Consider the following 57,671-nt stretch of genomic DNA (forward strand, 5'->3'; position numbering starts at 1 on the left):
CCCTGGAACCCTGGCTGGCGAAGACCCCCGGGCAGATCGCCTGGATGGAGGAGAAGGCCGGCCGCTACCCCTTCGAGACGTACGGCCTGCTCATGGCCGACGCCACCACCGGCTTCGAACTGGAGACCCAGACGCTCTCGCTCTTCGAGAAGGGACTCTTCACCGAGCCCGGCTACCCCGCCTGGTACGTCGAGTCGCTGATGGTGCACGAACTGGCCCACCAGTGGTTCGGCAACAGCGTCAGCCCCCGCTCCTGGTCCGACCTGTGGCTCAACGAAGGCCACGCCACCTGGTACGAGGCCCTGTGGAGCGAGGAGACCGCAGGCCGGCCCCTGGCCGACCGCATGAAGGCCGCCTACGGCGCCTCCGACCAGTGGCGCACCTCCGGCGGACCGCCCGGCGCCCCCAAGCCGCCGTCCACCGCCAACAAGATCGGCATCTTCCGCGCCAACGTCTACGACGGCGCCGCCCTCGTGCTCTACGCGCTGCGCCAGGAGATCGGCGGCCCCGCCTTCGAGCGCCTGGAGCGGAGCTGGACCTCCCGCCACCGGGACGGCAACGCCTCCACCGCCGACTTCGTCCGCCTCGCCTCCGAGACCGCCGGCCGCGATCTGACCGGCTTCCTCCACGCCTGGCTGTACGACGCGAAGACCCCGCCGATGCCCGGCCGGCCCGACTGGAAGCCCGCCTCCGCCGCGCAGGAGGCGACGGCCACGACCGACAAGGCGCTCGCCGCCCCGGTACCGGCCCGATAAGCCGGTGACGAGACGCCCCGTCCCGTGCGACCATCATCGGGACGGCGCGGTCCGGGCCCGGGAATCTCCCCGTGCGCCCAAGCGTTCCACCAGTGACGTCATCTCTCGTTTCCCAGCTACGTAAGGAACCAATGACCTCCTCTTCTTCTCCCTCCCAGGACACCAAGCGTCTCGCGCAGACCTACCCCGAGGGCCTTCGGGCCGATGCCCTGATGGAAGAGGACGTCGCCTGGAGCCCCGAGCTCGGCACGGAGTGGGACGGCGAGCAGTTCGACCGCTCCGACCGGGCGGCTCTGCGCCGGGTGGCGGGCCTCTCCACCGAGCTGGAGGACGTCACCGAGGTCGAGTACCGGCAGCTCCGCCTGGAGCGGGTCGTCCTCGTCGGCGTCTGGACCTCGGGCTCGGCGCGGGACGCCGAGAACTCGCTCGCCGAGCTGGCCGCCCTCGCGGAGACCGCGGGCGCGATGGTGCTCGACGGCGTGATCCAGCGCCGGGACAAGCCCGACGCGGCCACCTACATCGGCTCCGGCAAGGCCCAGCAGCTCCGGGACGTGGTCCTGGAGAGCGGCGCCGACACCGTCGTCTGCGACGGCGAGCTGAGCCCCGGCCAGCTCATCCACCTGGAAGACGTCGTCAAGGTCAAGGTCATCGACCGTACGGCCCTGATCCTCGACATCTTCGCCCAGCACGCCACGTCCCGCGAGGGCAAGGCGCAGGTGGCGCTCGCGCAGATGCAGTACATGCTGCCGCGGCTGCGCGGCTGGGGTCAGTCGCTGTCCCGGCAGATGGGCGGCGGCTCGGGCGGCGGCCTCGCCACCCGCGGCCCCGGTGAGACCAAGATCGAGACCGACCGGCGGCGCATCCGCGAGAAGATGGCCAAGCTGCGCCGTGAGATCGCGGAGATGAAGACCGGCCGCGACATCAAGCGCCAGGAGCGCAAGCGCCACCGGGTGCCCTCCGTCGCCATCGCCGGTTACACCAACGCGGGCAAGTCCTCGCTGCTCAACCGGCTCACCGGCGCGGGCGTGCTGGTGGAGAACGCGCTGTTCGCCACCCTCGACCCGACCGTGCGCCGGGCGGAGACGCCGAGCGGCCGGCTCTACACCCTGGCGGACACCGTCGGATTCGTCCGGCACCTGCCGCACCACCTGGTCGAGGCGTTCCGCTCCACGATGGAGGAGGTCGGCGAGTCCGACTTGATCCTGCACGTGGTGGACGGCGCGCACCCGGCCCCGGAGGAGCAGCTCGCCGCCGTGCGCGAGGTGATCAGGGACGTCGGCGCCACCGACGTACCCGAGATCGTCGTGGTCAACAAGGCGGATCTGGCCGACCCCCTGGTGCTCCAGCGGCTGATGCGCGTGGAGAAGCACTCCATCGCGGTCTCCGCCCGCACCGGCGACGGCATCGAGGAACTGCTCGAACTGATCGACCGCGAACTGCCCCGGCCCTCGGTCGAGGTCGAGGCGCTGGTCCCGTACACGCGGGGCAGGCTCGTCGCGCGCGCCCACGACGAGGGCGAGGTGCTCTCCGAGGAGCACACCGCGGACGGCACGCTGATCAAGGCCCGCGTGCACGAGGAACTCGCGGCGGAACTCACGCCGTACGTTCCCGCCCCGGCGCTCTGACGCAACGCACGTACGCGAAGGCCCGCTCCCGCAGACGCCGCGGGGGCGGGCCTTTCCCCGTCCGTCCTCCGGTGTCCGACCGAGCCCGTCCGGGCCCGGACGGTCAGCCGTCGCCGTGCGCGCCGCTCATGCTCCGGTACATCTGCTCGGCCTCCGGACCCAGTCGGGGCCCGGCCAGCCACCCGGCCGTCACCGGGCCGATCGACGTGTTCGACACCAGCCGGGTCTCGCCGTCCACCACCCGGAACCAGCCGCCGCCGGAGGAACCGCCGGTCATGGTGCAGCCGATCCGGTACATCGTGGGCAGCGAGGGGCCCAGCGAGAGCCGGCCGGGCCGGTCCAGGCACTTGAACATCCGCAGCCCGTTGTAGGGCGGCGCCGCCGGATACCCCCAGGCACCCATCGCCGCGACCTGTGTCGCGCTCGGGGCGGAGAAGTCGATGTCCAGGGCGGCGCCGACCGTCTCCTCCAGGGACCTCGCGCCCTGTTCCGGCGTCACGTGCAGCACCGCGTAGTCGTGGGCGGCCCCGTCGCCGCCGGTGCTCGCGCCCCCCTCGATCCACTGGTTCGACGTGGACGCCCAGTCCGCCCACCAGGTGCCGTACGGCGCGATCCGGGCCGTCGTCGCCCCGGCGAGCCGCGCCTCGGAGGCGCCGAGGTCGTTGTACGAGGGGACGAAGGCGATGTTGCGGTACCAGCCGCCGCCCGCGCCCGCGTGCACGCAGTGGCCGGCCGTCCACACCAGGTTGGACCGGCCCGGACGGGCCGCGTCCTTGACCACCGTGCCCGAGCAGACCATCGAGCCCTCGGGGGAGTCGAAGAAGACCTTGCCGACCGGGGCCGCGTGGGCGTGGTACGGCGTCTTCTCCGGCTCGGCCTCCACGGGCGCCGGCTCCGGGTCGCTGACGCCCCGGTCGGCCCCGGTGTCCAGCGTGGTGACCCTCTTGTCGGCCTCCCGCGCCGACCGCATCCGCTCCGGACCCCACAGCCCCTCGATGACCGGGTTGACGTAGTCCTGCGCCTCGCGCAGCCAGTCCTCCCGGTCCCAGTCCTTCCAGCCGCCGTCCTTCCAGCGGTCGAGGTCGACGCCGTGCTCGCGCAGCCGGTCCGCGATCTCGCCCGGCAGCCCGCTCCCGGCGCCCGGCCGGGAGACACCGCCGCCCGCGCGGGCGTCCGCGCCGCCGTCCCCGGGGCCGCCGCACCCCGTCACGGTGAGCACCAGGGCGGCGACGAGCCCGCCCGCTGCCGTCGGCACGCGCCCGCGGCGCCGGGACCTGCCGTGGGTGGATGAGGAACGCATGGTGCGATGACCCCCCGTGGTGAGAGACGGATACGCGGACAGGAGAGGGGTGTCGGGCCGCCGGGCGGGGCCGCGTGCCCCACCGCCGCGGCCCGGCGTCCGGGTCAGCGGCCGGCGAACTTGCCGCTGACCGCGTCGTACACGCCCTTGGCCTCGTCGCCGAGGCGCGGACCGGCCAGCCAGCCGGCCGTCACCGGGCCGATGGAGGTGTTGGAGACCAGCGCGGGCTTTCCGTCGGAGCCGGCCGCGACCCAGCCGCCGCCGGAGGAACCGCCGGTCATGGTGCAGCCGATGCGGTACATGGTCGGGTCGGACGCGCTGAGCGACAGGCGGCCCGGCTTGTCCTGGCACTGGTGGAGCTTCTGGCCGTCGTAGGGCGGGGCCGCCGGGTAGCCGATCGCCGTGACGCTCTCCAGCCGGGGTGCGGCCGGGGCCGCGAAGTCCACCGGCAGCGCCGCGCCGACCGTCTCCTCCAGCGACTTGCCGTCGCCGCCCTTCTCCGGGGTCACGTGGATCACGGCGAAGTCGTACGCGGCGCCGTCGCCGCCCGTCGCACCGCCCTGCTCGATCCACTGCTCCGAGGTCTGCGCCCAGTCGCCCCACCAGAGGCCGTACGGGGCGACGTCCTTCTTGGCGGCGTTCTCCAGGTCGGCGCCGGAGCGCGCGGCGTCGTTGTACGAGGGGACGAAGGCGATGTTGCGGTACCAGCCGCCCTTCTTGCCCGCGTGCACGCAGTGGCCCGCCGTCCACACCAGGTTCGACTTGCCGGGGTGGGCCGGGTCCTGCACGACCGTCGCCGAGCAGACCATCGTGCCCTCGGGGGAGTCGAAGAAGACCTTGCCCGCCGTGGGGGCGCTCTCGTGGTACCTGGGCGGCACGGCGCGGGCCCGCACCGGCCGGGGCTCGGGGTCGGTCACGCCCTGGTCGTCGGTGAGGTCGTCCTCGTCCACCCCCTGGTCCGGCTCCTCCGCGTCCCGCATGCGGTCCGGGTCCCACAGGTCCTCGATGATGGGGTTGACGTAGTCCTGCGCCTCGCGCAGCCAGTCGTCCTTGTCCCAGTTCTTCCAGGCGCCGTTCTTCCAGGCGTCGAGGTCGATCCCGTGTTCCTTGAGCTTGTCCTTCAGATGCTCCGGGACGCGGATCTTGCCGCCGCCGGCGCCGTCGTCCGCGGCCGTGGAGGCGCTGCCGCCGCCGCCCGCCTCGGGATCGCCCGCGTCGCAGGCGGTGGCGGTGAGCACGAGCGTCGAGGCGAGGAGCACGGCGGCCGGCACGGGGGCGGGACCACGCCGCCGTCCCCGGCGCCCGCGGGTGGTGAAGGACGGCCGTATGGATCGCATGGTGGTGACTCCCCCTGTGGTGACGGAACCTGGCGCGGCCGTCGTGCCGGTCCGTGTGCTCCCGGGACGGGTTCACGCGGGCCGGCACGACGGCCTGGAACGGCACCACACACTATGCGGTCGCTGTGGAAGAGCGCCGACGGAACGGCAACGGTTCGGCCACAAGCACTCTGACCTGGCCGTCATCCGGACGGTCACGCAAGCTGACGTACCGTCACCGCCCGTGCGGTGCGCGGGGTTCAGCCGCCGGTGCCGGCCGCCGCGGGCTCCGCGTCCGCGTCCGCGCCCCCGGCCGGGTCCGGGGCCGGCCGGCGCGGCAGCAGGACGGCGGCGGCCAGCGCGGCGACGGCGATGAGCAGCCCGGAGACGAGGAACGCCCGCCCGTAACCGGCCGTCACGGCCGCCGCTCCGGCCGGGTCCTCGTGGTGGCGGGTGACGGTGCCCGCGACGGTGACCAGGACGGCCAGGCCGATGCTGCCGCCGCACTGCCGCGCGGAGTTGAGCAGCCCGGAGGCGAGCCCCGCCTCCTCCCGGGCCACGCCGGAGGTGCCCGCCGCGGTGTTCGGGACCATGCAGAGCCCGAGTCCCAGCGAGGCGACCAGCGAGGGTCCGAGGATGTCGCCGGTGAAGCTGCCGTGCGGACTCACCGCGCCGAACCAGCTCATCCCGGCCGCCGCCAGCACCAGCCCGACGACCAGCGGCGGCCGGGGCCCGACGCGGGCCATGATCCGCCCGGCGACGATGGTGCCGGTGACCACCCCGAGGCTGAACGGCACGAACGCCAGCCCCGTGCGGACCGGGCTGTACTCCACGACGCCCTGGAGGTAGAGGGAGGCGAAGTAGAACGCCCCGAACTGCCCGCAGGCGATGAGGAAGACGGTCAGGCACGCCACCGCGAGCGACCGGGACCGCAGGATGCCCAGCCGGACCAGCGGCGCCGCCGTCCGCCGCTCCACCGCCACGAACGCCCCGGCGAGCACCAGGCCGAGGGCCAGCCCGCCCAGTGTCTGCGGGGAACCCCAGGCGTAGGTGTCGGTGCGGACCACCGAGTACACCAGCACCACCATCGCCGCCGTGGCCAGCACCGCGCCCGCGATGTCCAGCCGCGGTCGCCGCCCCGGCCGCCGGGCCGGGACGCACGCCACGGCGAGCGGGATCGCGACGGCGGCGATCGGGACGTTCACGAAGAGGACCCACCGCCAGTCCAGGTACTCGGTGAGCACCCCGCCGAGCAGCACCCCCGCCGCGCCGCCCGCGCCGGCCACCGCGCCCCACACGGCCAGCGCCCGGTGCCGCGCGGGGCCCTCGGCGAACGTCGTCGTGATCACCGTCAGGCTCACCGGCAGCAGCAGGGCGCCGGAGACGCCCTGCGCGGCCCGCGCCGCGACCAGCTCCCACGGCTGCTGCGCGAGCCCGCCGAGCAGGGAGGTCACGCCGAACAGGGCCAGCCCCGCGACCGCCGCCCGGCGCTGCCCGATCACGTCGGCGAGTCGTCCGCCGAGCAGCAGCAGACCGCCGAAGGCGAGCGTGTACGCGTTGACCACCCACTGGAGGCCGGAGGCGGTGAACCCGAGGTCGGTCCGGATCGAGGGCAGCGCGACGTTCACCACCGAGACGTCCAGCACCACCATCAACTGGCACAGGCACACGACCGTGAGCACCAGCCCGGCCCGCGGCGGACTCCCCTCCGACCCGCCCGCGGTGCTCGCGCTGCGCTGCTCACCTGGTGACATGACGGCCTCCGAACTCTTGGACAGTGTCCAATTAGGTTAGCCTTACCTTGGTGGATGGCTCAAGGGGGGTGGGAGGCGCGTCCAGAGGCGTGTACGGGGAGGGAAGGGCGCGCGGAGGTGACCGAGCCGGGCGGGCCGGGGGCGGAGGCGGGGTCGCGGTCCGGGCGGTGGCGGCCGGGGCCCCGGCGACGGCGCACGCCCCCCGTCCCGCGCGGTGTGAGAACGTGACGGGCATGGCAGCGAGACCCGGTGAGCCGCGGACCCGACGACCCAGCCCGCGCGGCGGCCCCAAGCCGAGGCTCACGCCCGAACTGGTCGTCGACACCGCGCTGCGGCTGACCCGCGACCACGGACTGGACGGCTGGACCGTCCGCCAACTGGCCCACGCGCTCGGCACCTGGCCCAACACCATCGCCCACCACGTCGGCGACCGGGACGCCGTCCTCGACGCCGTCGTCCAGCGCGTCGTGGCGCTGATGCCCAACCCGCCCGCCGACCTCGGCTGGCAGGAGTGGTTCCGCGCGCTGCTCCTCCCGAGCCGGGACATCATCGCCGGTTACACGGGAGTCGCCCGCCGCCTGGTCCGCGACGGCGCCACCGTCCCCGCCGCCCTGCCGATCATGGACCGGGGCATCGGCCTGCTCGCCGACGCGGGCTTCGGGCCGCGCGCCCCGCTCGCCTACGCCGTGCTGCTCAACACCTCGATGCTGCTCATCGCGCTCGACGACGACCGCAAGCTCGCCGGGCGCGGGCGGGGCGAGGCCGCCGCCGACCTGATGGCGATGGCGCCACCGGCCGGCGCCGGGGCCGGGTGGGAGGCCATGCGGCCCTGGCTGCGTGAGTGGGCCGACGACCCCGACGCCAGCAGGGAGCGGCTGTACCGCTACACGATCGAGTCCCTGCTCACCGGTCTCGAAGCGGACCGGGCGGCCGGGGCGGGCCGCTGACCCGGCCTCCGGACCTCTTCCCGTGAGGGATCTCGCGGTCACCCGTAACCCCGTACGCCGTGGGGGGTTGTCAGGGGTGGGGGGCCCGCTGTCCTGACGCGGGCCTGTGTGCCGAGCGCGACACCGTGCGCGACTCGCCTCTGGTCAGCGGGAGGGCGGAGAGCCGTGACGGAAACCGTGAACGGGAGCGGGGTCTCGTGGGAGCCGGGCGAGTACGGAACCGACGCGTCCGTACGAAACCGGGCCGGGCGGGACGCCATCCGGCGGGGCCGGGCCCTGCGCGACGGCACGGGGGACGACGGCCGCGGGCCGGGTGGTCACCGGCGGGACGACGGCCACTGGCGGGGTGACACCCGGGACGACGGCACCCGGCGGGGCGGGGCCCGTCCCGGCGCCGGGGGCGGGCACGGCGGGCCGGAGCGCGTCGGGCCGGAGCGCGGCGGGACCGGGCCGGACCCGGTGCCCGGAAGCGCCCCGTACGAACCGTCCGCGCGGGCGCGCGCGGCCCAGCCGGGCGCACCGAAACGCCAGACGGCACGCGAATGCGCCGCCCGCACCTACGTGCGCGCCCTGCCGATCGTCCCGGTCCGCGCCCGTGGCCTCCTCATCGAGGGCGCCGACGGCCGCCGCTACCTGGACTGTGCCTCGGGCGGCGGCGCCCTCGCCCTCGGCCACAACCACCCGGTCGTCCTGGAGGCTATCCGCAAGGTGCTCGACTCGGGCGCCCCCTTGCAGGTCATGGACGTCACCACCCCCGTCGAGGACGCCTTCGTCACCGAACTGCTGCGCACCCTGCCGCCCGGACTCGCCGACCACGCGCGCGTGCGGTTCTGCGGACCGGCCGAGGGCGACGCGGTCGTCGCCGCCCTCGCCCTCGTCCGTACCGCCACCGGACGCACCCGCGTCGTCCGCTGCACCGACGCCCCGCCCCCGGGCGTGCCCCGCGCCCGCGACCCGCGCGCGCCGTACGACCTCGTGTCCGTGCGCGTGAGCGGCCCCGGCGCGCACGCGCCGGAGGCCCTGCTCGACGGCGTGGCGGGGGAGGGGCCGCCCGCCGCCCTCCTCGTCGAACCGGTCAGCGGGGAGGGCCGGATGACCCCCGCCCCGGACGAGTGGATACGCGGCCTGCGCCGCCTCACCTCCGCACGCTCCGTCCCCCTCATCGCCGACGAGACGGCGACCGGCGTCGGCCGGACCGGCGCCTTCTGGGCCGTCGAGCACAGCGGGATCACCCCCGACGTCCTGGTCCTCGCCGAGGCGACCGGCGGCAGCCTGCCGCTCACGGCCCTCGTCCACCACGCCGACCTGCCGGTGGGGGAGCCCCTCGGCGGCGCCTTCCGGGGCAACCAGCTCGCCCTGGCCGCGGGCGCCGCGACCCTCGCCCACGTCCGCGAGCACCGGCTCGCCGAACACGCCGCCGCCCTGGGCGCCCGCATACTGGCGCGGCTCCGGGAACTGGAGGGCCGCCCGGCCGGTGTGGTCGGCGCCGTGCGCGGGCGGGGCCTGCTGATCGGCATGGAGACGGCCGCCCCGCACCTCGCCGCCGCGATCCGCCGGGAATGCCTGCGGCGCGGGCTGATCGTGGACATCGGCGGCCCCTGCGGCGACGTCGTCCGGCTGCTGCCCCCGCTGACCGTCACCGAGGAACAGGCCACGGCCGCGCTGGACCGCCTGGCCGACGCGGTCGCGGCGGTGGAGGCGGTCGCGGCGGCGGAGGCATGCGAGGCGGTGGAGGCGGACCGCCCCACCGGCCCGGTCCCCACGCCGACGGTCCGCTGACCCCGCGCGTGGCACGCCCGCCCGCGCCGGTCGGCAGCGTCTTCCCGCACCCTCCCCCCCCGGTGGACCGGTGCCGCCCGCGACGCGGCCCGCACCCGCCGACCCGCCCGCCTCCCCGTCCAGGAGCCCCCTTGCCTTCCCCTCCGCCGTCGCCCCGGACCCTCCCGCCGCCCGGCACCGGATCGGGGCCACGAATGTCGGTGCCGGGCCGTAGGGTGGTCGCGCTATGACGAAGCCCTCACTCCCCGAACTCCTGCACGCCGCCGTCGTCGCCGTCGGCGGAACGGAGCGTCCCGGCCAGGTGACCATGGCCGAAGCCGTCGCCGAAGCGATCGACGACGGCTCCCATCTGCTCGTCCAGGCCGGCACCGGCACCGGCAAGTCGCTCGGCTACCTCGTGCCCGCGCTGGCCCACGGTGAGCGCGTCGTCGTGGCCACCGCCACCCTCGCCCTGCAACGCCAGCTCGTGGAACGCGACCTGCCGCGCACCGTCGACGCGCTCCACCCGCAACTGCGCCGCCGCCCCGAGTTCGCCATGCTCAAGGGCCGGTCGAACTACCTGTGCCTGCACCGCCTCCACGAGGGGATGCCCCAGGACGAGGAAGAGGGCCTGTTCGACCAGTTCGAGGCCGCCGCCCCCACCAGCAAGCTGGGCCAGGACCTGCTGCGGATGCGCGACTGGGCGGACGAGACGGAGACCGGGGACCGCGACGACCTCACCCCCGGCGTCTCCGACCGGGCCTGGTCCCAGGTCTCCGTCTCCTCCCGCGAATGCCTCGGCGCCTCCAAGTGCGCCTACGGCGCGGAGTGCTTCGCCGAGAACGCCCGGGAGCGCGCCAAGCTCTCCGAGGTCGTCGTCACCAACCACGCCCTGCTCGCGATCGACGCCATCGAGGGCGCCCCGGTCCTGCCGCAGCACGAGGTACTGATCGTCGACGAGGCGCACGAACTGGTCTCCCGGGTCACCGGCGTCGCCACCGGCGAACTCACCCCCGGCCAGGTCAACCGGGCCGTGCGCCGGGCCGCCAAGCTGGTCGACGAGAAGGCCGCCGACCAGCTCCAGACCGCCGCCGAGGGCTTCGAGCGGCTGATGGAGCTGGCCCTTCCGGGCCGCCTGGAGGAGATCCCGGAGGACCTCGGCTACTCCCTCATGGCCCTGCGCGACGCCTGCCGCACGGTGATCTCCGCGATCGGCGCGACCCGCGACAAGTCCGTGCAGGACGAGGACGCGGTCCGCAAACAGGCCCTGTCCTCCGTCGAGTCCGTGCACGAGGTGGCCGAGCGGATCAGCAACGGCTCCGAGTGGGACGTCGTCTGGTACGAGCGGCACGACCGCTTCGGCGCCTCCCTGCGCGTCGCCCCCATGTCCGTCTCCGGGCTGCTGCGCGAGAAGCTGTTCACCGACCGCTCGGTCGTCCTCGCCTCCGCCACCCTGAAGCTCGGCGGCGACTTCAACGGCGTCGGCGCCTCCCTCGGCCTCGCCCCCGAGGGCACCGAGGGCGACGACGTGCCCCAGTGGAAGGGCATCGACGTCGGCTCGCCCTTCGACTACCCCAAGCAGGGCATCCTGTACGTCGCCCGGCACCTGGCCCGCCCGGCCCGGGACGGCGACCGCGCCGACATGCTCGACGAACTCACCGAGCTGATCCAGGCCGCCGGCGGTCGTACGCTGGGGCTCTTCTCCTCGATGCGCGCGGCCCAGCTCGCCGCCGAGGAACTGCGCACCCGCATCCCCGAGTTCCCGATCCTCCTCCAGGGCGAGGAGACCCTCGGCGAGCTGATCAAGAACTTCGCCGCCGATCCGCGGACCTGCCTCTTCGGCACGCTCTCGCTCTGGCAGGGCGTCGACGTGCCGGGTCCGAGCTGCCAGCTCGTCGTCATGGACAAGATCCCGTTCCCGCGTCCGGACGACCCGCTGATGAGCGCGCGCCAGAAGGCGGTCGAGGAGGCCGGCGGCAACGGCTTCATGGCGGTCGCGGCCACCCATGCCGCCCTGCTCATGGCCCAGGGAGCGGGCCGGCTGGTGCGGGCGTCGGGCGACCGCGGTGTGGTCGCGGTCCTCGACCAGCGGCTGGCGACGGCCCGGTACGGAAGCTACCTCAAGGCGTCCCTGCCCGACTTCTGGTACACCACGGACGGCGGGCAGGTCCGTAAGTCCCTGGCGGCGATCGACGCGGTGGCGCGGCAGACGGAAGCCGGCTGAGCCCGGGGCCCCAAGGGTCGAAGAGGCCCGGCACCCGCGGTGCGGGGCCGGGCTCAGTGCAGGGCCCCGGAACCGGCGCAGTGGTCCCGGGGCCCCGTCGAGTCGGCGGGTCGGCGCGTCCTCCGCAGGGGACGTCCGCCCGCCGTGGCGTTCAGACGCGACGCAGTACGGCCACCACCTTGCCGAGGATGGTCGCGTCGTCACCGGGGATGGGCTCATAGGCCGCGTTGTGCGGGAGGAGCCAGACGTGGCCGTCCTCGCGCTTGAAGCGCTTGACGGTGGCCTCGCCGTCGAGCATCGCGGCGACGATGTCGCCGTTCTCCGCGACGGGCTGGCGGCGGACCGTGACCCAGTCGCCGTCGCAGATGGCGGCCTCGATCATGGAGTCGCCGACCACCTTGAGGACGAACAGCTCACCGTCGCCGACGAGCTGCCGGGGCAGGGGGAACACGTCCTCGACCGATTCCTCGGCGAGGATCGGGCCACCGGCGGCGATCCGGCCGACGAGCGGGACGTAGGACGCGGCCGGCTTGCCGGCGGTGTCGGTGGGCTGCGCCGAGGCGGCCTGGTCGGAGCCGCGGACCTCGTAGGCGCGCGGACGGTGCGGGTCGCGGCGCAGGAAGCCCTTGCGCTCCAGCGCCATGAGCTGGTGCGCCACGGAAGAGGTGCTGGAGAGACCGACGGCCTGGCCGATCTCGCGCATGGACGGCGGGTAGCCGCGCCGCTGCACGGAGTCGCGGATGACCTCGATCACCCGGCGCTGGCGGTCGGTGAGACCGGAGCTGTCGGCCCGGATGCCGGGGGGCCGGCCCGGCAGGGAGCGCTTGTGCCCCTCGGGATTCGCGGCGTCGCTCATCGCGTGCATCTGCTCAGGTCGGCCCTGGGGGCGGTCCTGGGCAGTGATGGTCGCACTGTCTGCGGTGGTGGTCACGTCGGCCCCTCTCGATGGTCTCCCTGCTGCACAACGGTAGTTGCTTTCGAAAGGTTGCGCCAAACACACGTTCGAGTGAAAAACCGTGAAGCGCTCGCTTTGATCATGTGTGCGGGTGTATGGCTCTCGCATTGCCGGTCGGGCAAAAGGGCCTATTGCTGTACTCTTCACCGCCGGGGTGACCGTGTCGCGGCTCCCGGACAGTCTGCCATCCGGTCGTCCGTTCGACAGGGGGCGGGCCCCTTTCGCGCGGTAGCCTCACCCCGCCTCCCCGCGGCGCTCACCGTATCCCCGTACCGGCCGGCCCCCGGCGGCGCGTCCGGGGCGCGCGCCCGCGGGCGACACGCCGGGGCGGAACGCTCGGGCCTGCACGGACGGGAATGACACGCGTGCGAGGCGTGTTTATCTGAGCCAATCCCCACATGTAGTGGTTGGATTGCGGTTGCAGCCCATAAGTTGTGGTGACCCCGGTCTTCCGGCCCGTCGCGATCGCCTATGCTGGGGGCTGCTTCGAGGGGGCCGAAGGGTCTCCCGAGGCCATCGAGTCTGCTGTGAGGAGGGTTGGGAGTTCATGCACTGCCCCTTCTGCAGGCATTCCGACAGTCGTGTGGTCGACAGCCGTACGACCGACGACGGCACGTCGATCCGCAGACGCCGTCAGTGCCCCGACTGCTCCCGCCGTTTCACGACCGTGGAGACGTGCTCTCTCATGGTGGTGAAGCGGTCCGGGGTCACCGAGCCGTTCAGCCGCACCAAGGTCATCAACGGCGTGCGCAAGGCCTGCCAGGGCCGTCCTGTCACCGAGGACGCCCTCGCCCAGCTCGGCCAGCGGGTCGAGGAGGCCGTGCGGGCCACCGGGAGCGCCGAGCTGACCACCCACGACGTGGGGCTGGCCATACTCGGTCCGCTACAGGAACTCGACCTCGTCGCCTACCTGCGATTCGCCTCCGTCTACCGGGCGTTCGACTCGCTGGAGGACTTCGAGGCGGCGATCGTGGAGCTCAGGGAGGCCGCGGTCCGGCCCGGCGGAGACGCCGGGGACACCGGCCCGGGGGGCCGGGAGGGCGACCGCGGGTCCACGGGGGCGGGTCACGTCCCCGAGCCCGCAGGCGCCGCCGACTGAGCGGCGGGCCGGACCCGGACCTCCGGGGCAGGGCCCGGCCGCGGGGCGGCGCGTGAGAAAGACCTGTTGCGGGCCGAGTGCGAGCTGCCCGCAACACCAGACAGAACACCGTGCCCACGGGAACATTCGGGGCACTTCAGGGCGTTTTCGCCCGTACAGGGAGGCGGCATGACAGAGACGGCGAGCGGTCCGGCACGGAGTTCCCGCGCCAAGGGCACCAAGGCGGTCAAGGGACTCCGTGTCGAGCGCGTCCACACCACTCCCGGGGTTCACCCCTACGACGAGGTGGCCTGGGAGCGTCGTGACGTCGTCATGACCAACTGGCGCGACGGTTCGGTCAACTTCGAACAGCGCGGCGTCGAGTTCCCCGACTTCTGGTCGGTGAACGCGGTCAACATCGTCACCAGCAAGTACTTCCGCGGTGCTGTCGGCACCCCGCAGCGCGAGACGAGCCTCAAGCAGCTCATCGACCGCATCGTGAAGACCTACCGGCAGGCCGGCGAGGACCACCGCTACTTCGCCTCGCCCGCCGACGCCGAGATCTTCGAGCACGAGCTGGCGTACGCCCTCCTGCACCAGATCTTCAGCTTCAACAGCCCCGTCTGGTTCAACGTGGGCACCAAGCAGCCCCAGCAGGTCTCCGCCTGCTTCATCCTGTCCGTCGACGACTCCATGGAGTCGATCCTCGACTGGTACAAGGAAGAGGGCATGATCTTCAAGGGCGGCTCCGGAGCCGGCCTCAACCTCTCCCGTATCCGTTCCTCGAAGGAACTCCTCTCCTCCGGCGGCAACGCCTCCGGCCCGGTCTCCTTCATGCGCGGAGCCGACGCCTCCGCCGGCACCATCAAGTCCGGCGGCGCCACCCGCCGGGCCGCAAAGATGGTCGTCCTCGACGTGGACCACCCGGACATCGAGGACTTCATCGAGACCAAGGTCAAGGAAGAGGAGAAGATCCGCGTCCTGCGCGACGCGGGCTACGACATGGACCTGGGCGGCGACGACATCGCCTCCGTCCAGTACCAGAACGCCAACAACTCCGTCCGCGTCAACGACGAGTTCATGAACGCGGTCGAGCGGGGCGGACGCTTCGGCCTGCGCGCCCGGATGACCGGCGAGGTCATCGAGGAGGTCGACGCCAAGGCGCTCTTCCGCAAGATCGCCGAGGCCGCCTGGGCCTGCGCCGACCCGGGCATCCAGTACGACGACACCATCAACACCTGGCACACCTGCCCCGAGTCCGGCCGGATCACCGCGTCGAACCCGTGCAGCGAGTACATGCACCTGGACAACACGTCCTGCAACCTCGCCTCGCTGAACCTGATGAAGTTCCTCAAGGACGACGGCCAGGGCCACCAGACCTTCGAGACCGAGCGCTTCCAGAAGGTCGTCGAGCTGGTCATCACCGCGATGGACATCTCCATCTGCTTCGCGGACTTCCCGACCCAGAAGATCGGCGAGAACACCCGCGCCTTCCGCCAGCTCGGCATCGGCTACGCCAACCTCGGTGCCCTGCTGATGGCCACCGGCCACGCCTACGACTCCGACGGCGGACGCGCCCTCGCCGGCGCCATCACCTCCCTGATGACCGGCACCGCCTACCGCCGCAGCGCGGAACTGGCCTCGATCGTCGGCCCGTACGACGGCTACGCCCGCAACGCGGACGCCCACAAGCGCGTCATGAAGCAGCACTCCGACGCCAACGGCACCGCCGTGCGCATGGACGACCTGGACAACCCGGTGTGGGCCGCCGCCACCGAGGCATGGCAGGACGTGCTGCGCCTGGGCGAGAAGAACGGTTTCCGTAACGCGCAGGCGTCCGTGCTCGCCCCGACCGGCACGATCGGCCTGGCGATGTCCTGCGACACCACCGGTGTCGAGCCCGACCTGGCGCTGGTCAAGTTCAAGAAGCTCGTCGGCGGCGGCTCGATGCAGATCGTCAACGGCACCGTCCCGCAGGCCCTGCGCCGCCTGGGCTACCAGGAGGAGCAGATCGAGGCGATCGTCGCCCACATCGCCGACAACGGCAACGTGATCGACGCCCCCGGTCTCAAGCAGGAGCACTACGAGGTCTTCGACTGCGCCATGGGCGAGCGCGCCATCTCCCCGATGGGCCACGTCCGCATGATGGCCGCCATCCAGCCGTGGATCTCCGGCGCCATCTCCAAGACGGTCAACATGCCGGAGTCGGCGACCGTCGAGGAGGTCGAGGAGATCTACTACGAGGCGTGGAAGCTCGGCGTCAAGGCGCTCGCGATCTACCGCGACAACTGCAAGGTCGGCCAGCCCCTCTCCGCCAAGAAGAAGGAACCGGCGCAGGAGAGCCCGGCCGAGACGCCCGCCGCGGCCCCGGTCGAGAAGGTCGTCGAGTACCGCCCGGTCCGCAAGCGCCTGCCGAAGGGACGTCCCGGCATCACCACGTCCTTCACCGTCGGCGGCGCCGAGGGCTACATGACCGCCAATTCCTACCCGGACGACGGTCTCGGCGAGGTCTTCCTGAAGATGTCCAAGCAGGGGTCGACCCTCGCGGGCATGATGGACGCCTTCTCCATCGCGGTCTCCGTCGGCCTCCAGTACGGCGTGCCGCTGGAGACGTACGTCTCGAAGTTCACCAACATGCGCTTCGAGCCGGCCGGCATGACGGACGACCCGGACGTGCGGATGGCGCAGTCGATCGTCGACTACATCTTCCGCCGCCTGGCGCTCGACTTCCTGCCCTTCGAGACGCGCTCCGCGCTCGGCATCCACTCCGCCGAGGAGCGCCAGCGCCACCTGGAGACGGGCTCGTACGAGCAGTCCCTGGACGACTCGGACCTCGACGTGGAGTCCCTGGCCCAGTCGGCGCCGCTCGCCCGGGAGCACCAGGCCGTCGCCACCCCGAAGGCCCGCGCCGAGGTGGCCGGACCGGCCCCGCAGCAGGCGCACACCAGCGCCGAACTGGTCGAGATGCAGCTCGGCATCCAGGCGGACGCCCCGCTCTGCTTCTCCTGCGGCACCAAGATGCAGCGCGCCGGCTCCTGCTACATCTGCGAGGGCTGCGGCTCCACCAGCGGATGCAGTTGACCCCGGGAACCGCGCACGCCTGAGCGCGTGAGCGGATGAGCGCCTGAGCGAAGACGAGGGGCACCGGCCGACGCCGGTGCCCCTCGTCGTGTGTCCGGGCCCGTCAGGCCCCGCGCCGCGCGCCCATGAGGCGGGTGAACGACGCCGGATCGCCCTCGAAGCCGTGGACACCGGCGCGGAACTCCCACGCCCCCGACTCGGCCCGGACGAACTCGGCGACCGTCGCCGCCACCGACTGGGCGACGCCGCCGAAGTCGTCCTCGGCCAGCACCGTGTACCCCTCCCGGATGCGCAGCCCCGGCCGGACCACGTCGGCGAAGGGCAGGCGCCCGGAACGCTGCTGGATCGCGACGCCGACCACCACCCGCCGGTACTCGGAGGCGAGCCGGTCCAGCTCCAGCGTCATCACCTCGTCGTCGCCGAAGCCCTTGCCGTCCTGGCTGTCCCGGTTGAGCACGATCGTGCCGTCGGGCGAACGGCTGTCGAAGTGCACCAGATACGAAGGAGCGCCGTACGGATCGGCCGCCGGATAGGTTCCGGCGACGAGGTCCAGGTCGGCGGGCGGCCGGCCCGCGGGGGACGGGTCCCACCGCAGCGCGACCTCGACCTTGCGGATTCCCTTGCTGAGGCCGTTCACAGACTTCCCCTTCCGGTTCCCGCCCTGCGAGTCCACCCAACTGCCCGGCAGTGACGGCCGGTTGTCCATCCTGCCACGTATGTGACGGGTGTCGGGGAAGTGTGGCTGGTCCGAGGGCCACCTGTGGCGCGCTCCCTGGCCTTACCATGGCGCGGTGCTGGTCAAGTGGACACGCTGCACCGTGGTGGACCGCCGGGGGTTCGAGCGGGGGCAGCGGAAATGGGCGGGGCTCCCGGGGGAGCCGGGGTTTCGCGGTCAGGGGGGAGGGTGGAGCAGGATACGGCCGGACGTGGCGCACGTCTTCGCGTTCTGGGAGAGCCGGACCTTCTACGACTCCTTCATGGCACGGTCCCATGACCGCCTCGCCTCGTCCCAGGCCGGCACCTTCACGGACGGCGAGGTCAGGCTCTTCGACCACCGGTTCGACGTGAAGACCGGGTTCGAGCCCCGCTTCACCGACGCCGACCTGCTCCGGGTGGCGCTCGCCCGGGTCCACGAGGAGCGGGCCGAGCACTACGTCCTCATGCAGGAGAAGGTCTGGAACCCGGCGATGGCCGGCTCGCCCGGCATGATCCGCGGCCTGTTCGGCGAGGCGCCCGGCAGCGAGTACCTCGTCCTGTCCATGTGGCAGTCGGCCGCCGAGCACGGCAAGTACCGCACCGAGCGGATCGAGCGGCTCGCGCTGCGCGCCCAGACCGAGGCGGACATCGCGTCCCTCACCGGCGACATCGTGGAACTGGAGCCGTCCTGGACCGTGTGACCCGGCGACGGGGCGAGGCCCGGGTCGTGTGACCCGGCGACGGGGCGAGGCCCCGGTACGGTGCCGGGGTGCCTCCCGGACACCCCGACCGCCTCCGACATGCGGGGACGGTGTGACCCACGACGTACCGGGACGGTACGACCGAGACGTTTCGTGCGTCTCGATCTAGGGTGCAGACATGGCACGACCACGGCGCATCGTTCTCGTCCGGCACGGGGAGTCGACGGGCAACGTCGATGACTCCGTGTACGAGCGGGTCCCCGACCACGCACTCGCCCTCACCGAGAGGGGCTGGGCCCAGGCCGAGGAGACCGGCAAGAGGCTGCACGAGGTGTTCGGCCACGAACGCGTCAGCGTGTACGTCTCCCCGTACCGCCGCACGCACCAGACGCTGCGCGCCTTCGACCTCGACCCCGGGCTCATACGCATACGGGAGGAGCCCCGGCTGCGCGAGCAGGACTGGGGCAACCTCCAGAACCGGGAGGAGGTGCTCCTGCAGAAGTCGTACCGCGACACCTACGGTCACTTCTTCTACCGCTTCGCCCAGGGCGAGTCCGGCGCCGACGTCTACGACCGGGTCGGCGGCTTCCTGGAGAGCCTCTTCCGCAGCTTCGAGGAGCCCGACCACCCGCCGAACGTCCTCCTGGTCACCCACGGACTGGCCATGCGGCTCTTCTGCATGCGGTGGTTCCACTGGACGGTCGCGGAGTTCGAGTCGCTGTCGAATCCCGGGAACGCGGAGATGCGGATGCTCGTTCTCGGGGAGGACGGCAGGTACACCCTCGACCGGCCCTTCGAACGCTGGCGAGATCCGGAACCGTACGGGATCACCGGATAGAGTGGCAGGGCGATGACCGGTCAATCCTCTTCCGAAGGGCGCCTGGACCGCGCCCTGGCCAGCCTGCGCGGGCTGTCGGTGGGCGACGCGCTCGGCTCGCGGTTCTTCGTCCCCTCGAACTACCCCCTGCTGAAGCGCCGCGAGCTGCCCTCCGGCACCTGGCAGTGGACGGACGACACGGAAATGGCGGCCTCCGTGGTCGCGGTCCTCCTGGCCCACGGCCGCATCGACCAGGACGCGCTGGCGCACTCCTTCGCCGCGCACCACGACGTCGACCGGGGCTACGGCCCGGCGGTCGACCGGCTGCTGCGCCTGGTCGGGGAGGGCGGCGACTGGAGGGAACTGGCCGCCGCGCTCTTCAACGGCCAGGGCTCCTGGGGGAACGGCGCCGCGATGCGCATCGCGCCCCTGGGCGCCTGGTACGCGGACGATCCGGAGCAGGCGACCCACCAGGCGGAGATCTCGGCCTACCCCACCCACCAGCACCGCGAGGCGGTGGTCGGCTCCATGGCGGTCGCCGCCGCCGCCGCGCTGGCGGCGGCCCCCGACGGCCCGCCCACCGGCCCCGCGCTGCTCGACGGCGTGATTTCGCTGGTGCCCAGGAGCGCGGTCGGCGCCGGGCTGCGCCGCGCGCGGGACATGCTCGACTACGGGGACACGGCCACGGTCGCCGCGGTCCTGGGCTGCGGTCGGCGGACGACCGCCCACGACACGGTGCCCTTCGCCCTGTGGTCCGCCGCGCGGGCCCTCGGCGACTACGAGCGCGCGTTCTGGACGACCGTCCAGGCGGGCGGGGACGTGGACACGACCTGCGCCATCGTCGGCGGGGTCGTCGCGTCCGGCGGCCCGGCGGGTGCCCCGCCCCGGCAGTGGGTGGAGCGCACGGAGGCGCTGCCGGGGTGGATGGGCGTCACCGTGTGACGTCGTCGTCCGGTGGCGACGAGCGGGAGTGTGTGACTTTCCGTGACGCTCGGGAACTCTGGGTGACGGTCGCCCGTTTTCATGACATCAGCCGTGCGGGGTGGTGAGTCCTCGCGCGGGACGGGGTGTCGTGAGGGGGTGGGGTCATGCCCGTGGGGCCGGTCGTGGGCTGGGGCTGGAGCGGGGGCTGGGGCGGGGCGGTGGCCGTGACCGTGGTGCCGGTCGCGATGGTGGTCGCGGTGGTCGCGGTGGTGGCGGCCGTCGGGATCGTGCTCGTGGGGGCCGTGTCCTCCCGCGTCGTGCTCGCGGGCCGACGGGGCCGACGGAGCGGAGGGGGTGTGCGGTGGCCGGTGGGGCGGGATGGCCGGTGGCCGGCGCGGGCGGCGGGCCGGGAAGGCACCCGCCGGTCCGCACCGGCCGGCCGTCGAGGCGGGGTGGGGGTCAGCCCACCCCGGGCCCGGCGGTGCCGGACAGGGACTCCAGGTCGCTCCTGCGGACGCGGATCACCAGCCACGCCGTGGCCAGGGCGAGGACCGCCATCGCCGCGGCGGGGACGAAGGCCGCGGAGATCCCCTGCGCCAGCACGTCGTGCGCCCAGGGCGCCGGCAGTTGGTGCGTCCTGGCGAACTCCGCCTTCTGCTGGGCCGTGCCGTGGGCGAGGAAGTCCGGCAGGAGCTTCTTCGCCTCGTCCTTGCCCGCCGTGCCGAAGACCGTGGTCAGGATGGCCAGGCCGATCGACCCGCCGACCTGCTGTGTCGCGTTGAGCAGCCCGGAGGCCGCACCGGCCTCGTGCTGGGCGACCCCGGAGACCGCGGTGAGCGTCAGCGTCACGAAGTTCAGGCCCATGCCGAAGCCGAAGATCAGCATCGGGCCGAGAATCCCGCCGACGTACGAGCTGTCGGAGCTGATGAGGGCCTGCCAGCCCAGCCCGATCGCGGCGAGCGTCGATCCCGCGATCATGAACGGCTTCGGTCCGAACACCGGCAGCAGCCGCTGCGACAGCCCGGCCCCGAGCGCGATCACCACCGTCACCGGAAGGAAGGCGAGGCCCGCCTGGATCGGTGTGTAGCCCAGGACGTTCTGGACGAAGAGCACGATGTAGAAGAACATGCCGAACATCGCGGCGGCCAGGCAGAGCATGATGACGTATGTGCCCGCGCGGTTGCGGTCGGCGAACATCCTCAACGGCGTGATCGGCTCCCGGGCCCGCGACTCGATCAGGACGAAGGCCGCCAGCAGGACGACCGCGGCCCCGAAGGACCCCAGGGTCAGTCCGTCCTGCCAGCCCTTGTCGGCGGCGCGGATGAAGCCGTAGACGAGCAGGGCCATACCGGCCGTCGAGGTCGCCGCGCCGGCGATGTCGAAGCGTCCGGAGTGCCGTTCGGACTCGCTGATGTACAGCGGCGCGAGGACGGCGATCAGGAGGCCGATGGGCACGTTGACGAAGAGCACCCAGCGCCAGTCGAGCCATTCGGTGAGCATGCCGCCCGCGAGGAGGCCGATGGCGCCGCCTCCGGCGGAGACGGCGGCGAAGACGCCGAAGGCACGGTTCCGCTCGGGGCCCTCGGGGAAGGTGGTGGTGATGAGGGCCAGCGACGTGGGCGACGCGATCGCGCCTCCCATGCCTTGCAGGACGCGTGCCGCGAGCAGTTGCCAGGGCTCCTGGGCGAAGCCGCCGAGCAGGGAGGCGAAGGTGAAGAGCAGGATGCCGGTCATGAAGACCCGGCGCCGGCCGAGGATGTCACCGGCCCGGCCGCCGAGCAGCAGCAGACCGCCGAAGGTGAGCGTGTAGGCGCTGACGACCCAGGTGAGGTCGGTGGTGCTGAACTTGAGCGCGCCTTGAATGTGCGGGAGGGCGATGTTCACAATCGTGGCATCGAGTACGACCATGAGCTGGCAGGCCGCGATGACAGCGAGTGCGATGCCGGGATGACCCTCCCGGCGGGCCGCTCCCGGCTTCTGGTCTTGGATCAAGGAAGAGGTTGTCACTATGTGTCCCCCACGAATGACGTAGTGAACGCAGGCGTTCACTGTTGCGCCAACGGTAATGACCTCCAGACAGTGAACGCAACCGTTCACTTGTGACGGCTTCACGCAGCCCGTCCCCCGTCGTGGGCGCGCGGACCGTCCCCCCGCCCCCGTACCACCCGCTCTTTCCGTCTCTGGAGACCCCTGAATGGACGCTTCGCACTGGGCCGGAGCCTCCGCGCCGGCGCCCGCCCGCCGACGTGGCGCGGTCCTCGAACGCGCGATCCTCGACGCCGCGCTGGAGCAACTCGGCACCGTCGGATGGAACGGCCTGACGATGGAGGGCGTGGCCGCCGGCGCCCAGACCGGCAAGGCCGCCGTCTACCGCCGCTGGCCGACCAAGGAGGACCTCGTCGCCGACGCGCTGCGCGCGGGGCTGCCGGGCGTCCTCGACGCCGTGCCGGATCTCGGCAGCGTCCGCGAGGACCTCCTCGCGCTCTGCCTGCGGGCGCGCGACGCGATGTTCTCCCGCTCGGGCTGTGCCCTGCGCGCGGTCATTCACGAATGCGACAGCATCGAGGCGGAACACTTCCATTCGGTGATCGTCGAAGGGGTCGTCCAGCCGACCGTCGCCATGCTCCACGAGATCATCAGCCGCGGGATCGAGCGGGGAGAGGTGCGCGGCGACGCGGCCAACGGCTATGTCTACGACGCCATTCCGGCGATGATGATGTACCGCTCGAAGATTTGTGGAAGCGAATGGAGCGACCGGGAGGTCGAGGAGATGCTCGACCAACTGATGGTCCCGCTGCTGCGTCCCGGCAACTCCTGAAACCGGCTCCGACGGCGGTGGCGGCCATCGGGAACCGATTCGGGGAGGCGGGGTGTCGCGGGCGCGCGGAGGCGGCGTACGCTAAGGGCGCCATGCCGTACGAACCGCCTACCCACACCGTCGAGCGCTCCCTTCGCGCCACGACCGGAGCCAAGGTCATCGCCGGTGTCGACGAGGTGGGACGCGGCGCGTGGGCCGGGCCGGTCACCGTCTGCGCGGCGGTCACCGGACTGCGCCGGCCCCCGACGGGTCTCACCGACTCCAAGCTGCTCACGCTCAAGCGGCGCACCGAACTGGCCGAGGAGTTGCGGACGTGGGTGACCTCCTACGCCCTGGGGCACGCCTCTCCGGAGGAGATCGACTCCCTGGGGATGACGGCGGCACTGCGGCTGGCCGCGGTGCGCGCCCTGGAGGTGCTCCCGGTCCGTCCCGAGGCCGTGATCCTCGACGGCAAGCACGACTACCTCGGCCTGCCCTGGAAGGTCCGTACGGTGATCAAGGGCGATCAGTCGTGCGTGGCGGTCGCCGCCGCGTCGGTGCTCGCCAAGGTCCAGCGCGACGCCATGATGGCCGAACTGGGCACCGACCACGCGGACTTCGCTTTCGCGGACAACGCCGGGTATCCGTCGCCCGTGCACAAGGCCGCGCTGGCGGAGTGGGGGCCCACCCCGCACCACCGTTTGTCGTGGGCGTATCTTGATGCGCTGCCCCGGTGGCGGCACCTCAAGAAGGTCCGCAGCGGGACGGACGGAAGCGCCCTGGAGATCGAGGGCCAGCTCGGCTTCGACTTCTGACGCTTCCGCTCGCGGCAACGTCCCACCCGCCTATGCGAGCCGCACCCGTGTTTGATAAAAATCAGCCCATGCCTCTCATTCCCGAGGAGCCCCAGATTTACGAGAAGGCCCAGGGTCCCCGCGCCACACCGGCCAGCGGCCGTACCGCGCCGACCCCCCGTCCCGTACCCGGCCCCCGTCCCGTGGCTCCGCCGCGTCCCGGCCGCCCCGGCCCCTCGCGGCCGGCCCCGCCGGCGCAGCGCGCTCAGCGTGACGCGGCCGCCAAGCCCGCACCGGGCGCCGCCGCCCCGACGGGCCCCCAGACCCAGGTGATCCCGGCCGCGCCCGAGGGCGCGCTCGACGCCGCCGAGGAGGCCGTGGACCTCCTGCTGGACGCCGGACGCGCCCCCGGCGACGTACTGGTGATCACCACCGGCACTCCGCATCCGTGGGCGGCCCACGAACTGTCCTTCGGCGATGCCTCCTACTGGGCGCAGCACGACGCGGGCGACGACGTCTTCTACGCGGACGCCGCCGTCGCCGAGCGTGCCGGATCGCGCCCCGTGGCGGTCGTCGCGCTCAACGGAGGCCCCGAAGCCGCCGCCGTCACCGCCCTGTCGGCGGCCCGGTCCCGGGCCGGCGCCCTGCTGATCGTCTGCGGCGACCCGAAGCTGATCGACTCGGTGCTCGGCGCCGGCGTCTGAGCGGCCCGTCGCGTCCCGGCGGACTCCCGGTGCCTTCCGGGACCGCCGTGTCCGCGTCGCGTCCGTGAGGACCGCGGCCCGTAGGGCCCCTCCGGCGACCGGCCGTCGTCGCGGGGGAGGACGGCCCTCCGTCCGGTACGGCGCCGGTTCGCCACCGGCTCAACGGGCGTGCGGCGTACGGATCGTGAGGTCCGGCCGCGGGCCGGACCGGCAGCACGGCGCGTACGACGGTCGGCGCGGTCGCCTGGGCCGGGCTCCGGTGGGACCGGCGCGCGGAGCGCGCCCGTTCAGCGGGCCGCCGCGCGGCGCAGCATGTCCGAGGCGACCCCGCCGCTGAGCGGGGGCGGAGGAGGAGCCTCCGACGTCGCCACGGGCTCCGGTTCGGAGAGCGCGTGCGGGCGGCGTCCGCCGCGCCCCTCGCCCATGACGTGCCAGCCGTCCCGGGTCAGCGTGATGTACGCCCCGCAGCGCAGACCGTGCAGCGTGCACGCGTCCCGCAGCCCCCACATCCAGGCGCCGTCCTCCTCCGTCCAGCGCGCGTCCCCCGCACGGCAGTAGACCAGCACCGCGGTACGGACCGGGGTGCGGCGCCGCAGATCGTGCGGGATGACCCGGCGGAGCTGGTCGAGGAGCGCGTTGCGGTACCTCCACCCGTCGGCAGGGGCGCCCCGGTGGGTGAACGAGGCGCTGGCGCGCAGCCGTTCGTCGGGATCGAGTACGGCGACGATCGCGGTGGCGGGCCCGGGACGGTGCCGCGCGTGCAGCCCGCCCACGACCTCCCGGGGACTGCGCAGCAGCGGGATTCTGGCGGCGGCCCACTCCTCCGGTTCGAGCAGGCGGGCGGTGGGGGCGGAGGAGGACGACGGCGCCGCGGCGGACGGAGCGAATCCGAAGGTCACGCTTCTCCCTTCGGCTGCGCGCCCACACTGCGGGCGGGGTCGGAGTTCGGGGGGAGCGCGCACCGCAGCGAAGCCCTGCCGGATCACGGACGAGCCGTGCGGGGAGCGGACTTCGATTGTTCCTGTCGAACGTCATTGCGGCAACGAGCAATTGACGTCGACGGCCGTTATCTCGCGGTGCGCGCTCTATATCCCTACCCGCAGTGACCCCGGACGACGCCCAGCACCCCGCGCCCGCACCCGGACGAACACCCTCCGCGCCCCGCCGGGCGCCCGGCGCACCACCCTCACCGCACCGCCCGGACCAGCGACGACCCGGCAGAGAGCCGCCGGCGGCCGGGAGGCCGGACCCACGGTCACCGGCCCTCACGGCGGCGTCACCACCGCGCGCCGCGCGACCGCGCCGCGTCACCCCGCGTCGGCGTCCCCGCCGTGGCACCCGTGAGGGCAGGGTCACGCACGGTGGAGTGGCCGAGTGTCCTCCCCGTCGGGTTGCATGGGGGCATGGACGATCCGGAACTCCGCGCCGAAGCCGATGCCCTCCTCGCCGACCTGGTCGGTGCGCCCAGCGGGACCGCGAGGCTGCGGGAGGACCAGTGGCACGCCGTGGCCGCCCTGGTGCGCGAACGCCGGCGCGCGCTGGTCGTGCAGCGCACCGGCTGGGGCAAGTCGGCGGTCTACTTCGTCGCCACCGCCCTGCTGCGCCGCCGCGGAGCCGGCCCCACGGTGATCGTCTCGCCGCTGCTGGCCCTGATGCGCAACCAGGTCGAGTCGGCGGCACGGGCCGGCATCCGGGCCCGCACCATCAACTCCGCCAACCCCGAGGAGTGGGCGACGATCCACGAGGAGGTCGAGCGGGGCGAGACCGACGTCCTCCTGGTCAGCCCGGAACGCCTCAACTCGGTCGACTTCCGCGACCACCTCCTGCCCCGCCTCGCCGCCACCACCGGCCTGCTCGTGGTGGACGAGGCGCACTGCATCTCCGACTGGGGCCACGACTTCCGCCCCGACTACCGCCGGCTGCGCTCGATGCTGGCCGAGCTGCCCGCCGGGGTGCCCGTCCTGGCGACCACCGCGACCGCCAACGCGAGGGTCACCGCCGACGTCGCCGAACAGCTCGGCACCGGCGGCGGCGAGGCGCTGGTGCTGCGCGGCCCGCTCGACCGGGAGAGCCTGCGGCTGGGCGTGGTCCGGCTCCCGGACGCCGCGCACCGGCTGGCCTGGCTCGCCGAGCACCTGGACGAGCTGCCGGGCTCCGGGATCGTCTACGCCCTCACCGTGGCCGCGGCCGAGGAGGCCACCGCCTTCCTGCGCGGGCGCGGCTTCCGCGTCTCCTCGTACACCGGGCGCACCGAGAACGCCGACCGGCTCCAGGCCGAGTCCGACCTGCTGGAGAACCGGGTCAAGGCGCTGGTCGCCACCTCGGCGCTGGGCATGGGCTTCGACAAACCGGACCTCGGTTTCGTGGTCCACCTCGGCTCGCCGTCCTCGCCGATCGCCTACTACCAGCAGGTGGGACGGGCGGGCCGCGGCGTCGAACACGCCGATGTCCTGCTGCTGCCGGGCAAGGAGGACGAGGCGATCTGGCGCTACTTCGCCGACACCGGCTTCCCGCCCGAGACCCAGGTACGGCAGACCCTCGCGGCCCTCACCGACGCAGGCCGGCCGCTCTCCGTGCCCGCCCTGGAGGCATCCGTCGACCTCCGGCGCAGCCGGCTGGAGACGATGCTCAAGGTCCTCGACGTCGACGGCGCGGTCCAGCGGGTCAAGGGCGGCTGGACCGCCACCGGCTCCCCCTGGTCCTACGACGGCGAGCGCTACGCCTGGGTGGCGCGGCAGCGCGCGGCCGAGCAGCAGGCGATGCGCGACTACGTCGGCACGTCCGCGTGCCGGATGGAGTTCCTGCGCCGCCAGCTCGACGACGAGGGCGCCGTCCCCTGCGGACGCTGCGACAACTGCGCCGGCGCCTGGGCCGACCCCTCCGTCTCCGCCGAGGCGCTGACCGGCGCGGCGAAGGAACTGGACCGGCCCGGCGTCGAGATCGAACCCCGCCGGATGTGGCCGACCGGGATGCCCGCGCTCGGCGTCGAGCTGAAGGGCCGCATCCCGGCGGGGGAGCAGTGCTCCACCGGACGGGCACTGGGCCGGCTCTCCGACATCGGCTGGGGCAACCGGCTGCGCCCGCTGCTCGCCGAGAACGCGCCCGACGGTCCCGTCCCCGACGACGTGCTGCGGGCCGCGGTGGGGGTGCTCGCCGACTGGGCCCGTTCGCCGCAGGGCTGGGCCTCGGACGCTTCCGACGCCTCCCCCCGGCCCGTCGGGGTCGTCGCCGTGCCGTCGCTGACCCGTCCGCGTCTGGTCGGCTCCCTCGCCCAGGGCATCGCCTCCGTCGGCCGCCTGCCCTTCCTCGGCACCCTCGCCCACACCGGTCCGGACGGCGCCCACGTGGCGCGGCGCAGCAACTCCGCCCAGCGTCTCAAGGCGCTCTCCGGTGCCTTCGCCGTCCCGGAGGACATGGGCGAGGCCCTGGCGCTGACCCCGGGTCCGGTGCTCCTCGTGGACGACCTCACCGACTCCGGCTGGACGCTGGCGGTCGCGGCCCGGCTGCTGCGCCGTGCGGGCGCCGACCGGGTCCTGCCGCTGGTCCTCGCGGCGGCGGGGTAGGCGCCGCTGTGGGGGAGGGGGCGGACCAGGGAGGCGCCTGGAGGGCCTGTGGGGAGGGTCGGGCCGGAGGCGCGGCTGGTGGGTGATGTGTCCCTGATGGGAGTTATCCACAGGTCGAAGCGGAATCTCCCGATTCGCGGGATCGTCGGGGCATGACGCATCACAGCGAACCGACGGGCCCCTTCGACCGCTTCGACCGCTTCGACCGCTCCGGTGGCTCCAACCGCTCCGGTAGCTCCGACCGCCGCGGCGGCTCCGATCTCTCCGGCAGCTCCGGCCACTTCGACGATTCCGGCCCCTCCGGGGGCGCGCGGCCCGGTCCGGCGGTCCCGGTCCCGGACTTGTCCGCGAACCCGGGACCGGCTCCGGTGCCGGTCCCGCACGGCGGCCTCCCCGACGAGGCGCAGGTCACCCTGAGGACCCCGGCCGAGCTGGCCGAGGCGCTGCCCTACCTGCTCGGATACCGGCCGGAGGACAGCATCGTCCTGGCCGCCCTGCGGGACCGGGACGGCCGGGGACGCCTCGGCGGCCGGGCCCGGCTCGGCATCCCGGCGGACGAGGGCGACTGGGCCGACGCGGCACGGCAGTTGGCCCACGGCCTGATCGCCGGAAGCGAGCGGCGGGGCGTCCGTCCCGAGCAGATGGTCGCCTTCCTCTGCCAGGACCCGGCCCCGGGCGAGACGGGCCGGCAGGTGATGACCCGGCTGAGGCCGCTGGCCCAGGCCCTGCGGGTGGCGTGCGGGGTCCTCGACGTGCCGGTGGTGGAGGCGCTGTGCGTCTCGGACGGCCGCTTCTGGTCGTACTGCTGCGACGACGTGGAGTGCTGCCCGCCCGAGGGCGCCGCCCTGGGGCTGCCGGGCACGTCCGTGGTGGCCGCCGCGGCCACCTACGCGGGCATCCAGGTCCGCGGTTCGCTGGGCGAGCTGCGCGTCCGGCTGCTGCCCCGCCAGGACGCGGCGGCCCGGGGCCAGGAGGCCGCCCTCGACGCGGCGGGCCTGACCCTGGTCTCGCGGCTCCTCGACGACGGCTGCCGCCCGGAGGTGGAGGCCGAGACCCTGGAGCTGGCGGAGGGGATCATGCGCCGGCTCTCCGACGCCGGGCCCGTGTCCGGGGTGTCCGCGCAGGACGCCCGCGACGACCGCCTGCTGCGTGACGACGAGGCGGCGGCGCTGATCCTCGGCCTCCAGGACCGGGCCACCCGGGACCGCGCCGCCGAGTGGATGGAGGGCGCCGACGCCGGACCCGCGCTGCGCCTGTGGCGGGCCCTCTCCCGCCGCTGCACCGGGGCGTACGGCGAACACGCGGCGGCGACCCTCGCCCTCGCCGGCTGGGTCGCCTGGTCCACCGGAGACGAGCTGGAGGCCCGCGAAGCTCTCGCCATGGCGCTCGGGGCGGACCCCGACTACCTCTTCGCCCGGCTGCTGCACCGGGCGTGCAACGAGGGCCTGGACCCCGAATCCGTCCGCCGCTGCCTCCGCGCGGAGCGCGATCGCCGCGAACCGGAGGGCGGTGCTGGTGTGGAGGGTCCGGAGGGCACGCAGGGCACGGAGGCGGCGAGCGGTGAGGCGCAGGGCGCCGAGGCGTCCGGCGGGGACGCGCGGGGTGCCGGGTCGGCGTGGGAGCGGGCGGACGCGGGCGGTGTTGATACCGGCACCGGGGAGGCGAGCGGCGACGGGGAGGGCGCTGACGGGGTGCCGGATGCTCCGGGGTGGGGCGAAGACCCCGGGAGGGGCGAGCGGGGTGAGCGGGGTGAGCCGGTCGAGGAGGTGACGGCCGTACGGACGCCCTCCCGCCGCCGGGGTCTTGTCCGCCCCGGTACGTCGCCCGGCGGTGTCCGCTCCCGGACGCGGGCCAGGATGCGGGCGACGGCGCGGGCGCACGGCCGGGCACCGGGCGCGACGGTGATCCGCCCCCGGACCCCGGTGGGCGGTACACACCCCGGTGAGGCGCGGATGAACCGCGCGCGGGCACGGGCGGCGCGGCAGGACGTCACCGGCCTGTGGAGCCCCGGCCCGGGAGGGGCGCACGCCGGGGGAGCGCGGGACGGAGGGAGCGCTGAGTGACCACCGGACGCGGTGGCCGCCGGCCCGCCGACGGCACCTGACCGGCCTCCCGGCCCCGGGAGGGGACACCGCAGGCCCGCCCTCCCCACGGGGCGAGGGACCACGAGACGGCCCCGGGAGCACGACCGAACCGGAGAACACCGTACGGACGGAGCACGGGCCTCTCGCCCGCCCCGGAGACCCGGCGCACCGGCCCCAGACCCCTCGGGGGCGGAAGCCGCGGCCACCATCCGGAGACGGTCTGACCTGGCCGCGAGCCGACGAGAACGGAGAACGCCCGAGAGTCTCCGACCTCGCCCCGGGCCGCGTCCCGAGCGAGGGGCGAGCGCTCGGACGAGCCCCACCGGGCCTCCGTCCGAACCTCGTCCGAACCTCGTCCGGGCCTCCGCCCGCGGTGCTCGGCGAAGGGCGTGTTTATCGTCAGGCAGACGACTATGATCGCCGCATGCCCTACGACCCGTCAGCCTTTCCGCCCTTTGCCGTCACCGTGGACCTGGTCGTGCTGACCGTGCGCCGTCACTCCCTGTGCGCACTGGCGGTACGCCGGGGCGAGCCTCCGTTCCAGGGCCGCTGGGCCCTGCCCGGCGGATTCGTCCGGGCCGACGAGGACCTGTCGCAGGCGGCGGCGCGGGAACTGGCGGAGGAGACGGGGCTGCGCGTGCACGACCCGGCCGCCCCCGCCCAGGACAACGGCGCCCATCTGGAGCAACTCGCCACCTACGGCGATCCGGAGCGCGATCCCCGGATGCGGGTGGTCAGCGTCGCCCACCTCGCCCTCGCCCCCGACCTCCCGGCACCCCGGGCGGGCGGCGACGCCAGCAACGCGCGCTGGGCGCCGGTCGAGGAGCTGCTGGAGGAGGGCCTCGGCCGGGACGGGGAACAGGCGGCGCCGCTCGCCTTCGATCACGGCCGCATCCTCGCGGACGGGGTCGAACGGGCTCGCTCCAAGATCGAGTACTCGTCGCTGGCCACCGCTTTCTGCCCGCCCGAGTTCACCGTCGGGGAGCTGCGCCGCGTCTACGAGGCGGTGTGGAGCGTGGCGCTCGACCCGCGCAACTTCCACCGCAAGGTGACGGGCACCCCGGGGTTCCTCGTCCCGACCGGCGGGACGACCACCCGGCAGGGCGGCCGGCCGGCCCAGCTCTTCCGGGCCGGCGGCGCCACCCTGCTCAACCCGCCGATGCTGCGCCCCGAAGTGTGACGCCGGGCCCCGGTCGGGCCCCGCCACGGGCCGCGGCCGGGCCCCGTGGCGGGTCCACCGGCGGGGCGCCGGGTCCGGCACACGAACGGCCGGTCAGAGGGGGCTCGGGCCGGACGTTCCCTGCTCCCAGCGGCGTACGGTGACCGAAAAATCCGATATGGCGCGCTATCTTGCTGCGGGTGATCCAGGTCTTCGGATTGACCAGCAGCCCTCGCAAGGAGCTTCCGCCCGCCGTCGACGACATCTCCTTCGAGGCGCGGGCGGGTCGCGTCACCGCGCTGCTCGGAGCATCGGGCGCCGGCAAGACGACGGCGCTCAGACTCATGCTCGAACTCCAACCCGGGCGCGGCATCACCTACTTCAGGGGCCGCCCGCTGCACCGCATCGCCCATCCGGTGCGTGAGGTGGGCGTGCTGCTCGGCGAGGTGCCGGGACACCCCGCCCGCACCGTCCGCGGCCACGTCCGGATGCTGTGCGCGGCGGCGGGCGTCCCGCCCCGGCGCGGGGACGAGGCCCTGGAGGCGGCCGGCCTCGTCAGTCTGCGCGACCAGCGGCTCGGTGCCCTCTCCCGGGGCATGGACCGTCGGCTCGGCCTGGCCTGCGCCCTGCTGGGCGATCCGCACACCCTGGTGCTCGACGACCCGGCCGGCGCCCTGTCCGCGCGCGAGGCCCGGTGGCTGCACGAAGCCCTGCGGGCCCACGCCGACGACGGCGGCGCGGTGCTCTTCACCACGGCCGACCCCAAGGAGGCGGCGCGCGTGGCCGACCGGGTCGTCACCCTCGACCGGGGCCGGCTCGCGGCCGACCAGGAGGCGGCGGAGTTCTCCCGTACCCGGCTGCGCCCCCGGGTGGCCGTCCGTACGCCGCACGCCGCCCGGCTGGCCGCGCTCCTCACCAAGGAGGCGCGGGCGGGGCGGCGTTCGGTCGAGATCGTGCGGGAGAGCGGCAACCGCCTCGCGGTGTACGGCAGTACGTGTGCCGACATCGGCGAGGCCGCGTACCGACACGGCGTCCTCGTCCACCAACTGGCCGACGAGATCGGCGACATGGGCCCGGGGGCGGGCGGGACTCCCACCCCCGCCGCACCACCGGCCCCTCGTCAGCCGGCCACCCCCGACCTCGCCGTCCCGGCCGCCGCCTCCGCCCACCTCGCCGTGGAGACCACGGCGACCCCCTCGCCGGCCTCGGAAGCCTCACCAGCCCCACAGGGCTCGACAGCCCCCAAGGCCCTGAAGCCCCCACAGGCCCCGCCCGCAACCGCCCCCACCCGCCCGTCAACCCCCACACGCGCCCTCACCGCGCAAACGCCGGCCCCCGCCCGACCCCCCGGCACACCCGCCCCCGACCCCTCACGCACCCCCCGAGATCCCCTCACCCCCCTCTCCCCGCTCCCGCCCCCCATCTCCCGCCGCTCCGCTCCCAGCCCCCTCCGGCCGCTCCGCTACGAACTGCGCCGCGTGACCGGCATCCGTACCGGCTTCCTCGTCGGGGCCGGGGTCCTGCTGGTCTCCGCCGTCACCGCCGTGCTCCTGGCCCGCGTCGGCCACACCCCGCAGCCGCGCCTGCTGGCCGCCTGGCCCCGGGAACTGCCGCTGCCGCCCGCGGCCCTCGGCGCCGGGCTGCTCGGTGCGCTCGCCTTCGGCGACGAGTTCCGCCACCCCGCGCTGGCCGCGGACCGGGGCACGGTGCCCCGCCGGCTGGGACTGCTGGCCGCCAAACTCGCCGTCTCCGGCCTCACCGCGGTCGTCCTCGCCCTCCTCACGGTCGGCTGCGACGCCGAACTCCTGCACCTGTTCTACGGGCCGGAGCTGAGCGGTGTCCCGGCCGGCTGGCCCGCGCTGGGGGCGGCCTGGCTCGGCCTCGTCGTGGGGTGCGCGTGGGCCGGGGTGCTGGCCGCGGGGCTGTTCCGCTCCACCTCGGCCGGGCTCGCGGCGGTGGTCGCCGTCCCGGTCCTCGTCGTCCCCCTCGTACAGAAGGCGTGGCACGGTCCGTCCGTGCGCAGCGCCGCCGGACTGCCGATGCGCGTGCGCGAGGTGCTGCTCACCCAGTGGCCCTTCGGCGGGGGGCGTTACGTGGTCGAGGTGCTGCGGATGATCGCCCAACCCGTGGGCAGCGCCCTGTCGTTGTCGCTGACCATGTTGCTCTCTGCCTATCTGGTCATGTCATTGCGGAGCAGGGCCCGATGAGCCGTCCGTCCCCTTCCGGTCCGAGCGTGTGCGCAACTCCCCGGGGAACGCCCATTTCTTTCCGATAAGGCGTCAATTGCGACGGGGTGAGCGATCACCCTTTCGTGTGCTTTTCACCAAAGCCCTCAAGGGAGTTGGGGCCAACGCCGACAAAGGATGCGTGAGTACCCTTGCGCACACCATGATGACCGCCGCCCGCTCCGCCGACTCCGGCCTCGCGAACCCGGGCGAACTCGACCGCTACCCCTACGCGGAGACGGCCCCCGTCGACCGCGTCGGGATGCCCGCCTGGGAAGGGATGGACCCCGAGCTGGGCCGCGTCGGCCGCCGCTCCGCCGGCAACCGCGGCCGCGGACTGCACGGGCAACTCGTCCAGCAGCTCGGCCAGATGATCGTCTCGGGCGACCTGGGCGCCGACCGTCCGCTGGTGCCGGAGGAGATCGGCCAGCGTTTCGAGGTCTCCCGCACCGTCGTCCGCGAATCCCTGCGCGTCCTGGAGGCCAAGGGCCTGGTCAGTGCCCGCCCGAACGTCGGCACACGGGTGCGTCCGGTCAGCGACTGGAACCTCCTGGACCCGGACATCATCGAATGGCGTGCCTTCGGCCCGCAGCGCGACGACCAGCGCCGTGAGCTGACCGAGCTGCGCTGGACGATCGAGCCCCTCGCCGCGCGCCTCGCCGCCGGCCACGGGCGCGAGGACGTCCAGCAGCGCCTGTCCGACATGGTCGGGATCATGGGTCACGCCATGAACCAGGGCGACGCGCTCACCTTTTCCCGTGCCGACTCCGAGTTCCACGCCCTGCTCATCCAGGTCGCGGGCAACCGCATGCTGGAGCACCTGTCCGGGATCGTGTCCGCCGCCCTCCAGGTGTCGGGGAGCCCGATCACCGGCTGTGACCGTCCGACCGAGGCGTCGCTGCTCCAGCACGGCCGGATCGTCGACGCCCTCGCGGCCGGCGACGGCAGCGCGGCCGAAGCGGCCATGCGGCAGCTTCTCACCGTCCACCCCGAGGTGGAACGCGTCGTGCCCGCCCCCCGCGAGCACTGACCCGGCCGTCCCGCCGAGAGCGGCGCGAGCCGGACCCGCCGGACCCCTCCCGCGGCGCGTCCGGCCGGTTCGCCGCCGCCGACGGGCTCCGCGGAATCCGGCGCGATTCCGCGGGGTCCGACGGTCTGATGAGAGGCCGGGAACCCCCGGCGCGACCAGGGTGAAACCCCCTGTCGACCTGACCTGACCTGGCCTGTGCGCGTATGACAGGTTTTGAACGCTTACGGGGTGTGACTCGGGCCACGCGGATTGGGCGTAACGCTCGCGGGAGCAACGCGATGACTTAAGCGGTGACAGTCGCGGAGGGAATACGGACGCCGTTCACGGCGCTGTTGCTCTCCCCGGCCCCCGCCCGCGCCGTCGGCCCATCCCCAAGCCGGTGGTCGGCTCCCGTCCCTCAGGACGGGGCCGGAAGCCGTTTTCCAACGTTCCGAGAGGTTGTTCGTGTCGGCCAGCACATCCCGTACGCTCCCGCCGGAGATCGCCGAGTCCGTCTCTGTCATGGCGCTCATTGAGCGGGGAAAGGCTGAGGGGCAGATCGCCGGCGATGACGTGCGTCGGGCCTTCGAAGCTGACCAGATTCCGGCCACTCAGTGGAAGAACGTACTGCGCAGCCTCAACCAGATCCTCGAGGAAGAGGGTGTGACGCTGATGGTCAGTGCCGCAGAACCCAAGCGCACCCGCAAGAGCGTCGCAGCGAAGAGCCCCGCCAAGCGCACCGCCACCAAGTCGGTCGCCAAGGCGGTGACCAGCAGGAAGGCAGCCGCTCCCGCCGCTCCGGCAGCGCCCGCCGCCGAGGCCGCCGAGGAAGAGGCGCCGGTCAAGAAGGCCGCTGCGAAGAAGACCACCGCCAAGAAGACGGCGGCGAAGAAGACCACCGCGAAGAAGGCGGCGGCGAAGAAGGCGACCGCCAAGAAGGACGAGGCGGACCTTCCCGAGGACGAGGCGATCGAGGAGCCGAAGGCCGCCTCCGAGGAGCCCGAGGGCACCGAGAGCGCCGGATTCGTGCTCTCCGACGAGGACGAGGACGACGCCCCCGCGCAGCAGGTCGCCGCGGCCGGCGCCACCGCCGACCCCGTCAAGGACTACCTCAAGCAGATCGGCAAGGTCCCCCTGCTCAACGCCGAGCAGGAGGTCGAGCTGGCCAAGCGCATCGAGGCGGGTCTCTTCGCCGAGGACAAGCTGGCCAACTCCGACAAGCTCGCCCCCAAGCTCAAGCGCGAGCTGGAGATCATCGCCGAGGACGGCCGCCGCGCCAAGAACCACCTCCTGGAGGCCAACCTCCGCCTGGTGGTCTCCCTGGCCAAGCGCTACACCGGCCGCGGCATGCTCTTCCTGGACCTCATCCAGGAGGGCAACCTCGGTCTGATCCGCGCGGTGGAGAAGTTCGACTACACCAAGGGCTACAAGTTCTCCACGTACGCCACCTGGTGGATTCGGCAGGCGATCACCCGCGCCATGGCCGACCAGGCCCGCACCATCCGCATCCCGGTGCACATGGTCGAGGTCATCAACAAGCTGGCCCGCGTCCAGCGCCAGATGCTCCAGGACCTGGGCCGCGAGCCCACCCCGGAGGAGTTGGCCAAGGAACTCGACATGACCCCCGAGAAGGTCATCGAGGTCCAGAAGTACGGGCGCGAGCCGATCTCCCTGCACACCCCGCTCGGCGAGGACGGCGACAGCGAGTTCGGTGACCTCATCGAGGACTCCGAGGCGGTCGTCCCGGCCGACGCCGTCAGCTTCACGCTCCTCCAGGAGCAGCTCCACTCGGTGCTCGACACCCTGTCCGAGCGCGAGGCCGGCGTCGTCTCCATGCGCTTCGGCCTCACCGACGGCCAGCCGAAGACCCTGGACGAGATCGGCAAGGTCTACGGCGTGACGCGCGAGCGCATCCGCCAGATCGAGTCGAAGACCATGTCGAAGCTCCGCCACCCCTCCCGCTCGCAGGTCCTGCGCGACTACCTGGACTGACCGGAAAACCGATCAAGGCCCTGGCCCGCGCTCATGGCGCAGGCCAGGGCCTTTTTCGAAAGCTGGTGTGGCAATCGTCCATCGGAGCCGTGCGGCCGGCTCCGGCCCGTCGCAGACCCGGTGGTGGAGCACGGCCTCTTCGACCAGCAGGGCGAAGCGGTGGTTGCCTTCGTGGACGACGCGGGAGCGGGCCGTCCGGGCCCGGACGGCGTCGGCCACGTCGTCAGTGCGGGCGGCCTGGGCGGTGGACAGTGGCGACTCGGGCATGAACTCGCTTCTCGGACGGTGTACTTCTCGTGTGGGACGGCCCGTTCCCAGACGGCTTCGAAGGCATACGAGCAGAGGCCGGCCCTGGATGACGAGATCCTGCGTTTCCGCGTCCACCCACACTGCCGGGCAGCCGTGATCTCCGGACTCGGGGTCCCTCCCGAGGAACCGTGGACGCATGGCCCCGCCTCAAGTCGAGCCGGGTCGCGGTCGGTTGCGCGCGGCTTCACGGGCTCCCGACCGGGGCGTCGAGGCTGTTCAAGGGGGATGTGCGACCGGGTGCGACTTCTTGGACCGGCCGCGTCCCCGCGCTCTACCGTCCTCGGGCGGTTGTCACGGCTCCGGGGAGACACGATGGGTCATACGACGACTCAGGAGCCGTTGGTGGACCTGCCGGTGGTCTTCAAGGCACGGTTCTTGCTGGACTGTGCCCCCGGCCCTGGGCTGCGAGACGTGCCGGACGAAGTGGCGGGAGCCTCAGAGCCACCGAGGAGTCTGGGGACTTCTGGCAGGCCACCGGTGACGATGGACACGCGGACGTACCGGGACGGCCGCGAGGCCGCCGACGACGCGGCGGAGGCCGTCCGGGCAGCCCTGGCCGGACTGGGCCTGCCGGAACGGGTCCGGGGCAGCGCGCCCGATGGTCACCCACAGCGGCAAGCCGCACGTGCACCTGGGCATGGCGCGCGCCGAGGCCGCCGAGAGGATCGCGCAGGCCATCGAGATCGCCGAGCCCGGCACCCCGGCCGGGACACACATGCCGCGTGTGGGGGCCGGTCTGGGGGTGTGCGGGTGCGGGGTGGGGTGGAGTGGATCACTCTGGGTGTTCCTTGGTCACCTGGGAGTGAGGAGTCCGTATGTGCCGTCTGCCCGTCCGCGCACTGGTCCGGCCGCTGGCCGGGCCACTGGTCCTGGCCGCCGCCGCGACCGCGATACCGCCGGCCTCGGCCGCACCGGCCGCCGCCGGGAGCGTCGTCGTCGGCGGTTTCCCGGTGGACGTGGCGGACAGTCCGTGGACGGTGGCCCTGGCCAGCCGTGACCGGTTCGGCGGTACGCGGGCGGGGCAGTTCTGCGGGGCGGTGGCCATCGGGCGGACCACCGTCCTCACCGCCGCTCACTGCCTGGGCGGCCAGGTCCTCGGGGCCTCCCCCGAGCGGGTGAGGGACCTGAAGGTCATCGCGGGCCGCACCCAGCTCCACTCCGGCAAGGGCCGCGAGATCCCGGTGCGCCGTATCTGGGTGAATCCGGATCACGACCCCGCGACCAACTCCGGAGACTTCGCCCTGCTGACCCTCTCCGAGGCGCTGCCCGCCGGATCGTCCATCGGGATGGCCGCCGAGGGCGACGCCGCCTACGCCCCGGACACGGCGGCGCTGGTGTACGGCTGGGGCGACGACTCGGGCTCCGGGGACTACGCGAACGGGCTGCGCGCGGCGCGGGTGCGGGTCCTGCCGGACGCGCTGTGCGAGCGGGCCTACCCGGGCGACAGCCGGGGCAGCTACCGCGCCGGGACGATGCTGTGCGCCGGCGATCAGGCCGGCGGGCGGGACGCCTGCCAGGGGGACAGCGGCGGGCCGCTGGTCGCCCGGGGGAGGCTCATCGGCCTGGTCTCCTGGGGGAGCGGCTGCGGGCGCGCGGACAGTCCCGGGGTGTACACCCGGATCTCGGCCGTCCTGCGCGCACTGGGCTGGGACACGCCTTCCCAGTCGGCACAGTCGGCGCAGTCGGCCACGGAGCGCCCCTCGGACGCCGCCTCGGGTGCCGCCTCCGACACGGTGGGCGACGGGACGGGTACCGCCACGGCGTCGGGCGACGGCCTCACCGACGGCGCCTCCGGCAACTCGGCCAAGAGCCCCGCCGCTCCCGGCGCGGGCCCGTCCGCGCTGCCGTCTCCGGCGGTCCCCGAGGACCCGCGGGCGCGGGCTTCCTCGGCCCCGTCCGGGGAGGCTTCCGGCGAGCGGCCGGCCCAGTCCCCGGCGGACACGCTCACCAACGCCCCCGAGGGCGCCTCTGCGGCCCCCGGGGAGGGTGCCGCAGGTGAGACTCCCACGTCCCGGCGGCAGGGCGCCTGAAGGGCCTGGAGCGCCCCCGGACACGAGTGACGGGTGGCCGCCTCTGTGATCCAGAGGCGGCCACCCGTCAGGCCTGAGGCGGCTCGCTCGTCGTGGGGGCGCGAAAGGTCAGCGCTCGTCCTGGGGGGCGGGAGCAGACGCCGGCGTCAGCCGCTCCGTCTCGTCCTGTATCTCAGCGGCGATCTTCTTGAGTTCCGGCTCGAACTTGCGACCGTGGTGGGCGCAGAAGAGCAGTTCTCCGCCGCTCAGCAGGACGACGCGCAGATACGCCTGGGCGCCGCAGCGGTCGCAACGGTCAGCGGCCGTCAGCGGGCTCGCGGAAGTCAGAACAGTAGTCACGTCGCCTCTTCTCTAGCTCGACGAGCTGTCGTACCAGGGTCAACATCCAACCAGCCTCGAAACGTTCCCGCTCGGGGCTTTTCCTCGAAAAAATCTTTCGGTGGGGCTGGCTGCTGCCGGTTGGCGGCGAATGTGCCGTAGTGCGTGTCTCTGTGTCGTACGGTTTCGCGCGGTCGGTCGGTGTCGGTCCCGCCGGCTGGATTGCCGGTTTGTTCATGAGGACGTGCCCGGAGCCTAAATGGTTCATGCCTCGAAGGGAACGTGATGTGTACTTCACTCCCCCGGGGGATCGAACAGGCATACGACTCTGGACTAGGGTGGGTTCCGGGCGAGGGTGGTGTGACAACGGCTCTACCAGGGCTCGGTACCCTCCTACCGGTGAACGAAGCCACGGCCTTACCCAGTGGGGCCCCATCTGAAATTCAGCGAGGAGCGAACCGCGTGACCGCCGAGACGTCCGTGCCGTCCACTGCGCTGCTGGCAGGAGCAGACCGGGACGGGTCCAACTACACCGCTCGGCACCTTCTCGTCCTCGAAGGGCTCGAGGCCGTGCGCAAGCGGCCCGGCATGTACATCGGATCGACCGACAGCCGCGGTCTGATGCACTGCCTGTGGGAGATCATCGACAACTCCGTGGACGAGGCCCTCGGTGGCTACTGCGACCACATCGAGGTCGTCCTCCACGACGACGCCTCGGTCGAGGTCCGGGACAACGGCCGCGGCATCCCCGTCGACGTGGAGCCCAAGACCGGCCTGTCCGGCGTCGAGGTCGTCATGACCAAGCTGCACGCCGGCGGCAAGTTCGGCGGTGGCTCCTACGCGGCCTCCGGCGGTCTGCACGGCGTCGGCGCCTCCGTGGTGAACGCCCTCTCCGGCCGGCTGGACGTCGAGATCGACCGCGCCGGCCACACCCACGCCATCAGCTTCCGCCGCGGTGTCCCCGGCGCCTTCGCGGCCATGGGGCCGGACGCCAGGTTCGAGGCCCAGGGCGGACTGCGCAAGGGCAAGAAGATCCCCAAGAGCCGCACCGGCACCCGCGTGCGGTACTGGGCGGACCGGCAGATCTTCCTCAAGGACGCCCGGCTCTCCCTGGAGCACCTGCACCAGCGCGCCCGCCAGACCGCCTTCCTGGTGCCCGGCCTGACCATCGTCGTCCGCGACGAGCTGGGCCTCGGCGACGGCGGCAGCAAGGGCGAGGAGTCCTTCCGCTTCGACGGGGGCATCAGCGAGTTCTGCGAGTTCCTCGCGTCCGACCGGCCCGTCTGCGACGTGCTCCGCTTCAGCGGACAGGGCGCCTTCAAAGAGACCGTCCCGGTCCTGGACGAGCACGGCCAGATGACCCCCACCGAGGTCACCCGCGACCTCGGCGTCGACGTCGCCATGCGCTGGGGGACGGGGTACGACACCACGGTCCGCTCCTTCGTCAACATCATCGCCACCCCCAAGGGCGGCACCCACGTGGCCGGCTTCGAGCAGGCCGTCGCCAAGACGATGAACGAGGTGCTGCGCACCAAGAAGATGCTCCGGGTCGCCGAGGACGACATCGTCAAGGACGACGCCCTGGAGGGGCTGACCGCGGTCGTGACGGTCCGGCTGGCCGAGCCGCAGTTCGAGGGCCAGACCAAGGAGGTCCTCGGCACCTCGGCGGCCCGCCGCATCGTGAACAACGTCGTCACCAAGGAACTCAAGGCGTTCCTGACCTCCACCAAGCGCGACGACGCCCAGCAGGCGCGCGTCGTCCTGGAGAAGGCCGTCGCCGCCGCCCGTACCCGTATCGCCGCCCGTCAGCACAAGGACGCCCAGCGCCGCAAGACGGCCCTGGAGTCCTCCTCGCTCCCCGCGAAGCTGGCCGACTGCCGCAGCGACGACGTGGACCGCAGCGAGCTGTTCATCGTCGAGGGCGACTCCGCTCTCGGTACGGCCAAGCTCGCCCGGAACTCCGAGTTCCAGGCGCTGCTGCCGATTCGCGGCAAGATCCTCAACGTGCAGAAGTCGTCCGTGACCGACATGCTCAAGAACGCCGAGTGCGGCGCGATCATCCAGGTCATAGGAGCCGGGTCCGGCCGGACCTTCGACATCGACGCGGCCCGGTACGGCAAGATCATCATGATGACCGACGCCGATGTGGACGGCTCCCACATCCGCACCCTGCTGCTGACCCTCTTCCACCGCTACATGCGGCCCATGGTCGAGGCCGGCCGGGTCTTCGCCGCGGTGCCGCCGCTGCACCGCATCGAGCTGGTGCAGCCCAAGAAGGGCCAGGACAAGTACGTCTACACGTACTCCGACCGCGAGCTGCGCGACAAGCTCATGCAGTTCCAGACCAAGAACATCCGCTACAAGGACTCCATCCAGCGGTACAAGGGCCTGGGCGAGATGGACGCCGACCAGCTCGCCGAGACCACCATGGACCCGCGCCGCCGCACCCTGCGCCGGATCAACCTCACCGACCTGGAGTCCGCGGAGAACGTCTTCGACCTGCTGATGGGCAATGACGTCGCCCCCCGCAAGGAGTTCATCTCCAGCTCGGCTGCCACGCTGGACCGCTCGCGCATCGACGCCTAGCCGCGGCCGCGACCGCGACCACCCGGCAGGGGCCACGGGAGTCTCCCGTGGCCCCTGTTGCGTATGCGCCCGGTGAGGCGAGAGGGGTCAACGCCCCCACGCGGACGGCCCGTTACCCGGAACGGAAGGGACCGGTGGGATCATCGGCGACATACGTCACCTGATGGGGTGAAGTGCGGGGGGAAGGGGCGCGGGGGATCTTTCGGTTCTGCCCATCCTTGGGTATGCAGCCAAGCAACGATCTCCACCACGCCGCCGGAGGAGGTCCCGCGCGCACCGCCGGCCACACGGCCGGCCGGGGCCGGGCCCTCGCCGAGGCACCCGCGGACCCGGGGTACGACGACCCCTGGTACGACGCCCTCGCCTCCAACTGGGGCGAGGCGGCGGCCCCGGGAGGTCCCGCGGCGGCGGTGCCGTCGACGCGCCCGGACCGGGAGCCCCCGGCGCCCCGGGGCACGGCCGACGTGTACCTGGAGGTCCAGCGCTCCACCGCCTTCCAGGAGGTCCGCGCCCGGTACCGGAGATTCGTCGTCCCCGCCGTCACCGGCTTCTTCCTCTGGTACGTCGCCTACGTGGTGGCCGCCACGGCCGCCCCCGGCCTGATGGCCCGCCCCGTGGCCGGCGCGGTCAACGTGGCGATGGTCGCCGGGCTCGGGCAGTTCCTCACCACGTTCCTGCTCACCTGGGCCTACGCCCGCCACGCGCGGCTGCGCCGGGACCGTGCCGCCCTCGACCTGCGCTGGGACACCCAGGAGCTGACCCGCGGCCTCCAGAGCGGGGCGTCGTGAACGCCGACCACGAGAGACTGGCCCTGCTCCTCTGCAGCTCCTTCATCGCCGTCACCCTGGCGATCACCACCTGGGCCGGGCGCAAACGCCGGGGCTCCGCCGAGGAGTTCTACACCGGCGGGCGTCTGTTCACCCCGATGGAGAATGGTTTTGCCATCAGCGGCGACTACATGTCGGCCGCCTCCTTCCTCGGCATCTCCGGCCTCATCGCCCTCAACGGCTACGACGGCATGCTCTACTCGGTGGGCTTCCTGGTGGCCTGGCTGGTCGTCCTGATGCTCGTCGCCGAACTGGTCCGCAACTGCGGCCGGTTCACCCTCGCCGACGTCGTCGCCGCGCGCATGCGCGAGCGGCCGGTGCGGATCGCCACCGGCGCCTCCTCGGTCACCGTCTCCGTGCTCTACCTGGTCGCCCAGATGGTCGGCGCCGGCAGCCTCGTCGCCCTCCTGCTCGGCGGCACCGGCGAGGCGGCCCGCACCTGGACCGTCATCGGCGTCGGCGCGCTCATGGTGGTCTACGTGTCGCTGGGCGGGATGCGGGCCACCACCTGGATTCAGATCGTCAAGGCCGTCCTGCTGCTCGGCGGCACCCTCACCCTCACCGCGCTCGTCCTGGTCCGCTTCCACGGCGACCTGGACCGGCTGCTGCGCACCGCGGCCGAACGCAGCGGACACGGGGAGGCGTTCCTCGCACCGGGCCTCGCCTACGGCGGCGACTGGACCTCCCGCGTCGACTTCATGAGCCTCGGACTGGCGCTCGTGCTGGGCACCGCGGGGCTCCCGCACATCCTGTCCCGCTTCTACACCGTGCCCACCGCCCGCGCGGCCCGGCGCTCGGCCGTCTGGTCCATCGGCCTCATCGGCACCTTCTACCTGATGACGATCGTGCTCGGCTTCGGCGCCGCCGCCCTCGTCGGACCGGACGCCGTCCGCGCCTCCAACGCCGCCGGGAACACGGCCGTCCCGCTGCTCGCGCTCGACCTGGGCGGCGGCGCCGACTCGACCGGCGGCACCGTGCTCTTCGCGGTCGTCGCCGCCGTCGCCTTCGCCACCATCCTCGCGGTGGTCGCCGGCGTCACCCTGGCCTCCTCGGCCTCCGTCGCCCACGACCTCTACGCCGGCCTGCGCCGCCCGTCCGGACGCCGGCGCGGCGAGGTCACCGTGGCGCGGATCGCCGCCGTCGGCATCGGCGGGGTCGCCATCGGCCTCGGGCTGCTCGCCCGCGACCTCAACGTCGCCTTCCTGGTGGGCCTCGCCTTCGCGGTCGCCGCCTCCGCCAACCTGCCGGTGCTGCTCTACACGCTGTTCTGGCGCGGTTTCACCACCCGCGGTGCCGTGTGGGCCGTCTACGGCGGGCTCGTGCCGGCCGTCGTCCTCGTCCTGCTCTCGCCCGTGGTCTCCGGCAGCCCGCAGTCCCTCTTCCCGGGCGCCGACTTCCACCTCTTCCCGCTCCAGAACCCGGGCCTGATCTCCATCCCGCTGGGCTTCGCCGCGGGATGGATCGGCACCGTCACCTCGGCCGAACCACCGGACGAGGCCCGGCACGCCGAGGTCGAGGTGCGCTCCCTGACCGGCGCGGGGGCGGTGTAGCGGACGGCGGGGGCGGGGCCGGAACCGGGACCGGGAACGGGGGCGAGACCGGTGGCGGGGCCGGGCGCCGGCCGGATCAGGTGCCGGACGCCCACTCGTAGAGGTGCTCCGGTCGGCCGGCCTCGCCGTACTTGAGGGTGAGCCGGGCCCGGCCGGTGCGCTCCAGGAGCTTGAGGTAGCGCTGGGCGGTCTGGCGGCTCACCCCGGTCCGGTCCGCGATCTCCTGCGCGGAGAGCGGCCCGCCCGCCTTCACCAGGCACTGCCGGACCAGTTCGGCGGTGGTGGGGGAGTGTCCCTTGGGCAGCCCCGGCTGCGAGGGCGCCGACAGCGCGCCGAAGATGCGGTCCACCTCGGCCTGCTCGGCCTTGCCGCCGCCCTCCATGGTCCGATGCAGCCCCGCGTAAGCCTCCAGCCGGGACCGCAGCCCCGTGAACGTGAACGGCTTGACCAGATACTGCAACGCCCCGTGCCGCATCGCGGCCTGGACCGTCGACACGTCCCGCGCCGCCGTCACCATGATCACGTCGGTCTGGTGGCCGCGCCGCCGCATCTCCCGGACCACCTCCAGCCCGGTCCGGTCGGGCAGGTAGTGGTCGAGCAGGACCAGGTCCACGCGGGGCAGCGTCTCCAGCGCGCGCAGGGCGTCCCCGGCGTTGTGCGCCTCCCCGGCGACGTGGAAGCCGGGCACCTTGCCGACGTAGGCGGTGTTGACCCGGGCGACCCGTGTGTCGTCGTCCACGACCAGGACCTCGATCATCGGGACTCCTCCTCGGCGGCGGTACGGAACACGGCGGTGTCGGTGGTGGTGGGGCCGGTGCCTGCTGTACGGACCCTGGTGGCGGGCTCGGCCCCCGGCTCGGGACCGGGCTCCGGCTCGGGCCCTGCCTCCGGCTCCGGCCCCGGCTCCGACTCCGGCTCCGGCGGGGTGAGTGCCTCGGGCAGGACCACGACGAACTCCGCGCCCCCGCCCCGCGCCTCGACCGCGACGGCGCTGCCGCCCTGCCGTTCGGCGAGCCTGCGGACCAGGGACAGCCCGATCCCGCGCGGACGGTGCGCGGGCGGCTCCTTCGTGGACCAGCCCTCCGTGAAGACCAGTTCCCGGCGCTCCGGAGGGATGCCGGGCCCGGTGTCGCGCACCCGCAGCGTCGCGGACCGCCCCTCGGCCCGCACCTCGACCTCCACGCGCGCGTGGGGGGTGCCCGCGACCGCTTCCAGCGCGTTGTCGACCAGGTTCCCGACGATCGTGGCCAGCCCACGGGGATCGACGAGGCGGTCCGGCAGCCGGGTCCGGTCCGACACCCACAGGGCCACACCGCGCTCGGCGGCGACGGTCGCCTTGCCGACCAGCAGCGCGGCGAGGAGCGGGTCCCGGATGCGCTCGGCGATCTGCTCCGCGGTGGCCCGGTGGTCGCCGACGACCTCGCCGACGAACTCCACGGCCTCCTCGTACATCTCCAGTTCGAGCAGGCCCAGCAGGGTGTGCATGCGGTTGGCGTGCTCGTGGTCCTGGGCGCGCAGGGCGTCGATCAGGCCGCGGGTGGAGTCCAGTTCCCGGCCGAGCTGTTCCAGTTCGGTGCGGTCGCGCAGGGTGGCGACGGCGCCGCCGTCGTCGGTGGGCATCCGGTTGGCGACCAGGACGCGCCGGCCGCGCACCGTCAGCAGGTCGGTGCCGGTCACGCGCCCGGCCAGGACGTCGGCGGTGCGGCCGGCGCCGAGCGCCTCGTCGGGCCCGCGGCCGACCGCCTCGCCGCCGATGTCCAGCAGGCGCTGCGCCTCGTCGTTGAGGAGGCGGATACGGCCGCCGCGGTCCAGGGCGACGACGCCCTCCCGGATGCCGTGCAGCATGGCCTCCCGCTCGGCGAGGAGCGAGGCGATGTCGGAGAAGGCCAGGTCGCGGGTCTGCCGCTGGACCCGGCGCGAGACCAGCCAGGCGGCCAGCGCGCCGACGGCCAGGGCGCCGCCCGCGTACGCGAGCAGACCGGGGATGGCGTGGATCAGCCGCGCCCGCACGCTGTCGTAGGCGATGCCGACCGAGACGGCGCCCACGATGGTGCCGTCGCCGTCGCGCAACGGAACCTTGCCGCGGGCGGAGCGGCCCAGGGTGCCGCTGTCGATCTCCATGACCTCGTGCCCGGCCAGCGCGTCCCCGGGGTCGGTGGAGACCACCTCGCCGATCCGCCCGGGGTCGGTGTGCGACCAGCGCACCCCGCGCCGGTCCATCACGACGACGTACTCGGCCTGCGTGGCCTTGCGGATCAGCTCGGCCTCCCGCTGCACCGGCCCGTCCGGCGTCGGCGGGGTGCGCAGGTCCCGCACGATCTGCGGCTGCTGCGCGGTGGTCTGCGCGATGGCCAGGGCCCGGCGCATCGCCTGGTCGTCGAGCTGATCGCCGAGCGGCGCGAGGAAGAGGCCCGTGGCGAGCACCGTGACCCCCGCGGCCACCGCGAGCTGCATCAGCAGCACCTGCGAGAAGACCCGGCGGGGCAGGCCGAGTCGCAGGCGCCGGGTGGGGGGAGTGGCACTCATAGCCCTGAACCGTACGTGGGTACGGGCGGCGGGGCGTAGAGGGGTGCGGGGTCCCTCCGGGAGGGCCGGCCGGAAGGGGGCGTGCGCCCAGCCGGGGCGGGGAGAGCGCCGAGGGCCTTCCCTCTGCCCGGCGGGGCGGGGGCTCGGGGCATCGCGCGGGGCGCCTGGTCGGCGAGGCGGCTTGCCCGGCGCCGGATCTGTCGGCCGGAGAGGTCGCCTCCCTGGCGGGAACGGGAAGCCATCCGGGGCGGGAACGGGAAGCCGTCCGGCGGGGGATCGTCTCGGCGGGAGAGACGGCCCGTCCGTTACGGACCGCGCCGGCCGGAGCGGCCCGCCTCCCCGGCGGGAGCGCGGCGGGCACCCGGCGGGAGCGCCGGGGTCACCGAAGCTCGGCTCCGCCCCGCCCCGGCGGACCCGGTCTCCGTACGACGCCCGCCGTCCCGGTGAGCCGGTCTCCGTGCGACGCCTGCCGTCCCGCCGTCCCGGCCTCTGTACGACGCCCGCCGTCCCGCCGTCCCGGCCTCTGTACGACGCCCGCCGTCCCGGCGAGCCCGGCCCCAGCACGACGCCCGCCGTCCCGGCGAGCCCGGGGCCCCCGCAAGGCGACCGCCGTCAGCGCTCAGGTCGGCGCCCGGTCAGCCCGCCAGGGCTGCCGTCACCAGCAGTTCGCGTACCGCCGTGACCTCCATGCGGGCGGGCGTGCCCAGTACCGACGCCCCGCAGCTCTCCGGGCGCGGGGGCTGTGCGGCGCCCTGGGCGACGTGGACCCGCCAGTGCCGGCCGTCCACGTGGGCCACCGTGACCTCCCAGCCCGGCGCCGCCCCGCCCCCGTGGGCCCCGTCCCGTACCACGTCGGTGCGGACGACGATCAGTGCCTCGGCGGCGTCCACCCCGGCCGTGGAGCGCACCGCCAGCTCGGCGGCCTGGCCGGGCCGGTCCCACGCGGAGTTGCCGCGGCATCCGTCGACCTCGATCCGGGCCTCCCGCACCCCGTGCAGGATCTCCCGGACGTCGGCGGCCGTGATCCGGCCGTAGGCGTATCCGTACGGCAGGACGAGCATCGTCGGCGAGAAGCGGTGGCCGCCCAGGTGGGTGACCTCCCAGACCCCCTCGACGCCGGAGGCCGCCAGCTCCGCCGCCAGCGGACGGCCGAGCAGCGCGCAGCACCGGTCGCGTTTGCCGTTGGTGCAGACGAGCGCCAGCGGCGCACCGGTGTGGGGCCCTCCGCCCAGCACCGCGTCGAAGGTGCGGCGGTCGCCGCGGCCCAGGGCGGCGAAGTCCAGCCCGAGCAGCAGCCGCGGGTCGGTCACCGTGGCGCTGCGCAGCCACACGCCGCCGGGCGTGGTGTGCGCGGCGTACACACGGCGCTCGGCGCCGGTGCCGCGGTCGGCGTGGCGGCCGGGGCGGCGGATGAGCGCGACGCGCACGCCCGTCCCCTTGGCGGCGTTCTCCAGCGCGCGGCCCACCACCGGGTCCAGGTGGCTGGAAGTGAGCGCCTTGGCGCCCCACGGGCCGGGCTGTTCGAGCAGAAGCCAGGTCCTCGCGGCGGGCGCGGTGCCCGAAAGGGGCTCGTCGAGGTCCTGGGAGACGGTTGAGCACGTACTCACGCAGGTGAGCCTAACCTGAGTTGAGGCGAGGTGACTTCCAGCCGCGCCTGGGCGTTACTCCGACCGGGTGGTCGTACGCGCGCCCCTCTGAGGCCGTACGCCCTCGTCAGAGGCCCTGTCGGGGGCTCCGGGAGGCCGGGCGGCTCGTATGCTGAACAGGCGGTTCCGCGAGGGGCGCGGAACCGGAACGCACGGGTGAGAGAGAGGTCGCACGGTGGGGCAGCGCCCGACTCCGCAGCAGATCCCGGTGGTCGTCCTCGCCGGATTCCTCGGCTCCGGCAAGACCACCCTGCTCAACCACCTCCTCCATCGCAGCGGGGGCAGCCGGATCGGCGCCATCGTCAACGACTTCGGTTCCATCGAGATCGACGCGATGGCCGTCGCGGGCGCGCTCGGCGACTCCACCGTCTCGCTCGGCAACGGCTGCCTGTGCTGCGCCGTCGACGCGAGCGAACTGGACGTCTACCTGGAGCGGCTGGCCCGCCCCGACACCGGCGTCGACGTGATCGTCATCGAGGCGAGCGGCCTCGCCGAACCGCAGGAACTGGTGCGCATGCTGCTCGCCAGCGACCAGCCCCGGGTCGTCTACGGCGGGCTCGTCGAGGTCGTCGACGCCGCGGAGTTCGACGGCACCCGCGCCCGCCACCCCGAGATCGACCGGCACCTCGCGCTGGCCGACCTCGTCGTGGTCAACAAGACCGACCGGGCCCCGGACGCCGAACGCGTCCTCGACCTGGTCCGCTCCCTCGCCGACGGCGCCGCCGTGGTGCCGGCCGTCTACGGCCGGATCGACCCGGAGTTCCTCTTCGACTGCAAGCCGAGCGAGGAGCGCGTCGGCCAGCTCTCCTTCGACGACCTGCACGAACCCGGCGCGGACGGCGACCACGCCGACCACGTGCACGCGGCCTACGACACCCTGTCCTTCGTCTCCGGCCCGCCCCTCGACCCGCGCCGGCTGATGCGGTTCCTGGACGGCCGGCCCGACGGCCTGTACCGGATCAAGGGGTACGTCGACTTCGGCCCGCACGATCCCCGCAACCGGTACGCCGTGCACGCCGTCGGGCGCTTCCTGCGCTTCCGCCCCGAGCCCTGGCCGCCGGGCGAGCCCCGCCGCAGCCAACTGGTCCTCATCGGCACCGGCATCGACGGCCCGGCCCTCGCCGGGGAACTCGACGCGTGCCGCAGCGAGGCCCCCGAGCCGGACGAGCACGCCATGTGGGGGGTGCTGCGCTACGTCCCGGACCCGGAGGACGAGGAGCCGGCGCCGCCCACGGGCCGCCCGGAGACCTACGGGACCGACGGCATCGACGGCACCGACGGGACCTACGACACGGTCGTACCCTCCGGGCCGCCCGGGGACCCAGGGGACCCCGAGGACCCGGAGGACTACGGCTTCTAGCCAGGCGCCCCCGCCACCACCCCCACCGTCTGGGGCAGCGACACGCCCGAGCCGTCACGGCGCGGGTCGGTCTCCGGGAGCTGCGCCGGGGAGCCGTTCTTCTGCACGGCCTTGGCCGGGGACGCGCCCGCCCAGGCCAGGGCGAGGCAGTCCTCGCCCTTCAGGAAGCGCTGGCAGCGCACCCCGCCGGTGGCCCGGCCCTTGCGCGGATACTGGTCGAACGGGGTCAGCTTGGCCGTGGTCTGGACGGAGTCGTCGAGGGTGCCGCGCGAGCCCGCGACGGTGAGGACCACCGCGTCCGCCGCCGGGTCGACCACCGTGAAGGAGATGACCTTCGCGCCCTGGGAGAGCTTGACGCCCGCCATGCCGCCCGCGGGCCTGCCCTGCGGGCGGACCTGGGACGCCTGGTAGCGCAGCAGATGCGCGTCGTCGGTGATGAAGACGAGGTCCTCCTCGCCGGTGCGCAGCTCGGCCGCGCCGACGATCCGGTCGCCCTCCTTGAGGGTGATGACCTCCAACTCGTCCTTGCTCGACGGGTAGTCGGGCACCACCCGCTTGACCACACCCTGCTCGGTGCCGAGCGCGAGCCCCTGCGAGGACTCGTCCAGCGTGGTCAGGCAGACCACGCTCTCGTCGCCCTCCAGGGAGACGAACTCCGCCAGCGGCGCCCCGCCCGACAGGTTCGGTGTGGGCATCGGCTCGGGGAGCTGCGGCAGGTCCACCACGTTGACCCGCAGCAGCCGTCCTGCGGAGGTGACCACGCCGACCTCGCCGCGGATCGTGGCGGGCACCGCGGAGACGACGAGGTCGTGCGGGACGCGCTTGGCTCCGCCGTCCGAGGCCAGGGGCCGGTCGTCGGCGGTGCGGGCCAGCAGGCCGGTGGAGGAGAGCAGCACCCGGCACGGGTCGTCGGCCACCTGGAGCGGCACGGCGGCCACCGAGGCCCCGCTGGACTCCCGGAGGACCGTACGCCGGTCGGTGCCGAACTTCTTGGCCACCGCCGCCAGTTCGCCCGAGACCAGCTTGCGCAGCTCCGCGTCGGAATCGAGGATGCGGGTCAGCTCCGCGATCTCCTCGGTGAGCCGCTCCTTCTCCGCCTCCAGCTCGATCCGGTCGAACTTGGTCAGCCGCCGCAGCGGCGTGTCCAGGATGTACTGGGTCTGCACGTCGCTCAGCCCGAAGCGCTCGATCAGGCGCTCCTTGGCCTGCGCCGAGTTCTCGCTGGAGCGGATGAGGCGGATGACCTCGTCGATGTCGACGAGCGCGGTGAGCAGGCCCTCGACCAGGTGCAGGCGGTCGCGGCGCTTGCCGCGCCGGAACTCGCTGCGGCGCCGCACCACGGTGAAGCGGTGGTCGAGGTAGACCTCCAGCAGCTCCTTGAGGCCCAGGGTGAGCGGCTGGCCGTCCACCAGGGCCACGTTGTTGATGCCGAAGGACTCCTCCATGGCGGTCAGCTTGTAGAGCTGCTCCAGGACCGCCTCCGGCACGAAGCCGTTCTTGATCTCGATGACCAGGCGGAGCCCGTGCGCGCGGTCGGTGAGGTCCTTGACGTCGGCGATGCCCTGGAGCTTCTTCGAGCCCACCAGGTCCTTGATCTTGGCGATCACCTTCTCCGGGCCGACCGCGAAGGGCAGCTCCGTGACGACCAGGCCCTTGCGGCGGGCGGTCACCGTCTCCACCGACACCGTGGCGCGGATCTTGAAGGTGCCGCGGCCGGTCTCGTAGGCGTCCCGGATGCCGGAGAGGCCGACGACCTGGCCGCCGGTGGGCAGGTCGGGGCCCGGCACGTGCTTCATCAGGGCGTCGAGGTCGGCGTGCGGGTAGCGGATCAGGTGCCGGGCGGCGGCGATGACCTCGCGCAGGTTGTGCGGCGGCATGTTGGTGGCCATGCCGACGGCGATGCCGGAGGCGCCGTTGACCAGCAGGTTGGGGAAGGCGGCGGGCAGCGCCGCCGGTTCCCGCTCCTGGCCGTCGTAGTTGGGCGCGAAGTCGACCGTGTCCTCGTCGATGGACTCGGTCATCAGACTGGTGGCCGCGGCCATCCGGCACTCGGTGTACCGCATCGCGGCCGGCGGGTCGTCGTTGCCCAGCGAACCGAAGTTGCCGTGGCCGTCCACCAGCGGCACCCGCATGGAGAAGGGCTGCGCCATGCGCACCAGCGCGTCGTAGATCGAGGCGTCGCCGTGCGGGTGGAGCTTGCCCATCACCTCGCCGACCACGCGGGCGCACTTGACGTAACCGCGCTCGGGGCGCAGGCCCATCTCGTTCATCTGGTAGACGATGCGGCGGTGCACCGGCTTGAGGCCGTCGCGTGCGTCCGGCAGGGCACGGGAGTAGATGACCGAGTACGCGTACTCGAGGAAGGAGCCCTGCATCTCGTCGACGACGTCGATGTCGAGGATCTTCTCCTCGTACGCGTCGTCGGGCGGCGGGGTCTTCGTACTACGGCGGGCCATCGCTGCCGGCTCCTTGCTGAAGCGTGGACGGGGATCTGACGCGGACCATTGTGGACCGGGGCACCGACAGGGACCGACGGGGTCGCGTCACCGTCGGCCCGCCCGGCGCCGATCCGCAGCGTACGCCCTCGGCACCGGCACGCTCGCCACGGTCATCTCGCTGAGGGCGTACGAGGTGCGGGAACTTCACCGGCCGCCCGCGCGCTTGCATACAGTGGCGGGAACGGCGGGAATGCCGCAGTTCCGCGCGGTTCCGCAGAGTTTTTCGCGAGCGAAGGGACGTACATGCCCATGGGTCACACGGCCACAGCCCAGGCAGGCTCCGGGGGCCTGACAGCGACCGAGCACCGCCTGGCCAACGGCCTGCGCGTGGTGCTCTCCGAGGACCACCTGACCCCGGTCGCCGCGGTGTGCCTCTGGTACGACGTCGGTTCGCGCCACGAGGTCAAGGGACGCACCGGTCTGGCTCACCTCTTCGAGCACCTGATGTTCCAGGGCTCCGGACAGGTCAAGGGCAACGGGCACTTCGAACTGGTGCAGGGGGCCGGCGGCTCGCTCAACGGCACCACCAGCTTCGAGCGCACCAACTACTTCGAGACCATGCCCGCCCACGAGCTGGAGCTGGCGCTCTGGCTGGAGGCGGACCGCATGGGCTCCCTCCTCGCCGCCCTGGACGAGGAGTCGATGGAGAACCAGCGCGACGTCGTCAAGAACGAGCGCCGCCAGCGCTACGACAACGTGCCCTACGGCACCGCCTTCGAGCGCCTGACCGCCCTCTCCTACCCGGAGGGCCACCCCTACCACCACACGCCGATCGGCTCGATGGCCGACCTGGACGCGGCGACGCTGGAGGACGCGCGGGAGTTCTTCCGCACCTACTACGCGCCGAACAACGCGGTGCTCTCGGTCGTCGGCGACATCGACCCCGAGCAGACCCTCGCCTGGGTCGAGAAGTACTTCGGCTCCATCCCCGCCCACGACGGCAAGCCCGCCCCCCGGGACGGCACGCTGCCCGAGGTGATCGGCGAGCAACTGCGCGAGGTCGTCGAGGAGGAGGTCCCGGCCCGCGCCCTGATGGCCGCCTACCGGCTGCCGCACGACGGCACGCGCGCGTGCGACGCGGCCGACCTGGCCCTCACCGTCCTGGGCGGCGGCGAGTCCTCCCGCCTCTACAACCGCCTGGTGCGCCGCGACCGCACGGCCGTCGCCGCCGGTTTCGGCCTGCTGCGGCTGGCCGGGGCGCCCTCGCTGGGCTGGCTGGACGTGAAGACGTCCGGGGACGTCGAGGTCCCGGTGATCGAGGCCGCCGTCGACGAGGAACTGGCCCGCTTCGCCGAGGAGGGCCCCACCGACGAGGAGATGGAGCGCGCCCAGGCCCAGTTGGAGCGCGAGTGGCTGGACCGGCTCGGCACGGTCGCCGGCCGCGCCGACGAACTGTGCCGGTACGCCGTCCTGTTCGGCGACCCGCAGCTCGCCCTGACCGCCGTCGGGCGGGTGCTCGACGTGACGGCCGAGGAGGTGCGCGAGGTCGCCGCGGCCCGGCTGCGCCCCGACAACCGCGCGGTCCTCGTCTACGAGCCCACCGCCGCCGACAGCGACGCCGCCGAGACCGGCGCCACCGACGAGAACGAGGAGGCGGCCCAGTGACCGAGCTGGCCACCATGGAATTCCACCCCCGCCCGCAGGCCGGCGACGCCCGCCCCTGGGCCTTCCCGGCCCCCGAGCGGGGCAGCCTGGGCAACGGTCTGACGGTGCTGCGCTGCCACCGCCCCGGCCAGCAGGTCGTCGCCGTGGAGGTGCTGCTCGACGCGCCGCTGGAGGCCGAGCCGGCCGGACTCGACGGCGTCGCCACCGTCATGGCGCGGGCCTTCTCCGAGGGCACCGACAAGCACACCGCCGAGGAGTTCGCCGCCGAGCTGGAGCGCTGCGGCGCCACCCTCGACGCGTACGCCGACCACCCCGGCGTCCGGCTGAGCCTGGAGGTGCCGGTCTCCCGGCTCGCCAAGGCCCTCGGCCTGGTCGCCGACGCCCTGCGGGCGCCCGCCTTCGCCGACGGCGAGGTCGAGCGGCTGGTGCGCAACCGGCTCGACGAGATCCCGCACGAGCTGGCCAACCCCGCGCGCCGCGCCGCCAAGGAGCTGTCCAAGGAGCTGTTCCCGGCCGCCTCGCGCATGTCCCGGCCGCGCCAGGGCACCGAGGAGACGGTCGCCGCCGTCGACTCGGCCGCCGTCCGCGCCTTCTACGAGCGCCACGTCCGCCCCGCCACCGCCACCGCCGTGGTCGTCGGCGACCTCACCGGCCTCGACCTGGACGCCCTGCTCGCCGACACCCTGGGCGCCTGGACCGGCTCCACGGCCGAGCCGCGCCCGGTGCCGCCGGTGACCGCCGACGACACCGGCCGCGTCGTCATCGTGGACCGCCCCGGCGCCGTCCAGACCCAGGTGCTGATCGGCCGCACCGGCGCCGACCGGCACGACCGCGTCTGGCCCGCGCAGGTGCTCGGCACCTACTGCCTCGGCGGCACCCTCACCTCCCGGCTGGACCGCGTCCTGCGCGAGGAGAAGGGCTACACCTACGGCGTGCGCGCCTTCGGCCAGGTGCTGCGCTCCGCGCCCGACGGCACCGGCGCCTCGATGCTCGCCATCAGCGGCTCCGTCGACACGCCCAACACCGGCCCCGCCCTGTCGGACCTGTGGACGGTGCTGCGCACGCTCGCCGCGGACGGGCTGACCGACGCCGAGCGCGACGTGGCCGTGCAGAACCTGGTGGGGGTGGCGCCGCTCAAGTACGAGACGGCGGCGGCCGTCGCCGGCACCCTGGCCGACCAGGTCGAGCAGCACCTGCCCGACGACTACCAGGCCGCCCTGTACCGGCAGCTCGCCGCGACGGGCACCGTGGAGGCCACGGCGGCGGTCGTCAACGCCTTCCCGGTGGACCGCCTGGTGACCGTCCTGGTCGGCGACGCCGCCCGGATCAAGGCGCCCGTGGAGGCCCTGGGCATCGGCGAGGTGACGGTCGTACCGGCCGAGTGACCGGCTCCGCGCGTGCGCGGCGGCCCCGGTGGCAGGGCGTCACCGGGGCCGCCCCGTGTCCGAATTGCGGGGGAGGCTGCCCGTCTGCCCTGTGGCGTACGCTACAAAACCCTTGGTGCGTTTGAGGATTGACGCCGGCCCCGTTTAGCGTCGTCCGGGCTGTTCGTCAGGCAGTGCGCCGCGCCCGCGGCACCGGACAGCCATCGCCGAGTCCCCGTACGGCGCGAGCCAGGGGAGCCGGGGACCCGTGCAGTCCCTGGGGTGAATCGGACGCCCGCGCTCACGCGAGGGGGCCCGTAGGAGACCTTCCTGCTCCGAACCCGTCAGCTAACCCGGTAGGCGAGAGGGAAGGAAAGGACCAGCCTCTACATGGCGTTCACGCGCGCCACCGGGAAGCACCGCCGCCCCGGCCGGATGCACCGCACCACCGCCCGCGCGGCGGGTGTCGCGGCCCTCGCCACCGGCGGAGTGGTCGGCAACCTCGCGGCCCCGGCCCTCGCCGACGAGCCGTCCCCCGAGCAGACCGGGCTCACCCCGGTCGTCACCATCGGGGACTCCGTCGCCGAAGAGGTCGACGCCCAGGCCGAGTCGCAGAAGCAGGCCGCGCAGCACACCGCCGCCCGGGAGGCCGCGCAGAAGGCCGCCCGCGAGCGGGCCGCCGAGGCCGCCGCGGAGGCCCGCGAGGCCCAGGAGCGCGCCGCCCGGGAGGCCGAGCGCGAGCGCCTGAACACCTTCGTCGCGCCGATCGACGGTTCCTACGTCTCCACCGCCTACGGGGCCGGCAGCGCCCTGTGGTCCTCCGGCAGCCACACCGGCATCGACTTCCACGCCGCCACCGGCACCCCGGTGCGGTCGGTCGGCACCGGCACGGTCGTCGAGGCCGGCTGGGGCGGCGCCTACGGCTACCAGGTCGTGATCAAGATGCACGACGGCACGTACACCCAGTACGGCCACCTGTCGTCCATCGGCGTCTCGGCGGGCCAGGATGTCACCCCCGGCGAGCAGATCGGCCTGGCCGGCGCCACCGGCAACGTCACCGGACCGCACCTGCACTTCGAGGCCCGTTCGGGCGCCGACTACGGCACCGACATGGACCCCGCCGCCTACCTGCGCGGCCACGGCGTCGCGATCTGACCCCGCGCGCCCGCGCGGCACGACGGAAGCGGAACCACGGGACCGGCACGACGGGACCGGAACCACGGAAAGGGGCCCGCCCGAGTCTCCTCGGGCGGGCCCCTTCCGTGTCGCGGGGCGGCGCCGCGCGCCGCGTCCCCGGGTCAGACGGTCTCGGGAAGCTCCTCAAGACCCTCGGCGACCAGCTTGGCCAGCCGGTCGAGGGCGACGTCCGCGCCCTCGGCGTCGGAGGCGAGGACGATCTCCTCGCCGCCCTGGGCGCCCAGGCCCAGGACGGCCAGCATGGAGGCCGCGTTGACGGGGGTGCCGTCGGCCTTGGCGATCGTCACCGGGACGCCTGTGGCCGTGGCGGCTCGGACGAAGATGGAGGCGGGGCGGGCATGGAGACCCTCGGCCCAGCCGACGTTGACGCGGCGCTCAGCCATGTGATGCTGCCCTTTCACGGTTCAAGGTTGTCTAGACCAGTTTTCCCTATGGTAAAGCGGGTCCGAACGGGCGTGTGACGCCCGCCGGGGTGGCGCCCGGACCGCGGCCTCGGTCCGGTCTTCCGTCCCTGACAGCCTGCCCGGACCCCCTGTCGTACGCGAGCCGTACGCTGGGGCCCATGCAGACCTCGCCGGACCGGCACGAGTATCCCGCCCACTGGGAGGCCGACGTGGTGCTGCGCGACGGCGGCACCGCGCGCATCCGCCCCATCACCGTCGATGACGCCGAGCGCCTGGTCAGCTTCTACGAGCAGGTTTCCGACGAGTCGAAGTACTACCGCTTCTTCGCGCCGTACCCTCGCCTGTCCGCCAAGGACGTCCACCGCTTCACCCACCACGACTTTGTGGACCGGGTGGGACTCGCGGCCACCATCGGCGGCGAGTTCATCGCCACCGTACGCTACGACCGGATCGGCGCCGACGGAACACCCGCTTCCTCCCGTCCCGCCCCCGGCGGCGGCACCGCGCCGCCCGTCTCCGACGAGGCCGAGGTCGCCTTCCTGGTCCAGGACGCCCACCAGGGCCGAGGCGTCGCTTCCGCCCTGCTGGAGCACATCGCCGCCGTCGCCCGCGAGCGCGGCATCCGCCGCTTCGCCGCCGAGGTGCTGCCCGCCAACAACAAGATGATCAAGGTGTTCACGGACGCCGGCTACACCCAGAAGCGCAGCTTCGAGGACGGCGTCGTCCACCTCGAACTCGACCTCGAACCGACCGACCGCTCCCTCGCCGTGCAGTACGCGCGCGAGCACCGCGCCGAGGCCCGCTCCGTGCAGCGCCTGCTCCAGCCCGGCTCCGTCGCCGTCATCGGCACCGGCCGCGCCCCCGGCGGCGTCGGCCGCGGCGTCCTGGACAACCTGCGCGGGGCCGGCTTCACCGGCCGCCTGCACGCGGTGAACCGCTCCTTCCCCGAGGACCTGCGGGAGCTGGACGGCGTGCCCGCCCACCGCTCGGTCGCCGAGATCGACGGCCCGGTCGACCTCGCCGTGATCACCGTGCCCGCCGCCCAGGTCCCCGAGGTCGTCGCCGACTGCGGCGAACACGGCGTCCAGGGCCTCGTCGTGATCTCCGCCGGGTACGCGGAGAGCGGCGCCGAGGGACGCGAGCGCCAGCGCGCCCTGGTGCGCCAGGCCCGTTCGTACGGCATGCGCGTCATC

41 protein-coding genes, 1 pseudogene and 1 riboswitch (2 of these 43 cut by a window edge) are annotated in these 57,671 nt (G+C 73.4%); of the genes and pseudogenes, 28 read left to right on the top strand and 14 right to left on the bottom strand.

The window, feature by feature from the left end; genetic code table 11:
* On the top strand, positions 1-755 hold the 3' end of the coding sequence (locus J5Y05_RS00245; RefSeq protein ID WP_210867673.1) for a M1 family metallopeptidase. The gene continues 778 nt to the left of window position 1, outside the view; 755 of the gene's 1,533 nt are visible here — the last part of the coding sequence; the start codon falls outside the window, past its left edge; the stop codon is at positions 753-755.
* 131 nt (positions 756-886) lie between these two features.
* Positions 887-2,380: a GTPase HflX gene (hflX, locus tag J5Y05_RS00250; protein WP_210867674.1), complete on the top strand. Its 1,494-nt coding sequence runs from the start codon at positions 887-889 to the stop codon at positions 2,378-2,380.
* Between the two features lie 103 nt (positions 2,381-2,483).
* Here hflX and J5Y05_RS00255 read toward each other — a convergent pair whose 3' ends face one another.
* From J5Y05_RS00255 to J5Y05_RS00265, 3 genes are all read right to left on the bottom strand, one after another.
* A complete protein-coding gene (locus J5Y05_RS00255; protein WP_210867675.1) occupies positions 2,484-3,680 on the bottom strand; it encodes a trypsin-like serine peptidase in 1,197 nt (398 codons plus the stop codon).
* A 104-nt stretch (positions 3,681-3,784) separates the two neighbouring features.
* Complete coding sequence (locus J5Y05_RS00260; RefSeq protein ID WP_210867676.1) at positions 3,785-5,017, bottom strand: trypsin-like serine peptidase; 1,233 nt, start codon at positions 5,015-5,017, stop codon at positions 3,785-3,787.
* 239 nt (positions 5,018-5,256) lie between these two features.
* On the bottom strand, positions 5,257-6,750 hold the full coding sequence (locus J5Y05_RS00265; protein WP_247613976.1) for an MFS transporter: 1,494 nt from the start codon (positions 6,748-6,750) through the stop codon (positions 5,257-5,259).
* 233 nt (positions 6,751-6,983) lie between these two features.
* Here J5Y05_RS00265 and J5Y05_RS00270 point away from each other — a divergent pair, with 233 nt between their 5' ends.
* The 3 genes from J5Y05_RS00270 (at position 6,984) to J5Y05_RS00280 (ending at position 11,679) form a co-directional block, all read left to right on the top strand.
* Positions 6,984-7,697: a TetR family transcriptional regulator gene (locus J5Y05_RS00270; protein WP_247613977.1), complete on the top strand. Its 714-nt coding sequence runs from the start codon at positions 6,984-6,986 to the stop codon at positions 7,695-7,697.
* Between the two features lie 459 nt (positions 7,698-8,156).
* Positions 8,157-9,476 carry an aminotransferase class III-fold pyridoxal phosphate-dependent enzyme gene (locus tag J5Y05_RS00275; protein ID WP_210869577.1) on the top strand — a complete coding sequence of 440 codons (1,320 nt, stop codon included), beginning with the start codon at positions 8,157-8,159 and terminating at the stop codon, positions 9,474-9,476.
* Between the two features lie 226 nt (positions 9,477-9,702).
* Complete coding sequence (locus tag J5Y05_RS00280; protein ID WP_210867677.1) at positions 9,703-11,679, top strand: ATP-dependent DNA helicase; 1,977 nt, start codon at positions 9,703-9,705, stop codon at positions 11,677-11,679.
* A 151-nt stretch (positions 11,680-11,830) separates the two neighbouring features.
* Here J5Y05_RS00280 and lexA read toward each other — a convergent pair whose 3' ends face one another.
* Positions 11,831-12,610, bottom strand: coding sequence for a transcriptional repressor LexA (lexA, locus tag J5Y05_RS00285; RefSeq protein WP_030421242.1), 780 nt, complete (start codon positions 12,608-12,610; stop codon positions 11,831-11,833).
* Between the two features lie 571 nt (positions 12,611-13,181).
* On the opposite strand from lexA, the gene nrdR reads away from it, so the two are divergent.
* The gene (gene nrdR / locus J5Y05_RS00290; RefSeq protein ID WP_210867678.1) at positions 13,182-13,733 is read left to right on the top strand and encodes a transcriptional regulator NrdR; all 552 of its coding nucleotides are present in this window, start codon (positions 13,182-13,184) and stop codon (positions 13,731-13,733) included.
* Positions 13,734-13,901: 168 nt separating this feature from the next.
* Entirely contained in the window at positions 13,902-16,793 is a 2,892-nt protein-coding gene (locus tag J5Y05_RS00295; protein WP_210867679.1) for a vitamin B12-dependent ribonucleotide reductase, read from the top strand.
* A gap of 103 nt (positions 16,794-16,896) precedes the next feature.
* Here J5Y05_RS00295 and J5Y05_RS00300 read toward each other — a convergent pair whose 3' ends face one another.
* On the bottom strand, positions 16,897-17,430 hold the full coding sequence (locus tag J5Y05_RS00300) for a TerD family protein (protein WP_307853612.1): 534 nt from the start codon (positions 17,428-17,430) through the stop codon (positions 16,897-16,899).
* A 154-nt stretch (positions 17,431-17,584) separates the two neighbouring features.
* On the opposite strand from J5Y05_RS00300, the gene J5Y05_RS00305 reads away from it, so the two are divergent.
* The 3 genes from J5Y05_RS00305 to J5Y05_RS00315 all read left to right on the top strand — a co-directional run bounded on the left by J5Y05_RS00305 (position 17,585) and on the right by J5Y05_RS00315 (position 19,949).
* On the top strand, positions 17,585-18,190 hold the full coding sequence (locus J5Y05_RS00305) for a YdbC family protein (RefSeq protein ID WP_210867681.1): 606 nt from the start codon (positions 17,585-17,587) through the stop codon (positions 18,188-18,190).
* 178 nt (positions 18,191-18,368) lie between these two features.
* Positions 18,369-19,028, top strand: coding sequence for a histidine phosphatase family protein (locus J5Y05_RS00310; RefSeq protein WP_210867682.1), 660 nt, complete (start codon positions 18,369-18,371; stop codon positions 19,026-19,028).
* Positions 19,029-19,040: 12 nt separating this feature from the next.
* Complete coding sequence (locus J5Y05_RS00315) at positions 19,041-19,949, top strand: ADP-ribosylglycohydrolase family protein (RefSeq protein ID WP_210867683.1); 909 nt, start codon at positions 19,041-19,043, stop codon at positions 19,947-19,949.
* Between the two features lie 441 nt (positions 19,950-20,390).
* On the opposite strand, the gene J5Y05_RS00320 is transcribed toward J5Y05_RS00315, so the two are convergent.
* Complete coding sequence (locus J5Y05_RS00320; protein ID WP_210867684.1) at positions 20,391-21,938, bottom strand: MFS transporter; 1,548 nt, start codon at positions 21,936-21,938, stop codon at positions 20,391-20,393.
* 187 nt (positions 21,939-22,125) lie between these two features.
* Here J5Y05_RS00320 and J5Y05_RS00325 point away from each other — a divergent pair, with 187 nt between their 5' ends.
* From J5Y05_RS00325 to J5Y05_RS00335, 3 genes are all read left to right on the top strand, one after another.
* Positions 22,126-22,749, top strand: a complete 624-nt coding sequence (locus tag J5Y05_RS00325) for a TetR/AcrR family transcriptional regulator (RefSeq protein WP_210867685.1) — start codon at positions 22,126-22,128, stop codon at positions 22,747-22,749.
* Between the two features lie 92 nt (positions 22,750-22,841).
* Positions 22,842-23,543: a ribonuclease HII gene (rnhB, locus tag J5Y05_RS00330; RefSeq protein ID WP_210867686.1), complete on the top strand. Its 702-nt coding sequence runs from the start codon at positions 22,842-22,844 to the stop codon at positions 23,541-23,543.
* Positions 23,544-23,611: 68 nt separating this feature from the next.
* The gene (locus J5Y05_RS00335; RefSeq protein WP_210867687.1) at positions 23,612-24,226 is read left to right on the top strand and encodes a hypothetical protein; all 615 of its coding nucleotides are present in this window, start codon (positions 23,612-23,614) and stop codon (positions 24,224-24,226) included.
* A 287-nt stretch (positions 24,227-24,513) separates the two neighbouring features.
* Here the strand turns inward: J5Y05_RS00335 and J5Y05_RS00340 are convergent, their stop codons facing one another.
* A complete protein-coding gene (locus J5Y05_RS00340; protein WP_210867688.1) occupies positions 24,514-25,125 on the bottom strand; it encodes a hypothetical protein in 612 nt (203 codons plus the stop codon).
* A 504-nt stretch (positions 25,126-25,629) separates the two neighbouring features.
* On the opposite strand from J5Y05_RS00340, the gene J5Y05_RS00345 reads away from it, so the two are divergent.
* The 6 genes from J5Y05_RS00345 (at position 25,630) to J5Y05_RS00370 (ending at position 36,258) form a co-directional block, all read left to right on the top strand.
* Positions 25,630-27,789, top strand: a complete 2,160-nt coding sequence (locus tag J5Y05_RS00345) for a RecQ family ATP-dependent DNA helicase (protein ID WP_210867689.1) — start codon at positions 25,630-25,632, stop codon at positions 27,787-27,789.
* Positions 27,790-27,941: 152 nt separating this feature from the next.
* A complete protein-coding gene (locus tag J5Y05_RS00350; protein WP_247613979.1) occupies positions 27,942-29,852 on the top strand; it encodes a DUF4192 domain-containing protein in 1,911 nt (636 codons plus the stop codon).
* Between the two features lie 445 nt (positions 29,853-30,297).
* Positions 30,298-31,053, top strand: coding sequence for an NUDIX hydrolase (locus J5Y05_RS00355; RefSeq protein WP_210867690.1), 756 nt, complete (start codon positions 30,298-30,300; stop codon positions 31,051-31,053).
* A 179-nt stretch (positions 31,054-31,232) separates the two neighbouring features.
* Positions 31,233-33,239, top strand: a complete 2,007-nt coding sequence (locus J5Y05_RS00360; protein ID WP_210867691.1) for an ABC transporter ATP-binding protein — start codon at positions 31,233-31,235, stop codon at positions 33,237-33,239.
* A 160-nt stretch (positions 33,240-33,399) separates the two neighbouring features.
* Positions 33,400-34,287, top strand: a complete 888-nt coding sequence (locus J5Y05_RS00365) for a FadR/GntR family transcriptional regulator (protein WP_210867692.1) — start codon at positions 33,400-33,402, stop codon at positions 34,285-34,287.
* A 444-nt stretch (positions 34,288-34,731) separates the two neighbouring features.
* On the top strand, positions 34,732-36,258 hold the full coding sequence (locus J5Y05_RS00370; protein ID WP_210867693.1) for an RNA polymerase sigma factor: 1,527 nt from the start codon (positions 34,732-34,734) through the stop codon (positions 36,256-36,258).
* A 12-nt stretch (positions 36,259-36,270) separates the two neighbouring features.
* Here the strand turns inward: J5Y05_RS00370 and J5Y05_RS32530 are convergent, their stop codons facing one another.
* Complete coding sequence (locus J5Y05_RS32530; RefSeq protein ID WP_372450444.1) at positions 36,271-36,525, bottom strand: hypothetical protein; 255 nt, start codon at positions 36,523-36,525, stop codon at positions 36,271-36,273.
* A gap of 857 nt (positions 36,526-37,382) precedes the next feature.
* Here J5Y05_RS32530 and J5Y05_RS00380 point away from each other — a divergent pair.
* Positions 37,383-38,219 (top strand): annotated as a pseudogene (locus tag J5Y05_RS00380) (S1 family peptidase); the annotation flags it as partial.
* 486 nt (positions 38,220-38,705) lie between these two features.
* Here J5Y05_RS00380 and J5Y05_RS00385 read toward each other — a convergent pair.
* Positions 38,706-38,936 (bottom strand): DUF7455 domain-containing protein, encoded by a 231-nt coding sequence (locus tag J5Y05_RS00385; protein WP_210867694.1) that lies wholly within the window; start codon positions 38,934-38,936, stop codon positions 38,706-38,708.
* A gap of 441 nt (positions 38,937-39,377) precedes the next feature.
* On the opposite strand from J5Y05_RS00385, the gene J5Y05_RS00390 reads away from it, so the two are divergent.
* From J5Y05_RS00390 to J5Y05_RS00400, 3 genes are all read left to right on the top strand, one after another.
* The gene (locus J5Y05_RS00390) at positions 39,378-41,501 is read left to right on the top strand and encodes a DNA gyrase/topoisomerase IV subunit B (protein ID WP_210867695.1); all 2,124 of its coding nucleotides are present in this window, start codon (positions 39,378-39,380) and stop codon (positions 41,499-41,501) included.
* Positions 41,502-41,725: 224 nt separating this feature from the next.
* Positions 41,726-42,289 carry a DUF485 domain-containing protein gene (locus J5Y05_RS00395; RefSeq protein WP_210867696.1) on the top strand — a complete coding sequence of 188 codons (564 nt, stop codon included), beginning with the start codon at positions 41,726-41,728 and terminating at the stop codon, positions 42,287-42,289.
* Positions 42,286-43,878 carry a monocarboxylic acid transporter gene (locus J5Y05_RS00400; protein ID WP_210867697.1) on the top strand — a complete coding sequence of 531 codons (1,593 nt, stop codon included), beginning with the start codon at positions 42,286-42,288 and terminating at the stop codon, positions 43,876-43,878. Before J5Y05_RS00395 ends, J5Y05_RS00400 begins: the two co-directional genes overlap by 4 nt.
* A gap of 76 nt (positions 43,879-43,954) precedes the next feature.
* Here the strand turns inward: J5Y05_RS00400 and J5Y05_RS00405 are convergent, their stop codons facing one another.
* From J5Y05_RS00405 to J5Y05_RS00415, 3 genes are all read right to left on the bottom strand, one after another.
* Positions 43,955-44,635: a response regulator gene (locus J5Y05_RS00405; RefSeq protein ID WP_210867698.1), complete on the bottom strand. Its 681-nt coding sequence runs from the start codon at positions 44,633-44,635 to the stop codon at positions 43,955-43,957.
* A complete protein-coding gene (locus J5Y05_RS00410; RefSeq protein WP_210867699.1) occupies positions 44,632-46,404 on the bottom strand; it encodes an ATP-binding protein in 1,773 nt (590 codons plus the stop codon). The genes J5Y05_RS00405 and J5Y05_RS00410 overlap by 4 nt, the downstream gene beginning before the upstream one ends.
* Positions 46,405-47,039: 635 nt before the next feature.
* Complete coding sequence (locus J5Y05_RS00415; protein ID WP_210867700.1) at positions 47,040-48,011, bottom strand: ferredoxin family protein; 972 nt, start codon at positions 48,009-48,011, stop codon at positions 47,040-47,042.
* A gap of 214 nt (positions 48,012-48,225) precedes the next feature.
* Here J5Y05_RS00415 and J5Y05_RS00420 point away from each other — a divergent pair, with 214 nt between their 5' ends.
* Positions 48,226-49,410, top strand: a complete 1,185-nt coding sequence (locus tag J5Y05_RS00420; protein ID WP_210867701.1) for a CobW family GTP-binding protein — start codon at positions 48,226-48,228, stop codon at positions 49,408-49,410.
* On the opposite strand, the gene J5Y05_RS00425 is transcribed toward J5Y05_RS00420, so the two are convergent.
* A complete protein-coding gene (locus tag J5Y05_RS00425; RefSeq protein WP_210867702.1) occupies positions 49,407-51,866 on the bottom strand; it encodes a DNA gyrase/topoisomerase IV subunit A in 2,460 nt (819 codons plus the stop codon). The two genes, J5Y05_RS00420 and J5Y05_RS00425, sit on opposite strands and share 4 nt — an antisense overlap.
* 285 nt (positions 51,867-52,151) lie before the next feature.
* Here J5Y05_RS00425 and J5Y05_RS00430 point away from each other — a divergent pair, with 285 nt between their 5' ends.
* The 3 genes from J5Y05_RS00430 to J5Y05_RS00440 all read left to right on the top strand — a co-directional run bounded on the left by J5Y05_RS00430 (position 52,152) and on the right by J5Y05_RS00440 (position 56,032).
* Positions 52,152-53,513, top strand: coding sequence for a M16 family metallopeptidase (locus J5Y05_RS00430; protein WP_210867703.1), 1,362 nt, complete (start codon positions 52,152-52,154; stop codon positions 53,511-53,513).
* Positions 53,510-54,898, top strand: coding sequence for a M16 family metallopeptidase (locus J5Y05_RS00435; RefSeq protein ID WP_210867704.1), 1,389 nt, complete (start codon positions 53,510-53,512; stop codon positions 54,896-54,898). Before J5Y05_RS00430 ends, J5Y05_RS00435 begins: the two co-directional genes overlap by 4 nt.
* Before the next feature lie 194 nt (positions 54,899-55,092).
* Positions 55,093-55,255, top strand: a riboswitch (cyclic di-AMP (ydaO/yuaA leader).
* Between the two features lie 12 nt (positions 55,256-55,267).
* A complete protein-coding gene (locus J5Y05_RS00440) occupies positions 55,268-56,032 on the top strand; it encodes a M23 family metallopeptidase (RefSeq protein ID WP_210867705.1) in 765 nt (254 codons plus the stop codon).
* A 143-nt stretch (positions 56,033-56,175) separates the two neighbouring features.
* Here J5Y05_RS00440 and J5Y05_RS00445 read toward each other — a convergent pair whose 3' ends face one another.
* Complete coding sequence (locus J5Y05_RS00445; RefSeq protein ID WP_210867706.1) at positions 56,176-56,457, bottom strand: HPr family phosphocarrier protein; 282 nt, start codon at positions 56,455-56,457, stop codon at positions 56,176-56,178.
* A 179-nt stretch (positions 56,458-56,636) separates the two neighbouring features.
* On the opposite strand from J5Y05_RS00445, the gene J5Y05_RS00450 reads away from it, so the two are divergent.
* Positions 56,637-57,671, top strand: the beginning of a protein-coding gene (locus J5Y05_RS00450) for a bifunctional acetate--CoA ligase family protein/GNAT family N-acetyltransferase (protein ID WP_210867707.1). Its footprint extends 1,806 nt past the window's final position; the window shows 1,035 of its 2,841 coding nt (coding positions 1-1,035); its start codon is at positions 56,637-56,639; the stop codon falls past the right edge of the window.

Source organism: Streptomyces tagetis (assembly GCF_018069565.1).
Classification (GTDB): Bacteria; Actinomycetota; Actinomycetes; order Streptomycetales; family Streptomycetaceae; genus Streptomyces; species Streptomyces tagetis.

Excerpts from the sequence above, each read along its gene's own strand:
- J5Y05_RS00335 (WP_210867687.1), top strand. The coding sequence starts at position 23,612 with ATGCCTCTCATTCCCGAGGAGCCCCAGATTTACGAGAAGGCCCAGGGT.
- hflX (WP_210867674.1), top strand. The coding sequence starts at position 887 with ATGACCTCCTCTTCTTCTCCCTCCCAGGACACCAAGCGTCTCGCGCAG.
- J5Y05_RS00430 (WP_210867703.1), top strand. The coding sequence starts at position 52,152 with ATGCCCATGGGTCACACGGCCACAGCCCAGGCAGGCTCCGGGGGCCTG.
- rnhB (WP_210867686.1), top strand. The coding sequence starts at position 22,842 with ATGCCGTACGAACCGCCTACCCACACCGTCGAGCGCTCCCTTCGCGCC.
- J5Y05_RS00310 (WP_210867682.1), top strand. The coding sequence starts at position 18,369 with ATGGCACGACCACGGCGCATCGTTCTCGTCCGGCACGGGGAGTCGACG.
- J5Y05_RS00280 (WP_210867677.1), top strand. The coding sequence starts at position 9,703 with ATGACGAAGCCCTCACTCCCCGAACTCCTGCACGCCGCCGTCGTCGCC.
- J5Y05_RS00410 (WP_210867699.1), bottom strand. The coding sequence starts at position 46,404 with ATGAGTGCCACTCCCCCCACCCGGCGCCTGCGACTCGGCCTGCCCCGC.
- J5Y05_RS00445 (WP_210867706.1), bottom strand. The coding sequence starts at position 56,457 with ATGGCTGAGCGCCGCGTCAACGTCGGCTGGGCCGAGGGTCTCCATGCC.
- J5Y05_RS00345 (WP_210867689.1), top strand. The coding sequence starts at position 25,630 with ATGGACGATCCGGAACTCCGCGCCGAAGCCGATGCCCTCCTCGCCGAC.
- J5Y05_RS00440 (WP_210867705.1), top strand. The coding sequence starts at position 55,268 with ATGGCGTTCACGCGCGCCACCGGGAAGCACCGCCGCCCCGGCCGGATG.
- J5Y05_RS00295 (WP_210867679.1), top strand. The coding sequence starts at position 13,902 with ATGACAGAGACGGCGAGCGGTCCGGCACGGAGTTCCCGCGCCAAGGGC.
- J5Y05_RS00350 (WP_247613979.1), top strand. The coding sequence starts at position 27,942 with ATGACGCATCACAGCGAACCGACGGGCCCCTTCGACCGCTTCGACCGC.
- J5Y05_RS00270 (WP_247613977.1), top strand. The coding sequence starts at position 6,984 with ATGGCAGCGAGACCCGGTGAGCCGCGGACCCGACGACCCAGCCCGCGC.
- J5Y05_RS00315 (WP_210867683.1), top strand. The coding sequence starts at position 19,041 with ATGACCGGTCAATCCTCTTCCGAAGGGCGCCTGGACCGCGCCCTGGCC.
- J5Y05_RS00260 (WP_210867676.1), bottom strand. The coding sequence starts at position 5,017 with ATGCGATCCATACGGCCGTCCTTCACCACCCGCGGGCGCCGGGGACGG.
- J5Y05_RS00265 (WP_247613976.1), bottom strand. The coding sequence starts at position 6,750 with ATGTCACCAGGTGAGCAGCGCAGCGCGAGCACCGCGGGCGGGTCGGAG.
- J5Y05_RS00395 (WP_210867696.1), top strand. The coding sequence starts at position 41,726 with ATGCAGCCAAGCAACGATCTCCACCACGCCGCCGGAGGAGGTCCCGCG.
- J5Y05_RS00405 (WP_210867698.1), bottom strand. The coding sequence starts at position 44,635 with ATGATCGAGGTCCTGGTCGTGGACGACGACACACGGGTCGCCCGGGTC.
- J5Y05_RS32530 (WP_372450444.1), bottom strand. The coding sequence starts at position 36,525 with ATGCCCGAGTCGCCACTGTCCACCGCCCAGGCCGCCCGCACTGACGAC.
- J5Y05_RS00355 (WP_210867690.1), top strand. The coding sequence starts at position 30,298 with ATGCCCTACGACCCGTCAGCCTTTCCGCCCTTTGCCGTCACCGTGGAC.
- J5Y05_RS00255 (WP_210867675.1), bottom strand. The coding sequence starts at position 3,680 with ATGCGTTCCTCATCCACCCACGGCAGGTCCCGGCGCCGCGGGCGCGTG.
- J5Y05_RS00325 (WP_210867685.1), top strand. The coding sequence starts at position 22,126 with ATGGACGCTTCGCACTGGGCCGGAGCCTCCGCGCCGGCGCCCGCCCGC.
- nrdR (WP_210867678.1), top strand. The coding sequence starts at position 13,182 with ATGCACTGCCCCTTCTGCAGGCATTCCGACAGTCGTGTGGTCGACAGC.
- J5Y05_RS00425 (WP_210867702.1), bottom strand. The coding sequence starts at position 51,866 with ATGGCCCGCCGTAGTACGAAGACCCCGCCGCCCGACGACGCGTACGAG.